Origin of the sequence: Mesorhizobium sp. M1227 (assembly GCF_040318315.1) — a bacterium.
In the GTDB taxonomy this organism is placed as follows: Bacteria; Pseudomonadota; Alphaproteobacteria; order Rhizobiales; family Rhizobiaceae; genus Mesorhizobium.
This window is the reverse complement of sequence record NZ_JAMYLZ010000004.1, coordinates 1-55,698: the sequence shown is the minus strand read 5'-3', so window position 1 is coordinate 55,698 and position 55,698 is coordinate 1. Positions and strand designations below refer to the sequence as shown.

At 63.3% G+C, this 55,698-nt stretch carries 58 protein-coding genes (1 of these 58 only partly in view); 29 read left to right on the top strand and 29 right to left on the bottom strand.

The window, feature by feature from the left end; translation table 11 throughout:
* Both ctaD and coxB read right to left on the bottom strand, forming a co-directional pair.
* Positions 1–140: the 5' portion of a cytochrome c oxidase subunit I gene (gene ctaD / locus NKH28_RS07890; protein WP_352470655.1), read on the bottom strand. The gene continues 1,513 nt to the left of window position 1, outside the view; 140 of the gene's 1,653 nt are visible here — the first part of the coding sequence; its start codon is at positions 138–140; the stop codon falls past the left edge of the window.
* A 38-nt stretch (positions 141–178) separates the two neighbouring features.
* A complete protein-coding gene (gene coxB, locus NKH28_RS07885) occupies positions 179–1,069 on the bottom strand; it encodes a cytochrome c oxidase subunit II (protein WP_352978441.1) in 891 nt (296 codons plus the stop codon).
* Between the two features lie 360 nt (positions 1,070–1,429).
* On the opposite strand from coxB, the gene NKH28_RS07880 reads away from it, so the two are divergent.
* From NKH28_RS07880 to NKH28_RS07865, 4 genes are all read left to right on the top strand, one after another.
* The gene (locus NKH28_RS07880) at positions 1,430–1,954 is read left to right on the top strand and encodes an invasion associated locus B family protein (RefSeq protein ID WP_023674131.1); all 525 of its coding nucleotides are present in this window, start codon (positions 1,430–1,432) and stop codon (positions 1,952–1,954) included.
* Positions 1,955–2,082: 128 nt separating this feature from the next.
* On the top strand, positions 2,083–3,495 hold the full coding sequence (gene tldD / locus NKH28_RS07875; protein WP_352501957.1) for a metalloprotease TldD: 1,413 nt from the start codon (positions 2,083–2,085) through the stop codon (positions 3,493–3,495).
* A 151-nt stretch (positions 3,496–3,646) separates the two neighbouring features.
* Positions 3,647–3,922 (top strand): AbrB/MazE/SpoVT family DNA-binding domain-containing protein, encoded by a 276-nt coding sequence (locus NKH28_RS07870; RefSeq protein WP_352449889.1) that lies wholly within the window; start codon positions 3,647–3,649, stop codon positions 3,920–3,922.
* Positions 3,909–4,298, top strand: coding sequence for a type II toxin-antitoxin system VapC family toxin (locus NKH28_RS07865; RefSeq protein WP_352612405.1), 390 nt, complete (start codon positions 3,909–3,911; stop codon positions 4,296–4,298). The genes NKH28_RS07870 and NKH28_RS07865 overlap by 14 nt, the downstream gene beginning before the upstream one ends.
* A gap of 54 nt (positions 4,299–4,352) precedes the next feature.
* On the opposite strand, the gene NKH28_RS07860 is transcribed toward NKH28_RS07865, so the two are convergent.
* From NKH28_RS07860 to NKH28_RS07850, 3 genes are all read right to left on the bottom strand, one after another.
* Complete coding sequence (locus NKH28_RS07860) at positions 4,353–4,703, bottom strand: antitoxin Xre/MbcA/ParS toxin-binding domain-containing protein (RefSeq protein WP_502906612.1); 351 nt, start codon at positions 4,701–4,703, stop codon at positions 4,353–4,355.
* 96 nt (positions 4,704–4,799) lie between these two features.
* A complete protein-coding gene (locus tag NKH28_RS07855; RefSeq protein WP_352540102.1) occupies positions 4,800–6,041 on the bottom strand; it encodes a class I SAM-dependent RNA methyltransferase in 1,242 nt (413 codons plus the stop codon).
* Entirely contained in the window at positions 6,038–6,817 is a 780-nt protein-coding gene (locus NKH28_RS07850) for a TlyA family RNA methyltransferase (RefSeq protein ID WP_352470660.1), read from the bottom strand. Before NKH28_RS07850 ends, NKH28_RS07855 begins: the two co-directional genes overlap by 4 nt.
* Before the next feature lie 175 nt (positions 6,818–6,992).
* On the opposite strand from NKH28_RS07850, the gene NKH28_RS07845 reads away from it, so the two are divergent.
* Positions 6,993–7,394 (top strand): GFA family protein, encoded by a 402-nt coding sequence (locus tag NKH28_RS07845; RefSeq protein WP_352449893.1) that lies wholly within the window; start codon positions 6,993–6,995, stop codon positions 7,392–7,394.
* A 27-nt stretch (positions 7,395–7,421) separates the two neighbouring features.
* Here NKH28_RS07845 and NKH28_RS07840 read toward each other — a convergent pair whose 3' ends face one another.
* The 7 genes from NKH28_RS07840 to NKH28_RS07810 form a co-directional block, all read right to left on the bottom strand.
* Complete coding sequence (locus NKH28_RS07840; RefSeq protein WP_352612398.1) at positions 7,422–7,718, bottom strand: hypothetical protein; 297 nt, start codon at positions 7,716–7,718, stop codon at positions 7,422–7,424.
* Between the two features lie 211 nt (positions 7,719–7,929).
* Positions 7,930–9,843 carry a 1-deoxy-D-xylulose-5-phosphate synthase gene (gene dxs, locus NKH28_RS07835; protein ID WP_352470661.1) on the bottom strand — a complete coding sequence of 638 codons (1,914 nt, stop codon included), beginning with the start codon at positions 9,841–9,843 and terminating at the stop codon, positions 7,930–7,932.
* 81 nt (positions 9,844–9,924) lie between these two features.
* Positions 9,925–10,845, bottom strand: coding sequence for a pirin family protein (locus NKH28_RS07830; RefSeq protein WP_352540104.1), 921 nt, complete (start codon positions 10,843–10,845; stop codon positions 9,925–9,927).
* 9 nt (positions 10,846–10,854) lie between these two features.
* Positions 10,855–11,121, bottom strand: a complete 267-nt coding sequence (locus NKH28_RS07825; protein ID WP_023716908.1) for a DUF2277 domain-containing protein — start codon at positions 11,119–11,121, stop codon at positions 10,855–10,857.
* Positions 11,122–11,230: 109 nt separating this feature from the next.
* The gene (locus NKH28_RS07820; RefSeq protein ID WP_031211056.1) at positions 11,231–11,482 is read right to left on the bottom strand and encodes an exodeoxyribonuclease VII small subunit; all 252 of its coding nucleotides are present in this window, start codon (positions 11,480–11,482) and stop codon (positions 11,231–11,233) included.
* Between the two features lie 3 nt (positions 11,483–11,485).
* Positions 11,486–12,412 (bottom strand): histone deacetylase family protein, encoded by a 927-nt coding sequence (locus tag NKH28_RS07815; RefSeq protein WP_352470663.1) that lies wholly within the window; start codon positions 12,410–12,412, stop codon positions 11,486–11,488.
* Between the two features lie 133 nt (positions 12,413–12,545).
* The gene (locus NKH28_RS07810) at positions 12,546–13,199 is read right to left on the bottom strand and encodes a TetR/AcrR family transcriptional regulator (protein ID WP_352470664.1); all 654 of its coding nucleotides are present in this window, start codon (positions 13,197–13,199) and stop codon (positions 12,546–12,548) included.
* A 118-nt stretch (positions 13,200–13,317) separates the two neighbouring features.
* On the opposite strand from NKH28_RS07810, the gene NKH28_RS07805 reads away from it, so the two are divergent.
* The gene (locus tag NKH28_RS07805; RefSeq protein ID WP_352470665.1) at positions 13,318–14,541 is read left to right on the top strand and encodes an MFS transporter; all 1,224 of its coding nucleotides are present in this window, start codon (positions 13,318–13,320) and stop codon (positions 14,539–14,541) included.
* A 58-nt stretch (positions 14,542–14,599) separates the two neighbouring features.
* On the opposite strand, the gene ribB is transcribed toward NKH28_RS07805, so the two are convergent.
* Together ribB and aroC are read right to left on the bottom strand one after the other, a co-directional pair.
* Complete coding sequence (gene ribB, locus NKH28_RS07800; protein ID WP_352449900.1) at positions 14,600–15,700, bottom strand: 3,4-dihydroxy-2-butanone-4-phosphate synthase; 1,101 nt, start codon at positions 15,698–15,700, stop codon at positions 14,600–14,602.
* 160 nt (positions 15,701–15,860) lie between these two features.
* Entirely contained in the window at positions 15,861–16,961 is a 1,101-nt protein-coding gene (gene aroC / locus NKH28_RS07795) for a chorismate synthase (RefSeq protein ID WP_352470666.1), read from the bottom strand.
* 276 nt (positions 16,962–17,237) lie between these two features.
* On the opposite strand from aroC, the gene NKH28_RS07790 reads away from it, so the two are divergent.
* On the top strand, positions 17,238–17,501 hold the full coding sequence (locus NKH28_RS07790) for a DUF1344 domain-containing protein (RefSeq protein WP_023716902.1): 264 nt from the start codon (positions 17,238–17,240) through the stop codon (positions 17,499–17,501).
* 63 nt (positions 17,502–17,564) lie between these two features.
* On the opposite strand, the gene NKH28_RS07785 is transcribed toward NKH28_RS07790, so the two are convergent.
* Positions 17,565–18,152, bottom strand: a complete 588-nt coding sequence (locus NKH28_RS07785; protein ID WP_352501966.1) for a histidine phosphatase family protein — start codon at positions 18,150–18,152, stop codon at positions 17,565–17,567.
* Positions 18,153–18,183: 31 nt separating this feature from the next.
* Positions 18,184–19,005 carry an enoyl-ACP reductase FabI gene (fabI, locus tag NKH28_RS07780; protein WP_352449903.1) on the bottom strand — a complete coding sequence of 274 codons (822 nt, stop codon included), beginning with the start codon at positions 19,003–19,005 and terminating at the stop codon, positions 18,184–18,186.
* 565 nt (positions 19,006–19,570) lie between these two features.
* Here fabI and NKH28_RS07775 point away from each other — a divergent pair.
* The 4 genes from NKH28_RS07775 (at position 19,571) to NKH28_RS07760 (ending at position 24,690) form a co-directional block, all read left to right on the top strand.
* Complete coding sequence (locus tag NKH28_RS07775) at positions 19,571–21,157, top strand: AfsR/SARP family transcriptional regulator (RefSeq protein ID WP_352612394.1); 1,587 nt, start codon at positions 19,571–19,573, stop codon at positions 21,155–21,157.
* Positions 21,158–21,241: 84 nt separating this feature from the next.
* Positions 21,242–22,264: a phosphatase PAP2 family protein gene (locus NKH28_RS07770; RefSeq protein ID WP_352449905.1), complete on the top strand. Its 1,023-nt coding sequence runs from the start codon at positions 21,242–21,244 to the stop codon at positions 22,262–22,264.
* A gap of 9 nt (positions 22,265–22,273) precedes the next feature.
* Positions 22,274–23,821 carry a S8 family serine peptidase gene (locus tag NKH28_RS07765; protein WP_352978440.1) on the top strand — a complete coding sequence of 516 codons (1,548 nt, stop codon included), beginning with the start codon at positions 22,274–22,276 and terminating at the stop codon, positions 23,819–23,821.
* 167 nt (positions 23,822–23,988) lie between these two features.
* Entirely contained in the window at positions 23,989–24,690 is a 702-nt protein-coding gene (locus NKH28_RS07760) for an adenylate/guanylate cyclase domain-containing protein (protein ID WP_352501968.1), read from the top strand.
* 135 nt (positions 24,691–24,825) lie between these two features.
* On the opposite strand, the gene NKH28_RS07755 is transcribed toward NKH28_RS07760, so the two are convergent.
* Together NKH28_RS07755 and NKH28_RS07750 are read right to left on the bottom strand one after the other, a co-directional pair.
* Positions 24,826–25,752: a DnaJ C-terminal domain-containing protein gene (locus NKH28_RS07755; protein WP_023716886.1), complete on the bottom strand. Its 927-nt coding sequence runs from the start codon at positions 25,750–25,752 to the stop codon at positions 24,826–24,828.
* A 100-nt stretch (positions 25,753–25,852) separates the two neighbouring features.
* Positions 25,853–26,314 (bottom strand): RT0821/Lpp0805 family surface protein, encoded by a 462-nt coding sequence (locus tag NKH28_RS07750; RefSeq protein WP_352612390.1) that lies wholly within the window; start codon positions 26,312–26,314, stop codon positions 25,853–25,855.
* A gap of 40 nt (positions 26,315–26,354) precedes the next feature.
* On the opposite strand from NKH28_RS07750, the gene pdxH reads away from it, so the two are divergent.
* Together pdxH and NKH28_RS07740 are read left to right on the top strand one after the other, a co-directional pair.
* A complete protein-coding gene (gene pdxH, locus NKH28_RS07745; protein WP_352501971.1) occupies positions 26,355–26,972 on the top strand; it encodes a pyridoxamine 5'-phosphate oxidase in 618 nt (205 codons plus the stop codon).
* Positions 26,973–27,249: 277 nt separating this feature from the next.
* A complete protein-coding gene (locus NKH28_RS07740) occupies positions 27,250–27,465 on the top strand; it encodes a hypothetical protein (protein ID WP_352612388.1) in 216 nt (71 codons plus the stop codon).
* A gap of 72 nt (positions 27,466–27,537) precedes the next feature.
* Here the strand turns inward: NKH28_RS07740 and NKH28_RS07735 are convergent, their stop codons facing one another.
* Together NKH28_RS07735 and NKH28_RS07730 are read right to left on the bottom strand one after the other, a co-directional pair.
* On the bottom strand, positions 27,538–28,290 hold the full coding sequence (locus NKH28_RS07735) for a crotonase/enoyl-CoA hydratase family protein (RefSeq protein ID WP_352612386.1): 753 nt from the start codon (positions 28,288–28,290) through the stop codon (positions 27,538–27,540).
* A 53-nt stretch (positions 28,291–28,343) separates the two neighbouring features.
* Positions 28,344–30,107: an acyl-CoA dehydrogenase family protein gene (locus NKH28_RS07730; protein ID WP_352612384.1), complete on the bottom strand. Its 1,764-nt coding sequence runs from the start codon at positions 30,105–30,107 to the stop codon at positions 28,344–28,346.
* Positions 30,108–30,230: 123 nt separating this feature from the next.
* Between NKH28_RS07730 and NKH28_RS07725 the strand changes: the two genes are divergently transcribed.
* The 3 genes from NKH28_RS07725 to NKH28_RS07715 all read left to right on the top strand — a co-directional run bounded on the left by NKH28_RS07725 (position 30,231) and on the right by NKH28_RS07715 (position 32,407).
* Positions 30,231–30,611, top strand: coding sequence for a type II toxin-antitoxin system TacA family antitoxin (locus NKH28_RS07725; RefSeq protein ID WP_352612382.1), 381 nt, complete (start codon positions 30,231–30,233; stop codon positions 30,609–30,611).
* Entirely contained in the window at positions 30,608–31,111 is a 504-nt protein-coding gene (locus NKH28_RS07720; RefSeq protein ID WP_352612380.1) for a GNAT family N-acetyltransferase, read from the top strand. Before NKH28_RS07725 ends, NKH28_RS07720 begins: the two co-directional genes overlap by 4 nt.
* A gap of 138 nt (positions 31,112–31,249) precedes the next feature.
* The gene (locus NKH28_RS07715) at positions 31,250–32,407 is read left to right on the top strand and encodes a glycoside hydrolase family 25 protein (protein ID WP_502906609.1); all 1,158 of its coding nucleotides are present in this window, start codon (positions 31,250–31,252) and stop codon (positions 32,405–32,407) included.
* Positions 32,408–32,428: 21 nt separating this feature from the next.
* Here NKH28_RS07715 and purD read toward each other — a convergent pair whose 3' ends face one another.
* Positions 32,429–33,706, bottom strand: coding sequence for a phosphoribosylamine--glycine ligase (purD, locus tag NKH28_RS07710; protein WP_352612378.1), 1,278 nt, complete (start codon positions 33,704–33,706; stop codon positions 32,429–32,431).
* 156 nt (positions 33,707–33,862) lie between these two features.
* Between purD and ubiA the strand changes: the two genes are divergently transcribed.
* A complete protein-coding gene (ubiA, locus tag NKH28_RS07705; protein ID WP_352612376.1) occupies positions 33,863–34,846 on the top strand; it encodes a 4-hydroxybenzoate octaprenyltransferase in 984 nt (327 codons plus the stop codon).
* Here the strand turns inward: ubiA and NKH28_RS07700 are convergent, their stop codons facing one another.
* The 3 genes from NKH28_RS07700 to NKH28_RS07690 form a co-directional block, all read right to left on the bottom strand.
* A complete protein-coding gene (locus NKH28_RS07700; protein WP_023674094.1) occupies positions 34,847–35,413 on the bottom strand; it encodes a DUF6101 family protein in 567 nt (188 codons plus the stop codon). It lies immediately after the preceding gene.
* Positions 35,414–35,599: 186 nt separating this feature from the next.
* Entirely contained in the window at positions 35,600–37,030 is a 1,431-nt protein-coding gene (locus tag NKH28_RS07695; RefSeq protein WP_352612374.1) for an FAD-binding oxidoreductase, read from the bottom strand.
* A gap of 18 nt (positions 37,031–37,048) precedes the next feature.
* Positions 37,049–38,029 (bottom strand): L-threonylcarbamoyladenylate synthase, encoded by a 981-nt coding sequence (locus NKH28_RS07690; protein WP_352612372.1) that lies wholly within the window; start codon positions 38,027–38,029, stop codon positions 37,049–37,051.
* 159 nt (positions 38,030–38,188) lie between these two features.
* On the opposite strand from NKH28_RS07690, the gene NKH28_RS07685 reads away from it, so the two are divergent.
* Positions 38,189–38,620 (top strand): hypothetical protein, encoded by a 432-nt coding sequence (locus tag NKH28_RS07685; protein ID WP_352612370.1) that lies wholly within the window; start codon positions 38,189–38,191, stop codon positions 38,618–38,620.
* A gap of 29 nt (positions 38,621–38,649) precedes the next feature.
* Here NKH28_RS07685 and glyS read toward each other — a convergent pair whose 3' ends face one another.
* Positions 38,650–41,253, bottom strand: a complete 2,604-nt coding sequence (gene glyS, locus NKH28_RS07680; RefSeq protein ID WP_352612368.1) for a glycine--tRNA ligase subunit beta — start codon at positions 41,251–41,253, stop codon at positions 38,650–38,652.
* 260 nt (positions 41,254–41,513) lie between these two features.
* Between glyS and NKH28_RS07675 the strand changes: the two genes are divergently transcribed.
* Positions 41,514–41,687: a hypothetical protein gene (locus tag NKH28_RS07675; RefSeq protein ID WP_352612366.1), complete on the top strand. Its 174-nt coding sequence runs from the start codon at positions 41,514–41,516 to the stop codon at positions 41,685–41,687.
* Here NKH28_RS07675 and NKH28_RS07670 read toward each other — a convergent pair.
* Both NKH28_RS07670 and NKH28_RS07665 read right to left on the bottom strand, forming a co-directional pair.
* The gene (locus NKH28_RS07670) at positions 41,684–42,727 is read right to left on the bottom strand and encodes a glycine--tRNA ligase subunit alpha (RefSeq protein ID WP_352612718.1); all 1,044 of its coding nucleotides are present in this window, start codon (positions 42,725–42,727) and stop codon (positions 41,684–41,686) included. The genes NKH28_RS07675 and NKH28_RS07670 overlap by 4 nt on opposite strands.
* A gap of 267 nt (positions 42,728–42,994) precedes the next feature.
* Positions 42,995–44,770, bottom strand: a complete 1,776-nt coding sequence (locus NKH28_RS07665; protein ID WP_352470709.1) for a tetratricopeptide repeat protein — start codon at positions 44,768–44,770, stop codon at positions 42,995–42,997.
* A gap of 324 nt (positions 44,771–45,094) precedes the next feature.
* Here NKH28_RS07665 and NKH28_RS07660 point away from each other — a divergent pair, with 324 nt between their 5' ends.
* The 3 genes from NKH28_RS07660 (at position 45,095) to NKH28_RS07650 (ending at position 48,305) form a co-directional block, all read left to right on the top strand.
* The gene (locus NKH28_RS07660) at positions 45,095–46,189 is read left to right on the top strand and encodes a helix-turn-helix transcriptional regulator (protein ID WP_352978438.1); all 1,095 of its coding nucleotides are present in this window, start codon (positions 45,095–45,097) and stop codon (positions 46,187–46,189) included.
* A gap of 123 nt (positions 46,190–46,312) precedes the next feature.
* Positions 46,313–47,662, top strand: coding sequence for a YadA-like family protein (locus NKH28_RS07655; RefSeq protein ID WP_352612362.1), 1,350 nt, complete (start codon positions 46,313–46,315; stop codon positions 47,660–47,662).
* A 10-nt stretch (positions 47,663–47,672) separates the two neighbouring features.
* Complete coding sequence (locus NKH28_RS07650) at positions 47,673–48,305, top strand: hypothetical protein (RefSeq protein ID WP_352612360.1); 633 nt, start codon at positions 47,673–47,675, stop codon at positions 48,303–48,305.
* A 25-nt stretch (positions 48,306–48,330) separates the two neighbouring features.
* On the opposite strand, the gene NKH28_RS07645 is transcribed toward NKH28_RS07650, so the two are convergent.
* On the bottom strand, positions 48,331–48,936 hold the full coding sequence (locus NKH28_RS07645; RefSeq protein WP_352612358.1) for a TetR/AcrR family transcriptional regulator: 606 nt from the start codon (positions 48,934–48,936) through the stop codon (positions 48,331–48,333).
* A 104-nt stretch (positions 48,937–49,040) separates the two neighbouring features.
* Between NKH28_RS07645 and NKH28_RS07640 the strand changes: the two genes are divergently transcribed.
* Complete coding sequence (locus NKH28_RS07640) at positions 49,041–50,363, top strand: MFS transporter (protein ID WP_352612356.1); 1,323 nt, start codon at positions 49,041–49,043, stop codon at positions 50,361–50,363.
* A 60-nt stretch (positions 50,364–50,423) separates the two neighbouring features.
* Here NKH28_RS07640 and NKH28_RS07635 read toward each other — a convergent pair whose 3' ends face one another.
* On the bottom strand, positions 50,424–51,440 hold the full coding sequence (locus tag NKH28_RS07635; RefSeq protein WP_254818409.1) for a polyprenyl synthetase family protein: 1,017 nt from the start codon (positions 51,438–51,440) through the stop codon (positions 50,424–50,426).
* Between the two features lie 426 nt (positions 51,441–51,866).
* Between NKH28_RS07635 and NKH28_RS07630 the strand changes: the two genes are divergently transcribed.
* From NKH28_RS07630 to moaB, 6 genes are all read left to right on the top strand, one after another.
* Positions 51,867–52,091 (top strand): putative signal transducing protein, encoded by a 225-nt coding sequence (locus tag NKH28_RS07630; protein ID WP_023674082.1) that lies wholly within the window; start codon positions 51,867–51,869, stop codon positions 52,089–52,091.
* Complete coding sequence (locus tag NKH28_RS07625; RefSeq protein WP_352821210.1) at positions 52,091–52,891, top strand: tRNA1(Val) (adenine(37)-N6)-methyltransferase; 801 nt, start codon at positions 52,091–52,093, stop codon at positions 52,889–52,891. Before NKH28_RS07630 ends, NKH28_RS07625 begins: the two co-directional genes overlap by 1 nt.
* 87 nt (positions 52,892–52,978) lie before the next feature.
* On the top strand, positions 52,979–53,836 hold the full coding sequence (locus tag NKH28_RS07620; protein WP_352978436.1) for a S49 family peptidase: 858 nt from the start codon (positions 52,979–52,981) through the stop codon (positions 53,834–53,836).
* Between the two features lie 81 nt (positions 53,837–53,917).
* Positions 53,918–54,103, top strand: a complete 186-nt coding sequence (locus tag NKH28_RS07615; RefSeq protein WP_352978434.1) for a hypothetical protein — start codon at positions 53,918–53,920, stop codon at positions 54,101–54,103.
* A 26-nt stretch (positions 54,104–54,129) separates the two neighbouring features.
* Complete coding sequence (locus NKH28_RS07610; protein ID WP_352978495.1) at positions 54,130–55,032, top strand: 4-(cytidine 5'-diphospho)-2-C-methyl-D-erythritol kinase; 903 nt, start codon at positions 54,130–54,132, stop codon at positions 55,030–55,032.
* The gene (moaB, locus tag NKH28_RS07605; protein WP_352978432.1) at positions 55,019–55,561 is read left to right on the top strand and encodes a molybdenum cofactor biosynthesis protein B; all 543 of its coding nucleotides are present in this window, start codon (positions 55,019–55,021) and stop codon (positions 55,559–55,561) included. Before NKH28_RS07610 ends, moaB begins: the two co-directional genes overlap by 14 nt.
* Positions 55,562–55,698: the final 137 nt, after the last annotated feature.

Sequence of the window (55,698 nt, the reverse complement as noted above, 5' to 3'; positions counted from 1 at the left end):
GCGCCACCGATGCAGCCCGCCATGATCGCGAAGATCAGATAAAGCGTACCGATGTCCTTGTGGTTGGTCGAATACACCCACCGGACCCAGCCATGATACGGCTTGTGGTCGTGGTCGTCGTGAGCTGCAGCGTGCGCCATGGTCGGCTCCGTTCCCTGAATCTTTTCTGGTCGCGGCATCAATTGCCGGCGGCCGCTACCTTGTTCGTGCCATCGACCTCGGCCATCAGCGCCTTGTTGGCGCCGGGAAGGTCGGTTTTGGCTGCCGCCAGCCAGGTCTTGTATTGTGCATCGGAGACGACGCGAATGGCGATCGGCATGAAGGCGTGGTCCTTGCCGCAGAGTTCCGAGCACTGGCCGTAATAGAGGCCTTCCTTGTCCGCCTTGAACCAGACCTCGTTGATGCGGCCCGGCACCGCATCGGTCTTGATGCCGAAGGACGGCATGGCAAAGGCGTGAATGACGTCGGTCGCCGTCACCAGCACGCGGGTCATGGTGCTGACCGGCACCACCATCTCATTGTCGACGGCGAGCAGGCGCGGATACGCGGCGCGATCTTCCTTGCCGGCAGCAGCCCTGTCGGCATCCTGAAGGATCGCGGAATTAAAGGAAAGCGTGTTGTCGACCTGGTATTCGTAGTCCCAGTTCCACTGATTGCCGGTCGCCTTGACGGTCAGCTTGGCTTCTTCCGGCGGCGTGTATTGCGCGGTCAGCAGTTGGAACGAGGGAATGGCGAGACAGAGCAGGATGACGACGGGACCGACAGTCCAGATGACCTCGATCAGCGTGTTGTGGCTGGTGCGCGACGGCGTCGGGTTGACGCTCGCCCGGAACCGCAAAATGCAGTAGGCAATCAGGAAAAGCACCAAGGCGGTGATCACAATGATGAACGCGAACGAGTAGTTCCCGAACCACTCGATCTGCCGCATAATGTCGGTCGCCGGAGGCTGAAAACTGGTTTCCCAAGGTTGGGGCTGGGCTGCATGAGCGGATGCAGCGGCAAACAACGTGGCGGCGGCACTAGCTACGATTTTGGCGGTTGCCAGGAATTTTCTCATCGCCCTCGTCATCTCCCAGTTCCTCGCGATCGGACCGCAAGAATGTCGAACAATGGCCGGGACGGGAATCCCGGACAATTCAAGGCTGGTTCAAACCATACTCTATTTGCCTCCGCAAGAAAGGAGCGCCGGAACCCGTGCGGCATTTTTGCGCGCAAGCGCGGCGCTGGCTTCGTGCGGTGACGGCTCGCCGCGAATCACCAGAGCGGCATCCGGGTAGAATGAGCCGCGCGGCGTGCGGAGCCGTCGCAATTAGGGCGAAATTGGCACTGAAAAGCGCATTGTCGCCTGTGTCGGGGCAGATCGCCGGGGTCTCGTCCTTTACTTGGGTTTAGTGCGGCTTAAAGTGCCGTGATTCGCAATGGAGCCGTCATGAACCCTTGGCTTTCGAGAACCTTGGCGAAGGTCATCTTTGTTGCCGCCGCAATAGCCTTGTCCGGCGCCGGCCTGGCCAATGCCGCGCAGCCAAGCGGCACGGTGAAGTCAACGCATGGGGCGTGGTCGATCATCTGCGATACGCCCGCCGGTGCTACATCCGAACAATGCGTGATGATGCAGAACGTCGTCGCCGAGGACCGTCCGGAAATGGGTCTTTCCGTCGTCGTGCTGCGCACAGCCGACAACAAGGCCGAAATCCTGCGTGTGCTGGCGCCGCTCGGCGTGCTGTTGCCGAACGGCCTCGGCCTCAATGTCGACGGCAAGGATATCGGCCGCGCCTATTTCGTGCGCTGTTTCCAGGACGGCTGCTATGCCGAGGTCATCCTGGAAAAGCCGCTGCTCGACACGCTGAAGACCGGTACGTCCGCCACCTTCATCGTCTTCCAGACGCCGGAAGAGGGCATCGGCATTCCCGTCGACCTCAAGGGTTTCGCCGACGGCTTCGCCGCCCTGCCTTGAGCCTGGGTCTTGTAGCACGATCCAGTGATGTTGACCGGCCGAGGTCACGGCAAATCTCATTTCAGATTGTCTGTGCGGGCCTTCGCGCCTACATCGTGGGAAACAATCCTCCTGCGAATGGACCTGCCATGAACAGCCTGATCGGCCAATTTGACATTTCCGACGATCGCATCAAGCAAATCGTTGCCGAGACTATTAACGGCGCCGACGACGGCGAACTGTTTCTCGAATATAGCGAAAGCGAATCGCTGATGTTCGACAATGGCAAGCTGAAGACCGCGAATTTCAACACCGACCAGGGTTTCGGCCTGCGCGCCGTCGCCGGCGAAGCCAGCGGCTACGCCCATTCCAGCGATCTCTCCGAAGCCTCGCTGCTGCGCGCCGCCGATGCCGTTTCGACGGTGAAGAGCGGCTATTCCGGCACGCTTGCCGCAGCGCCTGCCCGCACCAACCGCCACCTCTACGGCGACGGAAACCCTATCCCCTCGCCTTCCTTCGAGGCCAAGGCCAAGCTGCTTCAGGAAATCGATGCATGGCTGCGGGCCGAGGATCCGCGCGTCAGGCAGGTGACGGCGTCGCTCGCCGCCTCCTGGCAGCATGTCGAGATCATGCGCGCCGACGGCCAGATGGTGCGCGACATCCGTCCGCTGGTCAGGATCAACGTGTCGGTGGTGGTCGGCGACGGCGACCGCCAGGAGAGCGGCTCCTACGGCATGGGAGGCCGCAAGGATTTTGGTGAATTCCTGATCGAGGACAGCTGGCGGCACGCGGCCAAGGAGGCATTGCGGCAAGCGCTGGTCAATCTCGAAGCGGTTCCAGCACCTGCCGGCACTTTCGACATCGTGCTGTCGAGCGGCTGGCCGGGCGTCATGTTGCACGAGGCCGTCGGCCACGGGCTGGAAGGCGATTTCAACCGCAAGAAGACGTCGGCCTTTGCCGGCCTGCTTGGCCAGCAGGTGGCAGCGAAAGGCGTCACCGTCGTTGATGACGGCACCCTGCCCGAGCGGCGTGGCTCGCTTACCGTCGACGATGAGGGCACGCCATCGGCCCATAACGTGCTGATCGACGATGGCAAGCTGGTCGGCTACATGCAGGACCGCCAGAACGCCCGGCTGATGGGCATGAAAGCCACCGGCAACGGGCGACGCCAAGGTTACGCGCACGAGCCTATGCCGCGCATGACCAACACCTACATGACAGCGGGCGACATGGAGCCGGACGAGATCATCGCCTCGGTCAAGAACGGCATCTATGCCGTGTCGTTCGGTGGCGGCCAGGTTGACATCACTTCGGGCAAGTTCGTGTTCGGCTGCACCGAAGCCTACATGATCGAGAACGGCAAGGTGACGCAACCGATCAAGGGCGCCATGCTGATCGGCAACGGGCCGGATGCCATGCATCGTGTGGCGATGATCGGCAACGACATGAAGCTCGACACCGGCATCGGCATGTGTGGCAAGGCCGGACAGGGCGTGCCGGTCGGCGTCGGCCAGCCGCATCTCAGGATGAACCAGATGACAGTCGGCGGCACCAGGGTTTGATGGAGTTGACGCCGAATTATCGCCGCTCCGGAACAACCAATCCCCGCCGCCCACTGCCTTGTCATCGCTTTAAGTAGGAGTAGCTTGCGCCTTGAATTTGCGGAGAGCTTCGACTATCTTACATTCGTCTTACACCTAAGGACGTGCGCAGATGGCTGCCGCAAAGAAGCTCGTAACTACGGTCTCGACCAAGGGACAGGTCATCCTGCCCAGCGCGATCCGGAAACGGAGGGAATGGCATGCCGGCACACGCCTTCTGGTCGAGGATACCCCGGAGGGCGTGCTACTGAAGCCTGCGCCAGTCTTCGCCGAGACACGGCCAGAGGACGTGTTTGGATCGCTGCGCTATAGTGGCAGGCCGAAGACGTTGGAGGAAATGGACGCGGGCGTGCTCGCCGAAGCGCGGCGGCGCCATGCTCGCAATTGATACCAACCTGATCGTCCGCTACCTGACGGGCGATCACCCGTCGCAGTCTTCCCGCGCCCGGGCGCTGATCGATAGCCAGCCGGTCTTTGTCGCCGTCACGGTGATGCTGGAAGTCGAATGGGTGTTGCGCAGCGCCTACGGTTTTGCGCCGCTTGAAATCGCCCGTACGCTACGGGTGTTTAGCGGGCTTCCCACGGTAGAGGTGGAAGACGGGGCGGTCGTGTCGTCCGCGCTCGACCTCTCGGTACAGGGGTTGGATTTCGCTGATGCGCTGCATCTGGGCAAGTCCGCTCACTGCGCTGGCTTCGCGACTTTTGACCGCAAGTTCGTCAGGGCCGCGAAGGCGGCCGGATACGAACGCGTGCAAGAAGCATAGCAGCTCACAGCGGCCCAGCGCGGCACAAAAGCGCGCCACAGGGTCAGCCTGGTTTCAGGCATAGATGCCGGAGCGGACTGCCTCCAGATAGGCAAGCACCATGTCCGTCTTGCCTTCGCGAACCAGATCGTAGGCGGTCTTTCCGGCCCAACCGGGGATCGGCTGATGCTTGAACCAGATCGCCGCACGATGTTCATCACCGGCCATCTCGCCGGCCATCGCCAGGATACGGACGATGGGACTCAATGCGGCGTCGACCTTGCGCGCACCGGACTCGGCGGCAAGCGTGTTGCGCGCGAGACCGGTCAGCCCCGCCAGTTCTGTCGTATTGACCCCTAGCAGTTCAGCGACCCGCCTTGGCGAGAGAAACGGCGCCCGCTCCTCGCCGAAGCACGATGGCGAAATTTCGAAGGCTGCGGTGCTCGTGGCAATTCCCTAACACGGTCTGAACGACGTGCGCTAAAAATGTGCTTTTTTGGTGCGCGTTTCAGGCCCTGGCTGCTAGCGTCTTCGTCTCGGCTTCTCCAACAGCGCCACGGCCTCGACATGCGGCGACCACAGGAACTGGTCGATCGGCGTCACGCTCTTCAGGGTATAGCCGCCGTCCATGAGGATGCGTAGGTCCCGCGCCAGCGTTACCGGATTGCAAGACACCGCAGCGACGAGCGGCACGTAGGAGCGCGCGATCTGCTTCGACTGGTCCTCGGCGCCGGCGCGAGGCGGGTCGAAGACAACGCCGTCAAAGGCATTCAACTCCTTGAATGTGAGCGGCCTCCGGAACAGGTCGCGACGTTCGCCGGTCACCCGCTTCAGGCCGCTGGCGAAACGGAATGCCCGGTCGAGCGCCGCGAGTGCTGCCGCATCGCCTTCCACCGCATGAACCTCCGATCTTGCGGCCAGGCGCAGCGCGAAGCTGCCGCAGCCGGCGAACAGATCGGCGACCTTTTTGGCGCGCGCGAAATGCTGGCCGACAATGTTGGCCATCGCCTGTTCGGCAGCCTCGGTCGCCTGCAGGAAAGCGCCCGGAGGCACTGCGACGGCGACGCCACCAAACAGGACGACCGGTTTGTTTGGTTCGATAATGATCTCGCCGTCGACCGACAGCCTGGCCAGCCCCTCGGCGATGACGAAGTTGGAAGCGACGCGGCGCTGGTTCTCGCCGAGCTTGCCGGAATCGTGAACCGCGACATCGAGGCCGGAACCGGTCACCGTCACCGCCATGTGGAACGATTTGGTCGTGGTGCAGATCAGTCCGGCAAGCATCCTCAAACGGTCGAGCGCAGCGACGATCTGCGGCGCCGAGATCGGGCATTCCTCGATCGAGATGATCTCGGATGACAGCGCGCGAACGAAGCCGAACTGCATTCCCGCCTCGCTCCGCCGGGCGGTGAAGACGACGCGGCGGCGCGTGTGCGGCGCGCACGGCACCAGCGCCCCGACATCGCAAGCGATGCCCTTGCTCTTCAGCGCATGCACGACCTTTTCGCGCTTCCACCGGTGATAGGCTTCAGTCTCGAGATGCTGGACGGCGCAGCCGCCGCATGCGCCGAAATGCCGGCACGGCGGATCGACCCGCAACGGCGAAGCCTCAACGACCGACATCAAGGTGGCGCGATCTTTCTCCCGCGCGGCGGTGACGACCTCTCCCGGCAGCGCGAACGGAATGAAAATCTCGCCGGTTTCCGTCTCGGCGATGCCGTCGCCCTGCGAGCCCAACCTTGCGATCGTGAAACGGGTGCTCATCGCTTCTGGGTCTCGACGTCCTTGATGCCGCCGAGCAGGAACTCGCGGTTGCCGTCGCCGCCCTCTATCGGTGACAGATGAAGCCCCAGCGAGCGCCAGCCGGGAATGGCATCGAGCCAGTCCTGCATCAGGCCGGCAATGCGCGCCGCATCATAGGGGTCCTTAAGCAGGCCGCCCTTGCCGATCGCCTCGCGGCCGGCCTCGAATTGCGGCTTGACCAGAAACACAGCTTTTGCGCCATTCCTGGCCAAGGCAAGCGCCGGCGGCAGCGCCAGTTTCAGCGATATGAAGCTGACATCCGAGACGATGAAATCCGGCACACGGCCGCCGAGATCGGCGGCCGATAGTTGGCGCGCATTCAGGCCTTCAATTACCGTCACGCGCGGATCGCCGGCAATGTCGGAGTGCATCTGGCCGTGCCCGACATCGATCGCGGTGACATGCGCCGCGCCGCGTTCGAGCAGCACCTGCGTAAAGCCCCCGGTCGAGGCGCCGACATCGAGCGCTTCGCTGCCGGTGGGGTCGAGGGCGAAATGCTCGAGACCAGCCTTCAGCTTCAGTGCGGCGCGCGACACGTAACCCTGCGCCGGATCGTCAACGACAATGTTGCACTCAGGCAGAACGGCCTGGCCCGGCTTGAGGGCGACGATGCCATCGACCGTCACGGTGCCGCGCTCGACCGCGTCGCGGGCACGCGAGCGGCTGGCAAACAGACCGCGCTGGACGAGCAATTCGTCGAGCCGCTGGCGTATGCTGGCTGGCGGAAGGGAAGTCATCGGCCTTCATGGCGAATGCCAACGATGATGGCAAGGATATTGGCGATGAGACAATGCATAGTTGGCAACGGGTGAACGCATCAAGCCACTCCGCTGTTTGTCGAACCTCGCACGAGATCCGACGCAATGCTAAGAAAGAGATGCCGTTTAGCCGTCGAAACGTGGAGGAGGAAACATGCTGACGGGAACCTGCCACTGCGGCGCAGCCCACTGGACCCTGGAGGGCGATCCCGGTTCGATCACTGCCTGCAATTGCACACTTTGCCGTCGCTACGGCACGCTCTGGGCTTATGACCATGTCGACGAACGCATCCGCCTTGCCGGGCCCGTAAGCGCCTATCGGCGCGTCGGAAAGGCTCATCCTTCGCTTGAGATTCTCTTCTGCCCAACCTGCGCTTGCGTCCTGGCCTGGCGCGGTTTGCATCCCGATGCGGCTGGGCGCTACCGCATCGCCGTCAATGTGAGGCTTGCGCCGCCCGAGGCCGTCGCCGATCTCCCGATCGACCATTTCGATGGTCTCGATGCATTCGAGGATTTGCCGAGAGATGGTCGCTGTGTGCGGGATATGTGGTTCTAGTTTCTAGAGTCTCTTCGGGATCATGCTTTAGAATATGGTCCGCGAAACCCGCCGTTCGACGGCCGGCGTCAGACCGTCGCTGCTGTCGCCGAACACCTGCGGGCGCGGCCGGTCAACGGAAATTGACGCCTTCGGTGAGGTATCTGGCATGACGACAAATTGCGGCGCCTGCTTGTTGTAGGAAAAGCCGCCACGGATCTCGCCGATCTTGCCGGCGACGATGCCCATCACCGCCTCTTCGAGTTTGCGGTCGTAGCGCGTTTCGGCCCCGGCCGACGCGGCGAAGATGGCCGCAAGCGCGATGCCGCCCAAAAGCGATCTCATTGGTCTTCTTTCCCCTGCCTGGTTGCCTTCTAGCAGGGCAGCGTTGAAGAACGGCCAAAGGACACGGTAAGCAAATCGCCAAACGGCAGCGTAAACGGCAGGTTACGACTGTTCGCCGGCAATTTGATTCAGGCAGTTGAGATATTGATTCAGGCTAGCATCTTGCAGCCAAGTTGAATCGCTTCGGCGTCGCCGGAAATGCGTCTAAAAACTAGGCGCGCTGGGCCTGCGCGGTATGCCCCAGCGCCACGAACACGGTGCGCACGATGCCGGCGCTGTCCAGCCCGGCATCGGCATACATCTTTTCCGGCTTGGCATGGTCGACAAATGTGTCGGGCAGCACCAGCGGGCGCACCTTCAAGCCGCTCTCCAGCAGCCCTTCATGGGCCAGGAACTGCAGCACATGGCTGGCGAAGCCGCCGACCGCGCCCTCTTCCACCGTCACCAGCACCTCGTGTGAACGGGCCAGCCGCCGGATCAGGTCCTCGTCGAGCGGCTTGGCAAAACGGGCATCGGCGACCGTGGTCGAAAGCCCGGCCGCGCCAAGCTCCTCGGCCGCGGCCAGGCAATCCTGCAGCCTGGTGCCGAAGGAAAGCAGCGCAACCTTGGTGCCCTCCCTGACGATCCGGCCCTTGCCGATCTCCAATACCGAGCCGCGTTGCGGCATCTCGACACCAACGCCGTTGCCGCGCGGGTAGCGGAAGGCGATCGGGCCGTCATCGTAGCTTGCAGCGGTGCGTACCATATGGCGCAGCTCGGCCTCATCGGCCGCGGCCATGACGACGAAACCGGGCAGCGTCGCCAGGAAGGTCGTGTCGAAGGCGCCGCAATGGGTGGCACCATCGGCGCCGACGAAGCCGGCGCGATCGATCGGAAAGCGCACCGGCAATTTCTGGATCGCCACGTCGTGGACGACCTGGTCGTAGGCGCGCTGCAGAAAGGTCGAGTAGATCGCCGCGAAAGGCTTGAAGCCTTCCGTGGCAAGACCGGCGGCGAAGGTCACCGCATGTTGCTCGGCGATGCCGACATCGAAGGTCCTCGCCGGAAACGCTTCGCCGAACAGGTCAAGCCCGGTGCCGTTCGGCATGGCGGCGGTGATGGCGACGATGCGGTCGTCCTCTCGGGCCTCCTGGATCAGGCTTTCGGCAAACACCTTGGTGTAGCTCGGCGCATTGGCGGGCGCCTTGGTCTGGGCGCCGGTGATGACGTCGAATTTGTTGACGCCATGATATTTGTCGGCCGCTGCCTCGGCCGGGGCGTAGCCCTTGCCTTTCTGGGTCACGACGTGGATCAGCACCGGGCCGTCGGCATTGTCGCGGACGTTCTTCAGCACCGGGATCAGGTGCTCGAGGTTGTGACCGTCGATCGGGCCGATGTGGTAGAACCCCATTTCCTCGAACAACGTGCCGCCGGTGACGTAACCGCGCGCATGCTCGACCGCTCGCTTGATGGCGCGATCGGCGCGCTCGCCGAGATACGACGTCAGCTTCTTGCCGAAATCGCGCAAGCCCAGATAGGTCTTGCCCGACGCCAGACGGGCCAGATAGGCGCTCATTGCGCCGGTCGGCGGAGCGATCGACATATCGTTGTCGTTCAAGATGACGATCAGCCGGGCATCGAGTGCGCCGGCATTGTTCATCGCCTCATAGGCCATGCCGGCCGACATGGCGCCGTCGCCGATGACGGCAATGACATTGTTGCGGCCATCGGACAGATCGCGCGCCATCGCCATGCCGAGGCCGGCTGAAATCGAGGTCGAGGAGTGGGCTGCGCCGAACGGATCGTATTCGCTCTCGACGCGACGGGTGAAGCCGGACAGGCCGCCCTCCTGGCGCAGCGTGCGGATGCGGTCGCGGCGGCCGGTCAGGATCTTGTGCGGATAGGCCTGGTGGCCGACGTCCCAGATCAGCCGGTCGTCCGGCGTGTTGAAGACGTAGTGCAGCGCGACGGTCAACTCGACCACGCCAAGGCCGGCGCCGAGATGGCCGCCGGTGTGGGAAACGACGTCGATCAGTTCGGCGCGAAGCTCTGACGCAAGCTGCGGCAGGTCGCCTTCGGCAAGCGTGCGCAAATCGGCTGGGACGCGGACCTTGTCGAGAAGCGGCGTATCGGGCTTTGCGTTCACTGTTTGCGAGCCTGGTCAGATTTTCTGTTCATCGTGAAATATGCCGCTGGCCGGCGAATGTAAATGTGGCGGTAACGCGCATCAGCTTTCGGGCAGCGGGATGAACTCTTGCTCGTCTCCAGGAACGATATCGAAGCGGCCTGTCTTCCATTCTTCTTTCGCCTGCTCGATGCGTTCCTTTGAGGACGATACGAAATTCCACCAGATATAGCGTTTCGAACCGAGCGAGGCGCCGCCAAACAGCATGAAATGGGCGCCGCGTTCCGATGAGACAACGATTTCGTCGCCGGGCCGGAAGACCAGCAGCCGCTCGGCCGGAAAGCGGTCACCGGATATCGAAACCTCGCCTTCCAGCGTATAGATGGCGCGCTCCTCGGCATCGGCCGGGATTTTCACGCTGGCACCCGGCGCCAGCCTGAGATCGGCATAAAGCGTGTCCGAAGCGGTGGCGACCGGGGAGCGCAGTCCGGAAAACGCACCGATGATCACACGGCCGCTGACCCCCTCGGCCTCGACTTCGGGCAGGCGCAGGGCTGCGGTGTTCTCGAAGACCGGCGCGACCTCCTCCTTGCCGTCCGGCAGCGCCAGCCATGTCTGCAGGCCGGAAACCGACATCGGCGCGCCGCGCAGTTCTTCCGGCGTGCGCTCCGAATGGACGATGCCACGGCCGGCGGTCATCAAATTCACGTCCCCGGGCTGGATTACCATCTCGGTGCCGAGCGAATCGCGGTGCCTGATCTTGCCGTCGAACAGGTAAGTCACCGTAGACAGGCCGATATGTGGGTGCGGACGCACGTCGAGCGCCTGGCCCGCTCGCAGAACGGCTGGACCCATGCGGTCGAAGAAGATGAAGGGTCCGACCAGCCGGCGCCTGGCCGTCGGCAAGGCGCGGCGAACCTGAAATCCGCCAATATCCTTGGCATTCGGAATGACCATCAGCTCGATCTGATCGCTGGCGAAGGCATCGCCCATCTGCGGATCGTTTCCGGGAAAGAAGCTCACGCGGTCCCCTCAGGCGAAGCGAAGTGCGGATTTGGCCTTCGCCTTGGCCGCCACCTCTTCGCGATTGCGCGGATGCTGCGTCGTCTCGAGGCTGTCGAGCAATTCGCGCGCCGAGGCGGCAATGGCCTCGACGGCATGGTCGAACGCATGCTGGTTCTGTTTCGACGGCCGCGTCGTTCCGCTCAGCTTGCGGACAAACTGAAGTGCGGCATCGCGGACCTCGTCATTGGTTGCCGGCGGATCGAAATTGAACAGGGTCTTGATGTTTCTGCACATCCTTCGCAATCTCCTCTCGTCCTGGAGCCGTTTCAAACGGGATGAGTTTTACCCTCAATCGTGATGATGTCCAAAGCCGGTAAGCAAAATTGTCGTTCGACGCCGCGCCTCAATCCGCGTCCAACGGCTCTGTCCCCACCGGCTTGCCGTCACGCGACAGCCTGATTTTCTCGACCTTGTCCTCGGCCGCCTTCAGCAGCCGGTCGCAATGCGCCTTCAGCGCCTCGCCGCGCTCGTAGATGCGGATCGACTGGTCGAGCGGAACGTCGCCGCGCTCCAGATCGTCGACGATCCTCTCCAGCGCCTCGAGCGCCTGCTCGAAGCTCATCGCCTTGACGTCCTCGTTGGTCTCACCAGCCATCATCTATCCCTTCATCAGCCGCCCAACATGGGCGGCGACTGAAAATGCCAATCCCTGCAGATCGTAGCCGCCCTCGAGCACGCTGACGAGCCGGTTGCGGCTATGGCGCCCGGCTCGTTCGAGCAACTGGCCGGTCGCCCAGTCGAAATCATCCTCAGTCAGGTTGATCTCGGCCAGCGGATCGCGGTGGTGGGCATCGAAACCGGCGGAGATGATGATGAGATCGGGCGCAAAATTGTCGAGCGCCGGCAGGATGCGTGACAGAAAGGCGTCGCGAAAACTATCGCTGCCGCTCTGCGGCGCCAGCGGCGCGTTGACGATGTTGCCGGCGCCGGTTTCGCTCACAGCCCCGGTTCCCGGGTAAAGCGGCATCTGGTGTGTCGAGCAATAGAGCACCGATGGATCGTCCCAGAAAATGTCCTGCGTGCCGTTGCCGTGATGTACATCCCAGTCGACGACGGCGACACGGTCGGCGCCATGGTTCTTCTGCGCGTAGCGTGCCGCGATCGCGGCGGTGTTGAACAGGCAAAAACCCATGGAGGTGGTCTTTTCGGCATGATGGCCGGGCGGCCGTGCGGCGACGAAGACGTTTTCGGCACGGCCGGTGAAGACGTCGTCGACCGCGGCGTTGGCTGCGCCGATCGCGGTCACGGCCGCCTGCCAGCTCTTCGGGCTGGCGGTGGTGTCGGCATCGATACGGGCGATGCCGGTGTCCGGTATCGCTGCACGGACCCGTTTGACGAATTCGGGCGGATGTGCGTAGAGGATGGTTGCCTCGTTGCCTTCCGGCGCCTGGACGCGATCGAGCGCCGCGAACGCCTCGTCGTCAAGCACACGCTCTATGGCGCGCAAACGGTCCGGCCGCTCCGGATGACCGGGCGGTGTTATGTGCTCGAGGAAAATCGGGTGGGTATAAAGTCGCGTGACCATGCCCCGATATAGGCGCGCCTCGCCGCTTTGGCCATGTTTTCGCGCGCTGGTGAGGCGATGTTCAACAGGGTTTAGGCAACCGGCGTCGGCTGAGCCCACCGCGAGCCGCCTGGGATCGGCGAAAAGAATGACCTCAGGCCGGTGATCGGTCAATCTGGGGCTGCTTCGCTGACGATCGATCAGGCTTAGGCAGCTTGCCGGTGCGATTGAGCAGCCCTTCCAGAAGAACCTTGAACGCCTTCACTGCCTTCTTCGACGTCGCTTCGGGATCGTTCGAATTTGCGATCCACTGCGCCCCATGCAACGAAGCGCCGCTGACCAGCCTTGCCGCGGCTTCGGGATCGACGGCGAGAATTGTCCCCTCGTCGCTCAGTCTTTGCAGGCTCTCCGTCATCGAGCGGATGCATGTGCTCTGGCTTGGCCATTGCGATGGATCGCCGAGCACCGCCGGCCCGTCACGAAGCACGATACGCTGGATCTCCGGCTCCAGCGCCATCTCGATATAGGCGGTGCATTCGTCGACAAAGCCCTGCCAGAGATTGCCCGGCTTGGCCGAAACGACCTTCAGCCGGGCTGCCATTTCGGCGTCGATCTCGGCGATAACCGCCTGGAGTAGGCCCTTCTTGTCGCCGAAGTGATGATAGAGCGCACCGCGCGTCAGCCCGGCCGATGCCGTGAAGTCATCCATCGAGGCTTCGGCATAGCCGAGCGTGCCGAAGGCCTGGCGCGCCGCTCCGATCAGCTTGGCGCGGGTTTCGGCAATCATCTCCTTGCGTGGTCTATGCATGCTCTGGCCCTATTACCATACGTCTCGTATGCCAATTGACATACGCCGCGTATGATCTATTTAAACTCATACGCTACGTATGTAATCGCCGAACCGGCCGTTGTCGAGGAGCCAGACCATGCAAAATCCCTATTCCCAGATCTTTCGCGCGTCGGGCGCCAAGGGCTTTGCCGCCGCCGGCTTCGTTGCCCGGCTGCCGATGGCCATGGCTCCGATCGGGATCGTCGCGATGCTGTCGCAGACCGATGGCGAATACTGGCTGGCCGGTGCCGTCTCCGCGACATATGCGCTGGCCAACGCTTTTGTCGCCCCGCAGGTATCGCGACTGGTGGACCGCCTCGGCCAGACGCGGATTGTGGTGCCGACCACCATGATTTCCACGCTCGCTTTTGCGATCCTGATTGCAGCGGCCAATCAGCATTGGCCGATATGGACGCTATTCGTCTCGGCGCTGCTCGCCGCCATCATGCCCAGCATACCGGCAATGGTGCGCGCACGCTGGACCGAGATTTTTCGCAACCGCCCCGAGTTGAACACGGCGTTCGCCTTCGAGTCGGCGGCGGACGAACTGGTGTACATCGCCGGCGCATCGCTGTCGGTAGGGCTGAGCGTCGCGCTTTTCCCGGAAGCGGGAGTGCTCGCGAGCACATTGTTCCTCGCCTTCGGTTCGACGGCCTTCATCCTGCAGCGTTCGACCGAACCGCGAGCCCGACCGGTGGAACACGGTTCGGGCGGCTCGGCAATCCGGCTGCGGCCGGTCCAGATCATCACCTTGGCCCTGATCTTCATCGGCGCGACCTTCGCCACCACGGAGGTGAGCACCGTGGCGATCACGAAGGAGCTTGCCCAGCCGGGCGCCGCCAGCTTCGTCATCGGCGTCTACGCGCTCGGATCGTTCGTCGTCGGCATCATCATCGGCGCCCTGAACCTGAAAGTGCCGCTGCAGATTCAGCTTGCCATCGCAATCGCCATCATTGCGCTTACCTCGCTGCCGCTGCTCGTCGCCGACACCGTGCCGCTGCTGGCACTGGCCGTCTTCGTCAGCGGCGTGGCAATCTCGCCGACCTTCATCACGGCATTTGGCCTGATCGAACGGCGCGTGCCCGAGGCGGTGCTGACCGAGGGCGTGACCTGGGTGATGACCGGCATCGGCATCGGCATGGCGCTCGGCTCGTTCGCCGCCGGCTGGGTAGTGGACGCTTTCGGCGCGCAGAACGGGTTCTGGGTATCGGTGGCATCGGGCACAATCGCGCTGGTCATCGTGCTCGCCGGCCAGCGCAGCCTTGCCGCGCCGAACTGCGACATGCCTGCATGCGACGCAGCCGCGGTCGCTGCGGAATAGTTTCCGGTGCGTTCGGCCCGAGCCGGGGCCGGACGCATACCAGCACCGTGAGAATGGCCTAAAGAATCTCGGTCTTGGCGATGTGGATGCCAAAACCTTCGAGGCCGACATAATGGCGCTCGCGCGAGGCGATCAGATTGATCGAGGAAATGCCGAGATCCTTGAGGATTTGCGCGCCGAGGCCGATCTCGCGCCATTCGTTTTCGCGGCGACGAGCCTCTTCATGGTCCTCGCGGTCGCCGGCAGCCGGCCGCTTGCGCTCCTGATGGGCGACGCCGACCGAGCCTTCGCGCAGATAGACGATGACGCCGCGTTGGCGCTCGCCCATTGCCTTCATGATGGCGTCCAGCCTGTGGCTGGTGCCGAAGACGTCGCTGACCACGTCCTCGGAATGAAGGCGCACCGGCACCTCGACGCCGTCGCGGATATCGCCGAAGACGACCGCCACGTGATGCATGGAGTCCCAGGGCAGCGTGTAGGTGAAGACCTGCGCCTTGCCGCCCGGCGTCTCGATGTCGGAACAGGCGACGCGCTCGACCAGCGTTTCCTTGCGTTGCCGGTAGCCGATAAGGTCGGCAACCGAGATCTGCTTCAACCCGTGCTTTTCGGCGAAGGCCTGCACCTGCGGGCCACGCATAACGGTGCCGTCATCATTGACCAGCTCGGAAATGACGCCGACCGGCGGCAGGCCGGCGAGCTTGCAGAGGTCGACAGCGGCTTCGGTATGGCCCGAACGCATCAGCACGCCGCCTTCGCGCGCGATCAGCGGAAAGATGTGGCCGGGGCGCACGAAATCGGACGCGCCGACATTGCCGTTGGCGAGATTGCGCACCGTCAGCGTCCGGTCGTCCGCCGAAATGCCGGTCGTGGTGCCGTGCTTGAAGTCGACGCTGACGGTAAAGGCGGTGGTGTGGGCGGAATCATTGTCAGCCACCATCGGCGACAGGTTGAGCCGCTTTGCTTCCTCGCGCGGCATCGGCGTGCAGACGATGCCCGACGTGTTGCGGACGATGAACGCCATCTTTTCCGGCGTGCAATGGACGGCGGCGACGATCAGGTCACCCTCGTTCTCGCGGCCGTCATCGTCCATAACGACGACGATCTCGCCGCGCTCGAAGGCGCGCAGGGCTTCGACGATTTTCTTCTGGTCGTAAGGCATGGGTGCTCGCTTCGCTCGCGGGAACAGGGGAGTAAGGGAGTAGGGCAGTACGGGAGTAGGGAAAAGGAAAAAATGCTGTCGTGGGAGCTGCGTAACCTACTCCCCTACTCCCCTACTCCCCTACTCCCCTACTCCCCTACTCCCCTACTCCCCTACTCCCCTACTCCCTTCCCGTTTGTCCCCGATGACGCAGATAATGATCGGCAATGGCGCAGGCAACCATCGCCTCGCCGATCGGTACGGCGCGGATGCCGACGCATGGATCGTGCCGGCCCTTGGTCATGATCTCGACGTCGTTACCGTCCTTGTCGATCGACTTTCGCGGCGTCAGGATCGACGAGGTCGGCTTGACGGCGAAACGCGCGACGATCGCCTGGCCGGTCGAGATGCCGCCGAGGATGCCGCCGGCATTGTTGGACAGGAAGACCGGCTTGCCGTCATTGCCCATGCGCATCTCATCGGCATTCTCCTCGCCGGTGATGCGGGCGGCCTCGAAACCGTTGCCGATCTCGACGCCCTTGACGGCGTTGATCGACATCAGGCCGGCGGCGATGTCCTGGTCGAGCTTGGCATAGATCGGCGCGCCAAGCCCCGCCGGAACGCCGTCGGCGACGATCTCGATGACCGCACCGACCGAGGAGCCCGCCTTGCGGATGCCGTCCAGATATTTCGTGAAGACGGCGACGGACGCCGGATCAGGCGTGAAGAACGGGTTTTCGGCGTCGCCGACGAAATTCCAGTTCCAATTGGCGCGATCGATCGATTTATCGCCCATCGACACCAGCGCGCCGCGCACCACCATGCCGGGCACGACCTTGCGGGCAAGCGCCCCGGCCGCCACCCGCGCCGCCGTCTCACGCGCCGAGGAGCGACCGCCGCCGCGGTAATCGCGCAGGCCGTATTTGACCTCGTAAGTGTAATCGGCATGGCCCGGCCGGAACTGGCGGGCGATGTCGCCATAGTCCTTGGAGCGCTGGTCGACGTTCTCGATCAGCATCGACACCGGCGTGCCGGTGGTGACCATCGTCTCACCGTCCTCATCGAGGATGAAGCCGGACAGGACCTTGACCTCGTCAGGTTCGCGACGCTGCGTTACAAAACGTGACTGGCCGGGGCGGCGCTTGTCGAGTTCGGCCTGGATCTCGTCGCGAGTGAAGCGGATGCCTGGCGGACAGCCGTCGACGACGCAGCCCAGCGCCGGCCCATGGCTTTCGCCCCAGGTGGTGACGCGGAAAAGATGGCCGAACGTGTTGTGCGACATGGAACCAGCCCTGCCGGCGTCGGAGCCGGCCTAGCGCATGACCCCGAAAATCGGAGCGATTTTCGGAAAGGATCATGCACAAAATCAAAAGTGCTACAGCGTCCCCTTGCGCGTCCAGGAGGACGCGCGGCGCTGTCGCCTGCCTTCTATTGGCGTTTTCCACAGTGGTCAAACTGTGATCCCGCGGATTTAGTTTTGACACATTCGATTGGTTTCTGCTCAGTTCCGTTCCGTTGGACGGAGCCGCTGTACCGGCAATGATTAAAGAGGACGATGATGCGTATCCTGATTGGCGCTGTTGCCGCCACGCTGTTGATTTCCACCGCCGCCTTCGCCGGCCAGACCGAGGGCCTGATCAAGAAGGTCGACAAGGATGCGCTGACGCTGACGCTGGACGACGGCAAGTCCTACAAGCTGAACGCCGAAACCGACCTCGATGCGCTGAAGCCAGGCATGGACATCGTCCTCGCCTACGACGTGACGAATGGCGAGAACGTCGTCACCGACATGGAACTGCCGGACACCGGATCGACCGAGTAGGACGCGTCGATATTCAGCTGATGCCGGCCCGACCTGATCTCAACATACGCTAGGTCATCGGTCTCAGAGCCACTCCAGGCGCCGGCCGTCCAGTCTGAGCACGCGATCCTGCGGCACTTCCATGCTGACCGCATCTTGTTCGGACATCCCCAGTACCAAGCGGAACATTACGCGCATGATGCCACCATGGGTCACGCAGACCGTCTGGCGATCGAGCGCGTCGAACCACGGCTTCACCCGTTCGAGCAGCATCTGGTAGCTTTCGGCGCCCTCGCCGGGCGGCTGGAAATTCCATTTATCGAGGCGGCGGCGCCTGGTCGAACCGGGATTGTTCGCCTCGAGTTCGGCAAAGGTGAAACCCTGCCAGTCGCCAAAGCTCAATTCCACGAGCAGCGGCTCGGTACGATAGGCGTACGGATCGAGCTTCATCGCCGCGCGCAGGCGCTCCATCGTCTCGCGCGTGCGCCGCATCGGGCTGGCGACAAAATCGAAATCTTCGGGCTTGTCGATGAGTTCGGCCAGCCTGCGCCCGTTGCGGCTAGCCTGCTCGCGGCCGAGCTCGTTGAGGTCGGTATCGGCCTGCCCCTGCAGCCGGGCCTCGGCGTTCCACGCCGTCTGGCCGTGGCGCACGATATAGACGAGCGGGTACATCAGGTCTTCCGGAAGAGGTCAGGCGGTGGCGTCAGTCCTTGACCGTCGAAATATCCGGCGCGTCGACCGCCTTCATGCCGACGACATGATAGCCGGAATCGACATGATGGATCTCGCCGGTGACGCCGCGCGAAAGGTCGGACAGGAAATAGACGCCGGAATCGCCGACCTCCTCCTGCGTGACCGTCTGCTTCAACGGCGAATTGTATTCGTTCCATTTCAGGATATAGCGGAAATCGCCGATGCCGGATGCGGCAAGCGTCTTGATTGGGCCGGCGGAGATCGCGTTGACACGGATCTTCTTGGCGCCGAGGTCGACGGCCAGATAGCGCACGCTGGCTTCGAGTGCCGCCTTGGCGACACCCATGACGTTATAGTGCGGCATCACCTTTTCCGCACCGTAATAGGTCAGCGTGAGCAGCGAGCCGCCGTCGGTCATCAGCGCCTCGGCACGTTTGGCGATGGTGGTGAAGGAATAGACCGAAATATCCATGGTGCGCAGGAAATTGTCGCGCGTCGTCTCGACATAGCGGCCGGTCAGTTCGTCCTTGTCGGAAAAGGCGATGGCGTGGACGAGGAAATCGAGCTTGCCACCCCAGTGCTTGCTGACATTTTCGAACACCGCATCGAGGCTGGCCGGGTCGGTCACGTCGCAATGGCCGGCGACATGCGCGCCCAGTTCCGCCGCGAGCGGCTCGACGCGTTTCTTGAACGCCTCGCCCTGATAGGTCAGCGCGATCTCGGCGCCATGGTCGACACAGGCCTTGGCGATGCCGTAAGCGATCGAGCGATTGTTGGCGATGCCAAGGATAAGGCCGCGCTTGCCGGCCATAAGGCCCCGTCCACCCGCCATGTCAGCGCTCTCCGAAAGGTTCTCTGCTTTGTGGAGTGCCTATCGCACAGCCACAGTGCCCCTTCAAGCGTTCAAAGCGGACAGTTCGGGGGACAAAAGCGTTTGCTCAACAGCGCCGCGCGTCCTTTGGACGTGCAAAGGACGCTGTAGCGCTTTGACCTTGCAGTCATGGGCCGGTGGGAAAATCCGACACCTAGTGTCCGTGTGGCACGGCGGAAGAGGACCCTTTGGCGGAAGTTCGTTGGCCCGTGGCCGAAGCACGCTCATGACCCCAAGCCGACAATGGGACCGCTTACATCGAACGACCGCTTGATGTCGCTACCGAGTCCTTCCGTCACAGCAGAAATCCCGTCTCGAATCCTTTGCCACGTGTAGGTTTGACCTCACGGAAGCCGAGAATTACAGATAGACTTATATTAGCAGATGCTATATTAGGGTGCGGGGACGCGAGGGGCCGCTAGTGTACTCGGATTGCCGTCCTTTCCTTAGATTGATTGGGCCATTCGCGATTGAGAGCGCGGATGGCGCGGACGTCACGCCGCATGGCAGACGGTCTAAAGCGCTCTTGGCCATGCTCGCCCTGGCACCCAACGGTACGCGGAGCCGAAAATGGCTGCAAAGCAAGCTCTGGAGCACTCGCGGCGAGGAGCAGGGTGCAGCGAGCTTGCGGCAGGAGCTGTCCGAGGTTCGGAAGTCGCTCCGCCGCGCCGGCATTGATCTAATCTCGACCGATCGTGATGTGGTTCGACTCGACGTCGCTTCGATCGGCATCGATTTGAACGATCCACCCGAAGGCTCTGCCACGCGTGATCTGCTTGAGGGCCTCGATATTCGCGATCCAGAGTTCGAGGATTGGCTTCGTGAGCAAAGAAGCCAATGGCCCCGGCCTCGCACAGTGCCAGCAAACGTCTTTCCTGTTGCCGCGGCAGATCAGTTGTCCGGACAGCGAAGCGCCTCACTTCTGAATTCGTCGCGGCTATGCTTGGGCCTGGTTCGCGATGCCAGGTGGACGGAGGGCTCCGCTAACAGGGCCGTCAGCGACCTTGTCCTGGATCTGGTGGTTCGATCGATCCTGAATTTCGAAGTGGTCGACGTCGTGGATTTTCAAGCGCAGGGACCGCTGACCCAAGCGCCTGACACTGCGCTACCAGACTGGCTGTTGCAAACCAGGGCAACGGTGGTGGGCGACAGAGTGGGCCTGACATTTGCATTAATTGCGCCCGGTGACAGCCGGCTCTTGTGGTCGCATACGGATTTTCTCGAGCCGGCCGACCTGACTGGCCCGGCGAGCCTGAAGCTGATGTCGTTGGTCAATCAGATCGTGTTTTCGATCCTCGAATTCGTTCTCGATCCTAAGTCCATCCGCGACGAGCCCCGACACCGGGCGTCTCGGCTTGCATTGACAGCGCTGCGACAGGTATTCCGCATGCGCGATACGGACCTGGATTCGGCGGAGCGCATGCTCGCCGAAGCATATGAGCTCGACCCGCGTAGCACGTATCTGGCGTGGCAGCTGTTTGTGTTTGTCACCCGCTTTGGCGAGAGACGGGTCGGCCGCTCGGGCACCTTTCACGATCAGGTTCGGGAATGCGCCAGTCGCGCCGTCGAAGTGGCCCCCTTCAATCCTATCACCCTGGCGTTGGCCGCTCATGCCCATTCGTTCGTCTTTCGTGAATACGCACAGGCACTGGAACTCGCCGATCGAGCGATAGCCGCTAACCCGCTACAAGCCATTTGCTGGGACATGCGTGCCTTGACGCTCGGCTATCTCGGCGAAGTGAAGCGTGGCTATGAGGATGCGATGCGCGCACGTGCACTGGGCGGGCCTCCCCTGTATCGTTACTGCATCGATACCACGTGCTGCATCTTGGCAACTCTGAACGGGCGCTTCGAGGAGGGGATACGTCACGGCGAGCGTGTCCTTGCGCAGCAACCCACATACCTACCCGCTTTGAGATACTCGGCTGCCTGCCACGGGCATTTGGGGCATACTGTGGAGGCAGTTCGAACTATCGAACGCTTGCGCGCCTGGGAGCCGGATTTCTCGCTCGAGCTGCTTTCGGAGGAGAATTATCCAATTGCAGGCGTACTCGGAGTTTCGGTTATCAAGAGCGGGTTGTCGCGGATAACGCTGCCAAGGTACGCACCCTAGCGCTGCGCACCGCAGGCGTTACGTCGAGGCTCCGACCACCAGTTGGCGCGGATCAAATTTAGAAGCTTTAGTTGAGGGGTGGACATGATGTCGACAATTGATCTCAATAACAAGTTGTTTAGCGCCCGATTCTTAGTAAGTGGATCGGCCATAAGGCAATATCCGCTGATATTGGGTGACGCAAGTCCTGAAAAATCTCTTGAGGAATACATCAAAAATAGAGGCGGCGAAAAACTGCATCCTTTCGCGTCTATGATGACCAAGAGCAGCGTTCTGTCGATTCAAGAAGAGCAGATCGTGATAACGATTTCTGATGACCCTGTGGAGGGTGCCATGCGCCTTTCGCCAGCCTTCCTGGCGGGGCCGAGCGCAGGTCGAGGTCGAGGCAGGGGCAGAGGGCGCGGACGAGGACGGGGACGCGGCAGGGGGCAAACGGCTTTCGAAACTGGCGAGGAGGCTTTGCCGGCGTGGCACGACAAGCGTGCCTTGCACAGGATCGGACTAAGCGTCGCCAACAAATATCTCGGTGCGATCTGGGAGGACATTCTTATCGATCCCCCGCCCGGACCTTCAGAGAGCCTCAGGGAGACAGAAGCGCTTATCGATCTGCAGAAGAGGAGGGAAGGTGACCCGCTGCGGCGCGAGGAGATCGTCCGCCAAGCATCGTTCGGGATTTTGGACTACACGGCACCGCTCGGAATAGACACTCTCGCGGGCTTCGAGGGGACATGCGCATTGATCGTTGCGATCCTCGAACTCACGGAGGAGATCGGGCTCAACTACAAAGATCGATTCAATCGGCCACGGCCCAACATCATTGAGCCGAGGCTGCGGCCGGCGCTTCCGGTTCCTTCGCACGCTTCCTACCCGTCCAACCATTCATTTCAGTCATTTGCAGTGGCGAACGTTCTGCAACGGATGCTGCCCGAGCACGCCGGCGTAACCGCGGTTTATGAGCGCGCCCGCCGGGTGGCCGAGAACAGGGAATGGGCCGGGCTGCACTACGCCAGCGACACCGATGCCGGCGAGGAACTGGCTGCGCGCATTTCTCCGTACTTGGTGGACGCGATGGATGAAACGATCAGACGCGCCCAGAGCGAATGGTAGGTGGGTGCCATGATGGACGACATCAAGAAGGGCGAAGGCCATCTTTGTTATGACTGGTATCACTACCTGTGGCACCTGATCGCAATCGGCGCCTTACGCGATCGTCCGCGCATCCCTGAAGCGCGGTTGCCGCACGAGGCCGCATACCTGCTGGAGGCCGACGCCTGGGATTTGTTGGGTACTGACAAGCCCGGTTACGGCGAGGTCATTGCCCAGATCGATACGGGAGTGAACTCAAGCCATCCCAATCTCGAGCCTCGTATCCTTTCTGCGGTCAGCTTCGCCGCTCACCCTTTCGGGTTGAGTTACGTCACACCCAAGCAGCAACCGCTCGTCTTGCGGGGGCCGGAAAAAAAGCAGAGCAAGAGCTTTGTGGCCGACGATACCTGGGCGTGGGCGGCAAGCCTGATCAAATCGAGGAACAATGCGCAGGAAGTCGAGGTTCAGAAATCGCTGCTTCGAGCACTGAAAGATGGGCGCGGCGTAATTCAGGAGACTGCTGAGACCTCGCGTATGCGCTACTCAGCGCACGGGACCGCCTGCGCCGGGCTGATGGTCGGCGCCCCTGCGGCCCCGCCCACGAAGTTGAGGCAATTTAGCAACGGTGAAGGCGCAATACCTTATTGGGGGGTCGCCCCAGGCGCTGAACTCCTGCCGATCGAGATTTCAGCACGGCCCGACGCAGCGCAGCTCATTCTGGCGTTCCTCTATGCCCGCGACCAGAAGGTTTCAGTCATACACTTTCCCCGGGAAGTACCCGATCCATGGCGAGCGCACCGTTCCTATCCTGGATATGGCGACAGCAGATATACTTCGGTCGAACAGGCAAAGCCAATTTGGGATTATTTCGAGACGCTTTTCGAGGCGATCAGCGAGGAAATCCCCATCATCTGCGCAGCCGGCAACGATGGCTACGACCATCTGATTTACCCGGCGAGCAAGGCCGGCGAAAGCAATGGCGTGGTTGCGGTGGCGGCCGCCACTTATCTGGCGAGACGTTCGGCATATTCCAACTACAGCGGCGATCCGACCGACAATTCCGTCACCATTTCCGCGCCGTCCGACGACCAGGAGGTGTGTACACGCTGCCAAATACGACTGGACCGTGAGTCGCTGCGTTCACGTGACCACAATTTCGAGATCTACGAGAAGCTCCCCCAGGTTGAATACGCGCCGCAGGGCGTGCTCACCACGGACATCCCGGGCCACCACGGCTATTCCGGCGGACAGCTGGAAGGAATCCAGCCACCGGGCGTCGAAAGCAGAGACCGCGCCGGGCTCTACACAGTATTTGGCGGAACATCTGCAGCCTCGGCCATCGTCGCGGGAGCAGCCGCTTTGTTGCAGTCGAAACATCGCTCCACCGGTAGGCCGCTCAACGGCATAGAGGTTAAGGCGAAGATGACCCAGTCAGGCGCAAAGGAGGTTTCATGGCCTTGGCTTAAAAAAGCTGACGTTCCGATTCTACCGGACAGCCCTAATTGCGAGAGAAGGGTGCCTTCGTTCGATCAGCAGTTTGGAGCGGGGCTGCTTGACCTCCGGAAGTTGCTGAGCTGAGGGTCCCGCCGAATTTTGACTAAAAGGTCGGCTGCAAGCCGCCAAAGCCGGGCCCGAATGGATTTCTGACGTAATTCTGACGTGCCCGCCACGGCGGGCTTACGATCCGCCTACGCCGTCCAGTCATATTCGAGCGACATTTGAAACCGCTCGGGGGCCGGACTCCAATGCATCCGATCACTGCCTATACGAATCCACAGACTGACCGCGTGCTCCCGTCATTCGGCATGGGTGAAACGAAATTCCAGCGCGCCATCGCCACGATCATGTTTACCGACGTGGAGGACTCGACCGGCTTGGCGAGCGCACTTGGCCTGATCGAAACCACGCGGTTCATGATCGAGCACTTCACGTTGACCCGCCAGGTCGTGGTGGCCAATGGGGGGATCGTTCAAAACTTTACAGGCGACGGCGTGCTAGCTCTCTGGCTGGGGAGCGAAATGACGCCCAGCGAAACGGCGCTAAAGGCGCTGGCCGCCGTCGCGGAACTGGTACCGGAAATCTCGCTCGGCAACGCTTGGAAGCGTTCAATGGGCTCCCTGTCGCGCCGCATCAGGATCGGCTTACACTCCGGCGAGGTGATGTTCGTCAACGATCGCCAGCGGGATTTCTCTTTTCTGGTCGGCTCGGAGGTAAATTTCGCCCGCCACGTCGAGCAGGCTGGCAAGAGGGAGAATGGCGCAGGCGTCGATGCGCTGGTGATGGTCAGCGGTGCGACCCTCCACCTTGCTGGCCTGGCGACTGCATCGATCGACCCCTACAAGCTTGTGCGGCTAACCCCCGCCGAACTGGCTCATCGCCAGTCGGTCGACTGGCCTCGACCGTGTTCGCGAAGCGGAACTATGGCGCGTGCAAATGTCGGCCTTTGAGGCGTTAGCTGACGTTGAACCTACTTCGGCCAAATGGCGGCTCCTGGCGCTGGTTGCTCGTTTCCTGTCAATAACCGACGCGGCATGAAACCACTCACGCCCGCTTACGACGTCAAGCGCCAGCCTTTTCGACCGTCAGCCCTTTCGCCTGCGCATCAGTGCCTCGAGCTCGGCGTCGCCGCCCTCCGGCAGCATCAGCCGCACGTGTGCGTAGAGATCGCCGTGACCGCCGGCCTTTTCCGGCAGGCCCCTGCCCTTCAGCCGCAGAACCTTGTCCGAGCTCGACCAAGGGGGAACGTTGACCGCAATCCTGCCGGTCGGGGTTTCGACCGCCACCTTGGCGCCATGCACCGCATCGGCCAGTTCCACCGGCAGGTCGACATGCAGGTCGCGGCCTTCGACGCGGTAGCGCGGGTGCCGGCGGAAACGGATCTTGACCAGCGCATCGCCCGGCTGCCCCGGTCCTTGCTCACCCTGGCCTTTCAACCGGATGGTCTGGCCGTCCTCGACATAGGCCGGCAACTTGACCGCCATCTTGCGGCCGTCGGGGAACATCGCCGTCACTTTCTCGGCGGTTGCGGCCTCCTCGATGGTGACGTCCAGCGTCACGTTGAGGTCGGCTGCAGTCGGCATCCGCCGGCCGGCGCCCATGCCGGCACCGCGCTGCTGGCTGAAAGCATCGCCGAAGATCTGGCTAAAGATGTCGCTGTTGCCGTCGAACGGGTCACCACCGGGACGGCCCGTGCGGAATTCGAAATGCGCGCCGCCCGGCCCTTGCTGCCGGCGGAAACCGGCGAAAGGATCGGCGCCGCCGGCCGCACTCTCGAAACCCTGAAACCGCGGTTTGCCTTCGGCGTCGATCTCACCGCGATCGAAAGCCGCCCGGTTCTTCTCGTCGCCGACGATCTCGTAAGCCTGATTGGCGGCGGCAAAACGCTCCTTTGCCTTGGGATCCGGATTCTGGTCCGGATGATACTTCTTGGCGAGCTTCCGGTACGCCGATTTTATGTCCTTGGCCGATGCGTTCTTGGCAACGCCCAGCACCTCATAGGGGTCGCGCATGCTTACTGCCCTGGAGAAGGAGTGGTTCCATGATCGCCTCCTATATGCGCTTGCATAGGAAGAAATTCCAGTGGCTTACCGCTATATAGCCGGCGGAAAATCAGAGCGCCTTGAAGTCCTGCATTCGCCAGGCGCTGCCGCCGGCCAGGCATACTTCGCCTTTGAACAGCGCGACGCCGTCGAAGCTCTCGCGCGACGCGGTGAAGCGACGGCATGTCTCACCGTTAGCCCTGAATTCTGCGAGCTCGGTGATGGAGCCGCGCGAGCCGGTGTCGGCATTCGCCCAGGGAACGGCCTGCCCAGCCAGTTGCTCGACGTCGGCGGAGGACACGGCGTTGCGGATCGTGGCCTGATCGGAGGCGCGGTCCTGATCGAGCGGCGTGACTGAGGCCGGCGTGCTCGAGGTCAGCACCGAGCGGTCGACCTCCGCCTGCTCCAGGCTGAAGCCGCCGCCACCACAGGCGGCAAGCGGCAGGACGATTATCACGATCATGGCTTTGGCGCTGGCCGAAGCGATAACGCTCCATTGCCCACTGTCAAAAGCTTGCGCGATACGCGACAATCGGCAATCTCCCCAGCCGGCGACAAATTTGGGAAAAACTATGAGCGAAACCGGGTTAACAAGCGGTGACTTTACCGAGGCGGCGGAGCCGTTCCGGCTCTTTGCGGCGTGGCTCGACGACGCGACGAAGAGCGAGATCAACGACCCCAACAGCGTGGCGCTGGCGACCGTTGATGCCGAAGGCATGCCGAATGTGCGTATGGTGCTGCTTAAGGGGTTCGACGAGGGCGGCTTTGTCTTCTACACGAACTTCGAGAGCGCCAAGGGCCGTGAGATCCTTGGCAGCATGAAAGCGGCAATGTGCTTCCACTGGAAATCGCTGCGCCGCCAGGTGCGAGCGCGCGGCCCGGTGGAGATCGTCACCGACGCCGAAGCCGACGCCTATTACGCGACGCGTCCGCGCGGCAGCCGCATCGGCGCCTGGGCATCCAAACAGTCGCGGCCGCTGGAGAGCCGCTTCGCGCTGGAAAAGGCGGTCGCCGAATACACGGCGCGCCATGCGATCGGCGACATCCCGCGGCCAAAACACTGGTCAGGCTTCCGCATCGTGCCGCAGACCATCGAGTTCTGGCACGACCGTCCGTTCCGGCTGCACGACCGTGTCGTGTTTTCGCGCAACGCCGAGGGCGGTTGGGACAAAATGAGGCTGTATCCGTAGGGCACGACGGTGGAGCGCCGCTGCCCATTTTTTCAGCCCTTCTTCCTGGTCATGAAGGCGGCCAAGGCCGGGCCGCTTCTGGCGGATTTCCAATTCCCACGATCACGATCTCGTGTGCGTGAAACGTTCCAGCTTGCCGGAACGAACCAGGAAAGGGCTCAACGCGCCGCTGGCGCAAATTCAGGAGGAAACAATGCATTCACTCAGGTTGGTCACGATAGCCGGTCTTGCCTGCCTTTTCGCTTCGCAAGCCTTTGCGGAGGACGCGATGGGGACAATGACGGTGATGAAGGGTGGGGAGGTCATGGCGATCATGCCCGATGGGCATATGGGCACCATGATGCCCGACGCGAAGATGAGCGCCGAAATGATGAAAATGGCGAAACCGATCAAGCATTGCATGATGTTGATGACCGACGCCAAAGGCAAGACGTTCATGATCGACACGTCTTCGGCAAAGGCCCAGGCCGAATGTAAAAAAATGGCGATGTGACAAAGAGATCATGGCAAGAAAACCCGCCGGTTTCTGCCGGCGGGTCCACGATGCGAGACAAGGCCAGAAGGTCTAGGCCTTCTTCCTGGTCATGAAGGCCGTCAAGGCTGCGCGGGCCTCGTCGGATTTGAGCCGCTCGCGGAAATGCTGGCTTTCCTGGCCGATGCGTTCGACAAGGGCGTCGCGCGAGCCGCGCATCAGGTCGCGCGCGATCTTCAGCGCTTGCGGCGGTTTGGCAGCGATCTGGCCCGCCGCCGCCAATACCGATGCTTCGAGTTCCCTCTCCTCGACCACCTCGTAGATCAGCCCGGCGGCCTTCGCGCGCTCGGCCGAAAAGCCCTCGCCGAGGCCAAGCAGCGCGAAGGCGCCTTGGCGGCCGAGGATCTGCGGCGCGAGCAGGCTCGAACCGGCCTCCGGCACAAGGCCGAGATCGACGAAGGGCGTCCGGAATAGTGTGCGCGGCGTGGCGAAGGTCAGGTCGCAATGCAGGTTGAGCGTGGTGCCGATACCGACAGCAATGCCGTCGACACCGGAAACCATCGGCTTTTCCACCTTGGCCAGCGCCATCAGGAAATCCCAGACCTCGGTACCGCCTTCACCGCCCGAGGCGACAATCATGAAATCGGCAAGGTCGTTGCCGGACGAGAAGGCACCGGGCACGCCGAGAAAGACATGGACGCGGATCGCCGGATCGGCGTCGCCCCCGGCAAGGGCCGCCGACATCGTCGCGTACATGGCGCGGGTCAGGGCGTTCTTCTTGTCCGGACGGTTGATGCGGATGATCTGGATGGCGCCCTGGCGTTCGACGAGGATGTGGTCTGTCACGGATTGGTCCTTTGTGAATTTCGGGCCTTTGTGAATTTCGGCGCGTGCGAACCTCAGGCTGAAATCAGCGCCTTGCCGGCAACGGCAAGGCTGTCGGCGCCGCCGACGACGCGCTCTTTGAGCGCGGCCACTTCGCCAAGCAGGTTCTCGGCGAAGAACCGGCAAAGCGCGATGCGGTTTTGGTCGGCAAGCGCGCCGCGCGCCAGATAGGCCCCGCCTGCGGCAAGCGAGATCAGCCTGAGATAGGGTGTGGCGCCGGCCAGCGCCTCGTCCGATCGGCCTTCGGCTTGCAGGTCTTGCAGGAAACGGGTTGCCTGGGAGAGCTCGTCGAGCGCCTGGTCGAGGCGATCGGCGGTGCGGCCGAAGCCTTCAAGGTTCGACGCTCGCACCGCATCGGCAACGGCCTTGAGTTCAGCGATGTAGCCATGCACATGCCGGCCGCCGCCGAGCGGCAGCTTGCGTGTCACCAGATCGATCGCCTGGATGCCATTGGTGCCTTCGTAAATGGGCGCGATGCGCGCGTCGCGATAAAGTGCTGCGGCCCCTGTCTCCTCGATGAACCCCATGCCGCCATGCACCTGCAGCCCAAGCGAGGCGACCTCGACGCTGACGTCGGTCGAAAAGGCCTTGGCCAGCGGCGTCAACAGATTGGCGCGCTCCTGCCAGTGCTTTGCATCTTCGCTCTGCGACGCAAGATCGATGGCGTGGGCGCAGGAATAGCAGATGGCACGGGCAATCTGGGTCAGCGCCTTCATGGTCAGAAGACTGCGCTGGATGTCGGGGTGATGCACGATCGGCGCCATGCCGGCACCGCGATAGCTCGCCGCCTTGCCTTGCCGGCGACCGTTTGCATAGGCGAGCGCCTTCTGCGTCGCCGCCTCGGCGACTGCGACGCCCTGAATGCCGACGGCAAGGCGCGCATTGTTCATCATGGTGAACATGCAGGCGAGGCCCTTGTTCTCCCCGCCGACCAGCCAGCCGATCGCGCCGGGCGCGGTGCCTTCGAAGCCATCGCCATAAATCATCGTGCAGGTCGGCGAAGCGTGGATGCCCAGTTTGTGCTCCAGCCCGGAGCAGAAGACGTCGTTGCGTGCGCCCAGCGCGCCATCGTCTCCGACCAGGAATTTCGGCACCAGGAACAACGACAGGCCGCGCGTGCCGGCCGGCGCGTCCGGCAGCCGCGCCAGCACCATATGGATGATGTTGTCGGTGAAATCGTGCTCGCCATAGGTGATGAATATCTTTTGCCCGAAGATGCGGTAGGTGCCGTCGCCGGCCGGTTCGGCGCGGGTTCGCAAGGCATTCAGGTCCGAGCCTGCCTGCGGCTCGGTCAGGTTCATGGTGCCCATCCATTCGCCGGAGACCAGCTTTTCCAGATATTTGGCCTTGAGTGCCTGCGAGCCATGCTTGTCGAGTGCTTCGACCGCGCCCATGGTCAGCGTCGGGGCGATGCCGAACGCCATCGAGGCGGAGTTCCACATTTCGAGCGCGGCGACGCCGAGCATGGCCGGCAGCGCCTGGCCGCCATACGCTTCAGGCGCGGACAGCGCATTCCAGCCGCCGCCGATCCAGCGGCGATAAAGTTCCTTCCAGCCGGGCGGGGTGGTGACGGCAGCGCCGTCGAGCACCGCGCCTTGCTGGTCGCCGATCTTGTAGAGCGGCGCCACCTCCTCACTGGCGAAGCGGCCGGCCTCGGCCAGAATGGCGTCGACGAGGTCCTCGCCGAGTTCGCCAAAGATGCCGGCATCGAGCGCCGGCTTCAAGCCGGCGACATGCTTCAGGGTGAAGGCGATCTCCTCGACCGGTGCCCGATACATGGCGCTCGCTCCTCCTCTGTCCGGCTCTCCTCAGTCCGGCAGGTCAACTCAAGATCCGTGCCGACGCTCCCCGTCCACCTTCGTTTTACGTAAACGTCAAACTTTGTCACGAGGATTTTGCAGTTGCTGGCTCGTCTGCAAAAATATTTAGAGCCGGACGACGCACTTGATTTGTACGGCTATTTCCCGTACAAGGCAGCATCAGGGGTGACGATAATGCCAAACCAACAGACCCGCACCGCCCGTCTCGAAGCCCGTATTTCGCCGGATATGCTGGACGTTGTGAAACGTGCCGCCGAAATCCAGGGCCGCAGCGTCAGCGACTTCGTGGTCGCCGCCGCTCAAGAGGCGGCGCAGCGTACTATCGAGAACACCACCATCATGCGTATCTCCATCGAAGATCAGCGCGCCATGATGGAGGCGATTCTCAATCCGCCCGAGCCTAATGAGGCACTGCGCAAAGCTGCCGACGCCCACAAACGGCTGGTCGTCGAAACCCGGTGACTTTCGCCGTCATTATCGAACCGCTCGGCGGATCGCAGGATCGCAAGGCGTTCAGCTGCGGGGTACCGGCGCTCGACCGCTACATTCGGGAGCAAGCCAGCCAGGATGTCAAACGCCGAGTCGGCAATTGCTTCGTTGCCGTGGATCGCGATGGCGGCGCGATCGCCGGATATTACACTTTGGCGGCGTCGAGCATACCAATCGCGTCCTTGCCTGACGAACAGACAAAACATCTGCCACGCTACCCGGTTCTGCCCGCGATATTGGTCGGCAGGCTGGCCGTCGATGCCCGATACCAGCGGCGGCGGGTCGGGTCGGCGCTGATCGTGGATGCGCTACGACGTAGCGTTAGCGCTGCCCCAGCAGCCTTCGCGTTGATTGTCGATGCCAAGGATGACCAGGCGGTCGCGTATTATCGCAGGCATGGCTTCACCTCGTTTCAGAGCCGCCCGCTATCACTGTTCCTGCCCATAGCAACAGCGTTGAAGCTATTTGGCTGACAATCGCAACCATCGCTTTGCTCTTGAGGAGTACCAAGGATCGCTTCGCCAGCGCTCCAACTCGCCCACTCGGCACCCGAAGCATTTCCTTAACCATGGTGGTTCAGGATTTGGCTTTGGCCAGCAAGGATCTGCTGTTTGAAAACGCCGGCGCGCCCCCTTGTCCGCTCAGCGCTTCTCCTTGTCGCGGCCGCGATGACCCTGGCGCTGACGCCGGCAAAGGCCTCGGATTTCTCCGAACCTTGGAAGGATGCCGACCGGGCGCTGGTCGTCGACGCCTACGAATACAATTCCATCGACTGGACCCGGCTAGCCGCCGACAAGCGTCTTGTCGGCTTCATCAACAAGGCATCCGACGGAATGCCGCCACCCTATTTCTGTTTCGGCGACGAGACCGAGGTGCGGCTGTGCAAGACGCTTTGGAAGCGCCATGCGATGGCACAGGAACTGTTCCAGACGCGCAAGGTTGTGGCCAAGGCGCTTGGCTTGAAATGGGGCGCCTATCACCTCGCCCGCCCCGGCAACCCGGTCGGACAGGCCAATAATTTCATCGAGTTCGCCGAACCCGGACCGGATGACCTGCTTGCCCTCGACATCGAGGACGATGACCCCACCCAATGGATGTCGCTCGAGGATGCCGAGGAATTCGTGCGCCATGTGCATCGGCGGGTTGGCCGCTTTCCAGTGCTCTACACCAACGGCACGACAGCCAGGCATATCGCCGACAACAAGTATAAATACCCGCTCCTGTCCCGGCTGCCGCTGTGGTATGCGCGCTACAAGCCAGACATCGGCGTGCATTTTCCGATGGGCAACTGGCAGGGTTATGCGCTCTGGCAGTTTTCGGCGCGAGCAAACTGCGGCCGGTTCCGCTGCCCTTACAGGGTCGCGGGCACACCCAACGATATAGACGTCAGCGTCGCGCCGATGAACGCCACGGAATTGCGCGCGCAGTGGCCGTTCGGCGGCCTGATCGACGTGCAGCCGGATTATCTCACCTCGATACCGGTGCCGCTCTCACGCGAGGCGGGGCTCGCCGGCGGCACCATCACTTACGCCAGCGTGACGCCAGCAAGCTTCGAGGAGATGGTCGCGGTATTCAGGGCGCGCCTGGCCAGGTTCAGCAGCGGCTTTCAAATGCCTGCGGCGAAAGCGGTGCCGGGCCTTCTGCGCGGGATTGCCGAATATGTCGCCTGGACGCGAAACGAAAAGCGTGCGGCATCGGTGCCAGGATTTGTCTCCACCGCCGATGCGGTCAGCAGCGTCTCGACCGAATTCGACCACGGCTTGCGCTGAGGCCGAAGGCAGCCCGAAGCATCAGTTCGCCTGCTCGCGCGCCACCGCCAGCCAGCCAATGTCGCGGCGGCAAAAGCCTTGCGGCCAGTCGATCCGGTCGAGCGCGGCGTAAGCCTTCTTCTGCGCCTCGCCGACGGTGCGGCCGGTCGCCGTGATGTTGAGCACGCGACCGCCATTGGCGACGAGTGCGCCGCCGTTTATGGCGGTGCCGGCATGAAATATCTCGACGCCCTCACCCGCCGCCGCCTCGACGCCGCGGATGACCGAGCCCCTTTCCGGCGTGCCGGGATAGCCCCTGGCTGCCATCACCACGGTGAGCGCCGCCTCGTCGCGCCAGCGCACCGAAGTATGCGCCAGCTGGCCGTCGGCGGCTGCGTTGAGCAGGACGAGCAGATCGTCCTTCAGCCGCATCATCAGCACCTGGCATTCCGGGTCGCCGAAACGGGTATTGTATTCGATCAGCTTCGGCCCGCTGTCAGTGATCATCAGCCCGGCGAACAGCACGCCGGAAAACGGCGCGCCTGTTTCAGCCATGCCGCGCATGGTCGGCTCGACGATCTCGCGCATGGTTCGGTCGATCATTTCCGGCGTCATCACCGGGGCCGGCGAATAGGCGCCCATGCCGCCGGTGTTCGGGCCGGTGTCGCCGTCACTGAGGCGCTTGTGGTCCTGCGCGGTGCCGAAGGGCAGCGCGGTGGTGCCGTCGCACAGGCAGAAGAAACTTGCTTCTTCGCCGACGAGAAACTCCTCGACCACCACTTCCGCGCCGGCCTGGCCGAAGGAGCCGTCAAAACAGGCGTCGAGCGCGGCCAGCGCCTCGTCAAGCGTCATGGCGACGGTGACGCCCTTGCCGGCAGCGAGGCCGTCGGCCTTGATGACGATCGGCGCACCCGTCTTCTCGACATAGGCCCTGGCCGAAGCCAGATCGCCGAAGCGGCCATAGGCGGCGGTCGGGATGCCGTATCTGGCGCAGAGGTCCTTGGTGAAACCTTTCGAGCCTTCCAGCCGTGCCGCTGCCTTTGACGGTCCGAAGACGCGGATGCCCTCGGCGCGCAGGTCGTCGGCAATGCCGGCGACCAGCGGCCCTTCCGGCCCGACCACCACGAGGCCTATTTCATTCTCGCGGCAGAACCGGGCCACCGCCGTGTGATCCGCAATATCGAGCCTCACCAGCTCGGCTTCGCGGCCGATACCCGGATTGCCGGGCGCCGCGTAGAGTTTGGTCAGCAGCGGCGACGCCGCGATCTTCCAGGTAAGCGCATGCTCTCGTCCGCCGGAGCCGATCAGCAAAACACGCATGCCCAGATTCCTTGCCATTTCACGACCAGGACTGCGCTATTGCGCCGCGCGCGACGGGTCAAGACATTTGGCTGCCGAAGCGCCGATTGCGCGTGGCGAGCGTGCGGGGGCTGCTTGACGCTTGACGGCATTCGCCTCTGCTGCCACTCCAGCAAAATGGAAACCGTCCAGTCGAAAGCGGCCCAGGGCCGCGTCGCCGATGCGCCGAGCGGCCACTGGGTCTATCGCGTGCTGCCGCGGCGGTTGTGGCCCTATGCGCAGCTTGCCCGGTGGGACCGGCCGATCGGCTGGCAATTGCTGCTGTGGCCATGCTGGTGGTCGGCTGCGCTTGCCGCGAGCGCCTATCCGCGTCCGACGGACCCGCTTCTCTCTCTGCTGCCGTCGCCGTGGTATCTGCTGCTGTTTTTTCTTGGCGCGTTCGCCATGCGCGGCGCCGGCTGCACCTACAATGATTTGGTCGACGAGGACATCGACAACCAGGTGGAACGCACGCGCTCGCGGCCGCTGCCGGCCGGCAAGGTCACGCGCCGGCAGGCCTGGATGTTTGTTGTCGTGCAGGCACTGGTCGGCCTTGCCGTGCTTTTGCAGTTCAACAGCTTCGCCATCTTGCTCGGCATCGGCTCGCTGGTCATCGTCGCCGTCTACCCGTTCATGAAGCGGTACACCAATTGGCCGCAACTCGTTCTCGGCCTTGCCTTTTCCTGGGGAGCGCTGATGGGATGGGCGGTCGAGTTCGGCGATCTCGATGAGCCGGCAATCATGCTCTATATCGGCTCGATCCTGTGGGTGATCGGCTATGACACGATCTATGCGCATCAGGACAAGGAAGACGACGCTATTGTCGGCGTGCGCTCGACGGCGCGCCTGTTCGGCGACAATACCAAGGCGTGGCTGGCCGGGCTTTATGGCGGAGCGCTGGTCTGCTTCGCCATCGCCTTTGCCTCGGCACAGGCACCGGTGCCTGCACTGGCCGGGCTGATCGCCGCCGGCGCGCATCTGGCGCGGCAGATCGGCGTGCTCGACATCGACGACCCGGACCAGTGCCTGAGGCTGTTCAGATCGAACAACCAGGTCGGCTGGCTGATCTTCCTCGGCCTGATCGGCGGCGCGGCCTGGGTGGCGCTGAAGCCGCTGGTTTAGCTACTCCCGCGAAATGAGCTCCTCGCCGCCGATGACCAGCCTGAGGCCGAGGTCGCCGGCGCGGCGGCGGGCGAGGAAGCGCGGGCGGCGCATGGTCGAGACGCGACCCTTGCGGCGGTCCTGCGCCGGCAGCGCCTTGATGGCGGCGCCGAGCGATTCTTCCAGCGTGCGGGCAATGCCGTCGGCCTCGATCAGCAGCATCGGCAGGCGGTAGGCGTCGGCCCAGGCGCGCCAGTCGGCGGCGACGTCGTCGAGATCGTCGGCGACCAGCAGCGGCACCGACAGCATCGGGTCATTGTGCAGAAGCTCAAGCGTCACTGTGACATTGCCATCCGGATCCTCCATCGCGCGGGCGGCGACGCCGCGAAACGCGTTGGCGGGCAGAGCGATGATCGCCGGCACGCCGCTCATCTCCAGCGTGCGGCGGATAACCGCGCCGCGCTGGTCGATGGTGAAGGTAACGTCGCCATAGTCGTCGCGGGTGGCGTAGCTCACCACCTGCGGCAGGCGAAATGGGTCGAGGCGCATATTGCGGCCGGCCCAGACTGGCTTCAGTCCAGTGTTCATATCGTGCCTTTCCTGTTTCTCCTGAGAGCCGGTGTTTCCGGTTCTCCGGGCCGGTTTTCCCAGCCTCGTTTGTGGAGAAACATTAGCGCGGGCTTCTTATCCTCGCGCTTAAGAAAGTCGGTTAAATTTTGCTGATCCGGGGCGGATGGTTATCGGAATGCCAACCGGCGCAGGCCGGCGAAAGGATCAGATAACCTTACCCGGATTCATGATGCCGGCCGGATCGAAGGCGGCCTTCACCCTGCGCATCAGCTCGATCGCCATCGGCGGCGCCGTCGCGATCAATTCGTCCCGCTTCAACTGGCCGATGCCGTGCTCGGCCGAGATCGAGCCATGAAACGCGCGCACGACGTCGTGCACGGCCTTGTTCATGATGTGGTAAAGGCCGAGAAACGCCTCGTCATCGCCGTCGGCCGGCCGGGAGATGTTATAGTGCAGGTTCCCGTCGCCCATGTGGCCGAAGCAGACGACGCGTGCGCCGGGACTGACCGATTGCACGGCGCCGGCGGCCTTTTCAATGAAGGGCGGGATTGACGCCACCGGCACCGAGATGTCGTGCTTGATCGAGGCACCTTCCGGTTTCTGCGCCTCGGGCAGCACCTCGCGGAAATTCCAGAACGCATCGCCCTGGGCCATGCTTGCCGCGATCACCGCATCGCCGACGATGCCTTGCTCGAGGCCTGCCTGCAGCACCTCCTCGATCAGCGCCCTTGCGTCGTCGGCCGAACGGCCCGACGAGATCTGCATCAGCACATACCACGGCCAATCGCCGGCAAGCGGCCGCACCACGCCTTGTGCGTGGGCAAGCGTGAAGTCGTAGGGCCTCTGGCCGATCAGCTCGAAGGCGGTGAGCGCTGCCCCTGCACGGTCCATCGCCAGGCTGAACAGCGACAATGCCGCCTCCGGCGATGACAGGCCGGCAAACGCCACCTCGCGCCCCTTGGGCTTGGGGAACAGCTTGAGCACGGCGGCGGTAATGATGCCGAGCGTGCCCTCGGCGCCGACGAACAGGTTCTTCAGATCGTAGCCGGTATTGTCTTTTTTCAGCTTGCGCAGATCGTCGAATACTTCGCCGGTCGGCAGCACCACTTCGACGCCGAGGCAGAGCTCGCGCGCATTGCCGTAGGCAAGCACGCCGGTGCCGCCGGCGTTGGACGAGAGATTGCCGCCGATCTGGCAGGAGCCTTGCGCGGCAAGCGACAGCGGAAACAGCCGGTCGGCGGCATCGGCCGCTTCCTGCAGCGTCTGCAGGATGACGCCGGTTTCGACCGTCACCGTGTTGGACAGCGTATCGATCTCGCGGATGCGGTTCAGCCGCGACAGCGACAGCACGATCTCGCGGCCGGATGCGTCCGGCACCTGGGCGCCGACCAGCCCTGTGTTGCCGCTTTGCGGCACGATGGGCGTGCCGGTTTCGGTCGCCAGCCGCATGATGCTGCTGACCTCCTCGACGCTCCCCGGCCTCAGCACCAAAGCCGTCCTGCCGTGCCAAAGTCCGCGCCGCTCGGTGAGGAAAGGCGCGATGTCCCGCTGATCGCGCAGCGCATATTTATCGCCGACGATTGTCGCAAAGCGGGCGACGACGGCGGGGTCGAGATCGGGGGAAATGTCGTTCATGGGTGGAAACTATGGTGCTCAATCCATCTTGTCACGCGGGGCGATCTTGTCACGCGGGGCGGCGGCGCGCGAAAGCCGGTCGTTGATCGCCTCGCCCAGCCCTTCGAACGGGATCGGCTCGACGGCGATGGTTTTGGCGCCACTGTCATCGAGATCCTGCAGATGGGCGAAGAGATTGCTTGCCGCCTCGCGCAGGTCGCCGGTCTCCGACAAGTTGCGCAGGGCGGCTGCATCGCGCCAGCCTTCGGCACGGCGGCGGCCGAAGGCCAGCAAGGCTTCCCCCGGTGCGACCTCCGCAGCATTGAGCCGCACCGCCGCACCTGGCGCATAGTGCGAGGCGAGCATGCCGGGCGCCTCGACGACCGAAGCGCCGCGCAGCAACTTTGACCCGGCCACCGCTTCGATCTCTTCGGCGGCAATGCCGCCCGGCCGCAGCAGCCGCAGCTTTCCAGCTTCAACCTTGACAATGGTCGATTCCAGCCCGACCGGCGTCGCGCCGCCATCGACCACAAGCTTGATCCGGGGACCGAGATCGGCGGCCACGGCCTCGGCCGTCGTGGCGCTGATCCTGCCCGAGGAATTGGCGCTTGGCGCCGCCAGCGCGCGGCCGAACCTGGCGATCAGCTCGCCGCCAAAGCCTTTCGGCATGCGCAGCGCGATCGTTTCCAGACCGGCGGTGACCAGCGGATGAATGCCGTTGCCGGGCCGTTGCGGCAGCACCAGCGTCAGCGGCCCCGGCCAGAATGCCTGCGCCAATCTTTCCGACAGCGGATCGAACAGCGCGATGCGCTCGGCCATCGCCGGGTCGGCTATATGGGCGATCAGCGGGTTGAAGCGAGGGCGGCCCTTGGCTTCGAAGATGCGGGCCACGGCAACGCCGTTGGTCGCGTCGCCGGCCAGCCCATAGACGGTCTCGGTCGGGATGGCGACGACATCGCCGCTCTCGAGCAGCGCCAACGCCCTTTCCATCGCCTCGCCGACGGCACGAATTTCAGCCACTGTCGTCACCTCACGGATGCGGGTGCCTAATACGCTGACGCCGACGGAGCAAGTCCGGGCGTAGGCGAATCGCAAATCGCTAAAATGCTCTGTTTCTCCGCAAGCCGGCATCAACTGCCCTCGGCTACGGTGCCGTCTTGTTGGGCAAGGGGAATTATCATGTTTTCGATGCGTATCCTTGGAGCGCTTGGTCTGGCGTTTATGGCCGGCACGGCACAGGCCTCATCGCTGGTTTTTCTCGGGCAAACGACGGCGACGCCTTCGGTTGTAAGTGCCGGCGCGCTCGAACGGGCGAAAACACCGTCGATCGTCGCGCTCGGCGAGAAGTTGCCTGACGTCAATGAAAACGTCACCGATGAAAAGGTCGCGGCAATCCCGAGCCAGCCGAACCATGGCTTCACCGGAACCCCGATGATCATTCGCGGCGGTATCGTCGGCGATGCCTTTGCAACGCCCGCGCCCAAAGCCGCGCCGGCCACCGCTGCCGCGCCCGCCGCGGACAGCAAGGCCGACCCAAAGGTCGCCAGCAAAACCCCTGAACCAGCTGCGCCGCAGCCTGCGCCGCTAGCAGCTCCCGACCAGCCGAAATAGCGCCACAAGCGATGATTTTTTCCCGGACGTCAGCCGGCTATCTTGGAGAAATCCGCGACCCGGTCGGTCGCCGCGCGGATGCGGGCGAGCAACGCTAGGCGATTGGCGCGCACCGCCTGGTCCTCGTCGTTTACGAGGACTTTCTCAAAGAATGAATCAACCGGCTCGCGCAACACGCTAAGCGCCAGCATGGCGGCGGAAAAGTCTTCGTTTTGAATTGCTTCGCCGGCTTGCTTCTCGGCTTGATTGACCGCGGCGTACAAGGCTTTTTCGGCGTCCTCCCGGAACAGCGCCGGCTCAACACGGTCGGCGATCGTCGTGTTCTTCTTCTCCTCGGCAGCCACGATGTTGGCAGCGCGCTTGGTGCCGGCAAGCAGGTTCCTGCCGTCCTCGCTGTCGAGGAAGGAGCCAAGCGCTTCGACGCGGCGGACGATTTGCAGGAGGTCGTCGTTGGACGATTGGCCGATCTCCCCCCTAGAGGGGGAGATGCCCGGCAGGGCAGAGGGGGGCGCGACAGAATGAGAGGCTGGCGGGACAGCGCCCCCCTCTGTCGGCTTCGCCGACATCTCCCCCTCTAGGGGGGAGATTGGGCGCGAGCCCGCCGCCAGTACGGCGTCGATCAGATCGTGCCGCGCGCCCTGGTCGCGGAGATAGACTTTCAGGCGGTCGTGGAAGAAGGACAGGAGATCGGCAATTATGTCAGACGCGGAACGGTCCGGTAATTCGACGCCGCGTATTTCCGAGGACAGCAAACCTGCCCGTTCACTGATCAAATCGTCGGCTGATCCCACACCGGTCGTGAAATCACCCCCATCGTCCGCTCGCCAGACCACCGAAAACCGATTGCCGCGATTGAAGGTAAGCCCGAATAGCGAGTTTAAAAACTGGCGCTGGAGTGGCAGTCTTACCCCATTCTCGACCAAAATCCTCACAACGCCCAGCGCCGCTCTTCTGAGCGCATAGGGGTCCTTCGATCCGGTCGGCTTTTCATCAATAGCCCAGAACCCGACCAGCGTGTCGAGCTTGTCGGCAAGCGCCACGGCCACCGAAACCGGATCAGTTGGCACGCGATCGGACGGTCCCTGCGGCTTGTAGTGTTCCTCGATCGCCGCGGCAACGGAAGGATGCTCGCCCTGCAGCAGTGCGTATTTGCGGCCCATGGCGCCTTGCAGTTCCGGGAACTCGCCAACCACTTCGGTGGTGAGGTCGGCCTTGGCGAGCACGGCGGCGCGGCGCGCCAGCGCGGTAATCTCCCCCCTCGAGGGGGAGATGTCGCCGAAGGCGACAGAGGGGGTCATCTCGCGTGGAGCGCCAACTTCCTCTTGCTTCGAAACGTCAGGTCGCGTCGCGCCAGCCGAGGCGACCCCCTCTGGCCTGCCGGCCATCTCCCCCTCAAGGGGGGAGATCGACTGCGCCACGATCGGCGCCAGTTCTTCCGCCAAACGCGCAATCCGCTCCACCCGCTCGCCTTGCGTGCCGAGCTTGGCATGAAACGTTACATTGAGGTGGTCGAGGCGGGCCATGCGCTGGTCGAGCGGTTTTTTTAGATCAAGCCCGAACTTTTCCGCCGATGCCTGCAGCTGGTCGAGATCCGGCAGGTCGCTCTGGTCGGTTCTCCAGAAATAGAGCGCGTCGGACAGGCGCGCGCGCACCACCTTGCCATTGCCGTGGGCGATCTCCTTGCCGCCGTCCTTGGCCTCGATGTTGGCAGTCAGGATGAAGCGGTTGGAGAGCTCTTCGCCCGCGCCGTGCGGCCGTGTCACAAAACACTTCTGGTTGGCGCGGATGGTGAGCCGGATCACCTCGGCCGGAATGGCGAGAAAATCCTGTTCGAATTCGCCCATCAGCACGACAGGCCATTCGACCAGGCCCGACACTTCCTCCAGCAGCCCCTCGTCCTCGACGAGATCGAGCCCGCTGGCGAAAGCAAGATTCCTGGCATCGGCGAGAATGATCTCTTTGCGTCTGTCGGCATCGAGCACGACCTTGGCCGCCTCAAGCTTGGCGACATAATCGTCGAAGCGGCGCACCGTGATGGCGCCAGGCGCATGGAAACGGTGGCCGTAAGTGATATTGCCTGAGCGGATGCCGTCGATCTCGAAATCGACGACCACCGGCTCCTCGGTTTCGGGGCCGAAGGTGCACAGGATCGATTGCAGCGGCCGCACCCAGCGCAGCGAGCCGGGCTTGGCCGAAGCCGGCCCCCAGCGCATCGATTTCGGCCAGGGGAAGTTGCGGATGATGCCCGGCACCAGCTCGGCGATGATTTGCTCCGCCGCCCTGCCGGGCTTCGCAATATGAGCGACATAGAAGTCGCCCTTCTTCGGATCGGAATGAACATGCGCCTCGGCAATCGAGGCAAGGCCGGCCTTGCGCAGAAAACCCTGCACCGCCGGCTCGGGCGCCTTGGTCGAGGGCCCCTTGATCTCCTCGCTGATGTCCTTCGAGCGGGCGGTCAGGCCGCGAATGTCGAGCGTCAACCGGCGCGGCGTCCAATATTCGCGCGCCGCCTCATAGGTCAGCCCGGCCTCGACCAGCCCGTCGGTCAAAAGCTTCCTGAGATCGCCGGCAGCCTTGCGCTGCATGCGGGCGGGGATCTCTTCCGAGCGAAGTTCTAGAAGCAGGTCGGGCATCGAAGGAACTCATGGACAAAAATAGCCGCCGCTTCGCGGCGACCTCCCCATCAAGGGGAGGTAAGCGGGGGCATAGCAACTCGGCTGACCGCTGTCACCCTTCCCAGCACGATCAAGGCGTCCAACGGCGAATTCCGAAAAACTTCAGCCGCCTGTCGGACACGCGCCGGTCCGCCCGTCCTTGGATCAAAGATTTCCCTGAACCGAACGCAGCGCTGAAGCGACCAACGCTCAGGCAGAGAGCTATTGGCTGAACGACCATGACAACGGCATCGACATTCCTGCAGATCCTCGCGCTCAGCGCCTGCTTCACGGCGCAAGTTCATGGCACGTTCTCGATGCCCGGCGTCAGGCAGGCGCTGCGGACAATAGCCGGTGCAAGCGGCCAAGGCACGTTGCCAATCAGCGCCCCTGCCGAAATCGCCTGGAGCTAAGCCGCCAAGCCGCCCGCCTGCGTCAGCAAAAACGCCTCGCCGCAGGCCTTGGCCAGATTGCGAACGCGCAGGATGTAACTCTGGCGCTCGGTGACCGAAATGACGCCGCGTGCGTCGAGCAGATTGAAGACGTGGCTGGCCTTGATGCACTGGTCGTAGGCGGGGAATACAAGGCGGTGGTATCCCTCCCCCTTGAGCGGAAGGTGGCCAGACAAGGTCTGGCCGGGAGGGGTCGCCCGTGCAGTGCTCGACGTTTTACTTGTGGTGCCTTCTGAGGTGACCCCCTCGACCCGCTTCGCGGGCATCTCCCCCTCAAGGGGGGAGACAGGCGCGCCGGCTTCGAGCAGCGCCTTGCACTCGGCTTCGGCGTCCTCGAAATGCCTGAGCAGCATTGCGGTGTTGGCAAATTCGAAATTATGGCGCGAATATTCCTGCTCGGCCTGCAGGAAGACGTCGCCATAGGTCACCTTGTCGGCGCCTTCGCGGCCGTTGAAGTTGAGGTCGTAGACATTGTCGACGCCCTGCACATACATGGCCAGCCGTTCCAGCCCGTAAGTGAGCTCGCCCGCCACCGGGGAGCATTCGATGCCGCAGACCTGCTGGAAATAGGTGAACTGCGAGACCTCCATGCCGTCGCACCAGCACTCCCAGCCCAGCCCCCAGGCGCCCAGCGTCGGGCTTTCCCAGTCGTCCTCGACGAAGCGGATGTCATGCAGCAGCGGATCGATGCCGATCGCGGCCAGCGAGCCGAGATAAAGCTCCTGCAGATTGGGCGGATTGGGCTTCAGGATCACCTGGTATTGGTAATAGTGCTGCAGCCGGTTCGGGTTCTCGCCATAGCGGCCGTCCTTGGGGCGGCGCGAGGGCTGGACATAGGCCGCGTTCCAGCGTTTTGGGCCGAGCGCGCGCAATGTCGTTGCCGGATGGAATGTGCCGGCGCCGACTTCCATGTCGTAAGGCTGGAGGACGACGCAGCCATAGTCCGCCCAATAATTATGCAACGTCAGGATCAGCCCCTGGAACGAGCGGCTGGGGTGCATGTGGGCAGGAATGGTCACGGCGGCCTCGGCGGGAAAGGCGGGATGCCGGCACGTCCTAGATGCCTGGCCAGCAAGCGTCAAGGCAGAGGGGGTCAGGCCTTTGAAGGTGTTCCCTTCTCCCCTTGTGGGAGAAGGTGGCCGAGCGAAGCTCGGTCGGATGAGGGGTGTTCCAGCTTGGCACCGACGGCAATCCGTCCGACACCCCTCAACCGTCTCGGCGCTGCGCGCCGATCCACCTTCTCCCACAAGGGGAGAAGGAAATAAGGGTCACCCCTTAGGGGCGGGCGCCGGCAAGGGCTTTACGTTCGGGGTTTCCTGCGCCGTGTTGGATTCGATCGGCGGCAGGCCTTTCATCAGCTTTTGCTGCAAGGCGGCAAGCACATCCGGGTCCGGCTTCAGGTCGCGGGCCTGGTTCCACTGGAAGGTGGCTTCCAGCTTGCGGCCGACGCGCCAGTAAGCGTCGCCGAGGTGATCGTTGAGCACCGGATCCTCCGGCTTCAACGAAACGGCGCGTTCCATTTCGCGCACTGCATCGTCGAACTGGCCAAGGCGGTAATAGGCCCAGCCCAGCGAATCGACGATGTAGCCGTCGCTCGGCCTCAGGTCGACGGCCTTCTGGATCATCGCGAGGCCTTCCTTGAGGTTCATGTTCTTGTCGACCCAGGAATAGCCGAGATAGTTCAGAACCTGCGGCTGGTCGGGGTAGAGCTCCAGCGCCTTGCGGAAATTCGGCTCGGCCTTCGGCCATTCCTTCAGCCGCTCATAGGCGATGCCGCGCTGGTAGAAGATGTTCCAGTTGGCGGCGGTCGGCGTCTTCAGCACCTCGACCGCCTTGTCGTAAAGATTGGCGGCGGAGCGGAAATCCTCCTTCGAGGAATAGACGCCGCCGAGCGCCAGATAGGCGCGCATGTCGTCTGGATGCGCATCGACGATGGCCTTGAGGTGAGTGATCGCCTCGTCGTTGCGGTCGAGATCGGCAAGGTTGAGGCCAAGCTGCAGGTCCGAAAGCTGCTTCAGCGGCGAGCCGGCGGGAATGCGGCGATAGAGCGCGATGGCGCCCTCGCCGTCTTTCAACTGCTCGGCAACGGCGGCAAGCTGAACGAGCGCCGCGTCGTTGTCGGGCCGCAGCGCCAGGGCATATTGCAGATAAAGCCGCACGAACGGCTCGCCGCCGCCGCGGTTGAGCGCGGTGGCGAGATCGAGCAGGATTTCCGAGGCGCCGTCCGACGGACCGGCAACGAAGGGCTCGATCTTTTCGCCCTTGTTGATCTTGTCGCGAAGGGCTGCAATCTCGACCTTGCCGGGCGCAAACGCCTCGGCCTTGTCGAGCACCGACAGCGCCTTGGCCTTGTCGCCTTTGCGGGCGAGGAAAGAGGCGTAGGCCTGCGCGTTGCGCATCCATGTTTCGGGGGCCGCACCGCCGGCGGCCGTGTCCTGCACGGTGGCGGTGTAGAGCGCATCCGCCCTGTCGGGCAGGCCGGAGGCGTCGGCAATCAAGGCGCGGTGGAAGGACTTGAACAGGCTGAACCAGTCGGGGCCTTGCAGCTTGTCGATGGAAGCCATGGCCTCGCCGGCGTCACCCGCACCCTGCTTGGCCCAGCCGGTCATGACGCCGGAGATCAGCCGGTCGAGATCGGATTCGAGCGACAGCTTGAGCCAGTATTCGGCCTTGGAGAAATCCTTCTTGTGGAAGGAATCGATGGCCAGCGCCAGGCGCGAGAAGCGCTCGACATCGGGAACCGCCTTGAGCTTGTCGGCATAGACCAGGGATTCGTCGAAGCGCCCCTGCGCGATCAGCGACAGCATCAGGCTCTGCTGCAGTCCCGTATCGTTCGGATCGAACGCAAGCGCCTGCTTGTAATAGGAAATGGCGCTGTCGAGGTCGTTGTCGCCGTCGGCAATCCTGGCGGCAAGATAGGCCCCCGAGAAGGATGTGATCCTGACCGGCTCGGCGGTCTGTTTGGCATGCGCCGGCAAAGCCGAGATCGCCATGCCCGTCGCGATTGCCAGCCCCGTCAGCCAGCGCGCATATCCTTGCCGCATCATATCCCTTTCAGCCAAACGCCATCTCCGCGTCAGCGGGATCGCCGTAGACTCGATCTTTACAGGTAAAGCATGGCCTTTTTGGGGTCGTGCTTCAACCCGGCCCGAATTCACAATCGGGTCAAGCAATTAATAAACCATGCCGAAAGGGCCTGAACTGCGACTCTTGACCGCGTGGCGTCCGCTTTGGCGCTGCCTGCACGGCGCTATTTCCCGACGCCGTAAGCGATCCATAATGGCCAGCGGTTGAAAGCTTCCGCCATGCAACTTTGCGTGGCAGGATGTGCCCTCAGTTCTTGCCTCGCCAGCCGTCAGGGGGTGCCGATGCTGGAAATGCCGCGAAACGAAGAAGCCTTCGCCATCGTCGACCGTATCTATGAAGCCGCATTCGCAGCCGAGCTGTGGCCGGATGCCTTGGAAGCGACCAGTGCGATCACGCGCTCGGCAAGCGGCTCGATTTTCATGATCAGCGATCATTCCCCGCTTCGCGCCATCGGCGAGGCGCAGGCCGAGCCCTTGATCGACGCTTTCATGGCAGATTGGAAATTTTCCGAGAGCGTGCAGCGCATGTGCAGCACTCAGCCGGCAAGCTTTGTGCGGGTCGACGACATCATGACCGGCGATGAGATCGAGCGGGACCCGATCTACGCATGGGCAAGAAATTTCGGCGTCGGATCGCCCGTCTGTACGTCGATTCCCATGCCGAGCGGGGAGCTTGTGCTGTTCGTCTTCCAGCGCTGGCTGAAGGACGGCAAGTACGATCAAGCCGCGATCGACCTGCTGAACGGACTGCGTCCGCATCTGGCGCGGGCCGGCCTTGTCGCCGGGCGGCTCGGTCTGGAGCGGGCCAGGACCGCCGTGTCCATTCTGAGCGAGATCGAGCTGCCAGCGGCAGTCATGAGCAGATCGGGCCGCGTGCTGACGGTCAACCGCCTGCTGGAAGATATGAAGGACGTCTTCATCCCCCAGGCCGGCGGCGGCATGGTGCTTGCGGACCTGTCTGCAAACGCGCTTTTCCAGCAAGCCATCATGCACAACGCCGACCATCGCGTTGTGCGGTCCATCCCTGTCCCAGCCGTCGAGGGGCGGCCTGCGCTGATCGTTCACCTTTTGCCGTTGCGCCGTGCCGCACATGACATCTTTTCGGGCGCGGATATCCTTGTCGCGGCAACTGCCGTCAGCATCAGCGCGACGGTGCCGTCGCCCGATATCCTTTCGGGCCTGTTCGACTTGACGCCGGCGGAAGCCCGGCTCGCCGTCGTGCTTGCCTCAGGCCGTTCCGTACAGGAAGCCGCCTTCGAAATCGGCATCGCCGTCAAATCGGCCCGTACTTATCTCGAGCGAATTTTTCGGAAAACCGGAACCAGTCGCCAAAGCCAGCTCGTGGCGCTGCTGACGAGCGCGCGGCCGTTTTCGTGATTTCGGTCAGTCAACCGGCCCGACGTTGCAAGATTGCAACAGCCAGGACTGAAAACGCTGCAAGAACAGGGGGAATGCCGCGAAGTGTAGGCATTTGCCGACTGTCCGGCCGTTGCCGGCTTCATGCATGGTCCATCTCATCGGGAGCTTTGCGATCGGCCGGCGCCGTTCTGGAAAGAAGGGGATAATTCGATGAAGAGCCGTGTTGTAGAAGGCTTTGAGTGGTCGGCTGCATTGGGGGCTGCCGGCATCCTGATGTCGTCCCGCGTGCCGGTTCGCGGGGCCGGAGCTTTGGTGATAGCCGCGGCAGCCGGCCTGGTGGCCCTCGCGCCGACTCCGGCGGCTGCGTTTGTGTGTGAAGATATAAATTATGGCGCAGATGGCGCCGGGGCTTCGCCCACCGGTATGGCATGCGGAACTATCGCCCAAGCTGCGGGCGGATCCTCGACGGCGGTCGGCGGTAGAGCCGTTTCTGATGGAGACCTCAGTACCGCTCTTGGCGATGATGCGTGGGCCGGGGGAATCTCGGGTCCCATCAACCATAACAATGCAAGCACGACGGCTATCGGCGCCCGTGCTCAGGCTGGTGCGGGAGGCCCTAACCAGGCCAACGCTACCGCTCTTGGCGCCTCGGCCAAGGCGAATGCGGTGAATGCCACCGCCCTCGGCACCGGTGCGACGGCCAATTTTGCCGATTCAGTCGCCGTAGGCCAAGGTGTGACCACGACACGCGCCAATCAGGTGGCTATCGGCAACAGCAGCGCCACCTACACTCTGTCGGGCATCAACAGCGCAGCCAGCAGGGAGGCCCAGAGCGGACCGAAATACCTGGTGACGTCCGACGCCGCGGGCAATCTGGCGACCGCTTCCGTGAACATCGACGAACTCGAAGGACTGGCCGACGACGTTGCAGCCCATACCACCCAGATCGCCTCGCTCAACACCACGGTAAGCAGCCACACCATGCAGCTTGCCGATCACGAGACGCGCATTGTCAACAACACCAACCAGATCAACGCGCTCAACACGACGGTCGGCGATCATACGATCCAGCTTGCCGATCACGAGGCGCGTATCACCAACAATACCAACACGCTCAACCTGCACACCGCGCAGATTTTCAGCCTCGACAGTCGCACCACGATCAACGAGGCTAACATCGCCCTGCTCGACGGCCGCGTCAGCGCGCTGGAGGGCGGGTTGCAGAACCTTGGCGAGCAGGTCAGCGAAAACCGCTCGGAAGCCCGCGCCGGAACGGCGCTTGCGCTGGCGACGGCGGGATTGCGTTACGACGACAGGCCCGGCAAATTGTCGCTGGCCGGCGGCTTTGGCCATTTCAAGGGCCAGTCGGGCCTGGCGCTCGGCCTCGGCTATAGCACGAGCCTGGATTTCCGCCTCAACGCCGCCGTGTCGGCCTCCACCAACCGTGGCGATGTCGGCGTCAGCGTCGGCGCATCGTGGACACTCAACTGATGCAGCGGGCATGACCTCAATCTTGCCGGGATCGGTGCGGCCGACGGGCAGAATGTTGCTGGCCGCCTTGGTGCTGACGGCAGCCGTTCCGCAGCTTGTCCAGCCTGCCCTGGCGCAAACGTCGAAAACCCAGAAATCGGCCAAGCCGCAGGCGCCGAAGCCGGCCAACATCGACCGCAACGGCGTGCTGATCCTGGTGCGCGGCTCGCTGCTGGCGCTCGACCATGCCAACAAGACAGGGAATTACACGGTGCTGCGCGATCTCGGCGCGCCGGGCTTCCAGACCAACAATGCGGCCAAGCTTGCCGAGATCTTCGCCGGCCACCGCAATGACGGCATCGACCTCGGCGGCGTCGCGGTGCTTGAGCCGCAATTGACGCTGCTGCCGCAGATCGAGCCCAACGGCATGTTGCATATGGCCGGTTTCTTTCCCTCGGTGCCGATGCAGGTCAATTTCGAGCTGTTGTTTGCGCCGGTCGAACGGCAATGGAAGGTGTTCGGCATCTCGGTCGCGCTCAGCAAGGCCGGCCCCGAGGCGCCGGCAACCGAGCCGGAACCGCCGAAAGCTGTCGCTGCCGAACCACCCGAGCCGCCGACGGCGGCGGTCAATCCCAAGAAAGCCGCCGAGAAATCCGGCAAGTGAGGGCCAAGCGTCACGGCCCTGAAACTCAGGACGTTTGCGAAAGGCTTGCGTCGAGCGCCTGCATGGCGACGGTGACAAGATCGTGCAGCCGCTTTTTCGGCACGCCGTCGCGTGCCTGCACCGAAAGGCCGTGCATCAGCGTGGCGTAATAATCCCCCAACGTCTCGGCATCGGTGTCCGGCTTCAATTCGCCATCGCGCACCGCCTGCTTCAACCGCTCGACGATCGATGCGGTAAGCGCCAGCCGATGCTCCACCAGCCATTGCAGCACGGCGTCATTTTCGACGGCGCAATTGGTCGCGGCCGTCACCACCATGCAGCCCTGCGGCTGCCCCGGCCGCGTATAGATTTCGACGGCGTCGCGAAGCATGCGCTCGATGACGCGCCGGACATTTGGTTCTTCCTGCAGTGCGCGTGTGGCGAAGCCGCCCTCATTGGCCTCGTAAAGTGCCACCGCTTCGCGAAACAGATCCTCCTTCGAGCCGAAGGCGGCATAGATGCGCGCCGATGCGAGACCAAGCGCCGATACGAGATCGGCCATCGAGGTGCCCTCGTAGCCGCGTCTCCAGAAAGCGTCGCGGGCTTTCTCCAGCGCCTGGTCGCGGTCGAACTCCCTTGGCCTTCCCGCCATGGCGGTCTCCAATTTTTGTCGATCAACAAATAATCCGCTTGACTTCGGATTGCAAATCTCAATTCTTTGTCGATCATTAAATAATTGTCGACAAGGAGACCGGCATGAGTTCACTGGATCAAGGCGCGCCGCTCGGGGCGATAACGCAGGGAGCAAGCAGGGCGAAACATGGCGCAACGCTGGCGCTGCTCGCCTTCGCGCAGCTCATCATCTCGCTCGACCTCAACATAGTCTTCGTGGCGTTGCCGGAGATCGGCGCCGGCCTCGGATTTTCAGGCCAGACCCTGCAGTGGGTGGTCAGCGCCTACACCGTCTTCACCGGCGGCTTCCTGCTGTTCGGCGGCCGGGCCGCCGACCTGATCGGCCAGCGCCGCGTCTTCATCTTCGCGCTCTGGCTCTACGCGCTCTCATCTCTGGTCGGCGGCCTCGCCTGGTCGCCGGAAATCATCATCGCGGCCCGCGCCGTGCAAGGCATCGGCGCCGCGTTCCTGTTTCCTGCGACGTTGTCGCTGATCAACCGCCTGTTCGCCGAGGGACCGGAACGCAACCGGGCGCTCGCCGTCTGGGGAGGCGCGGGCGCCAGCGGCCTGACGCTCGGTTCGCTTGCCGGCGGGTTTCTGACCAGCGCCTTCGGCTGGCCGTCGGTCTTCTACGTCAACGTGCTGTTGGCCGGGATCGCCATCATCGCGGCTTTCGCCATCATCCCGCGCGATCGCAAGCGGCACGAGCAGTGCAGCTTCGATCTGCCGGGCGCGCTGACCGTCACCGCCGGCGCGACGCTGCTTGTCTTCACCCTGGTTCAGGGGCCCGAATATGGCTGGGGCTCTGGCGCAATCATCGTCAGCGCAGCACTGGCGGCATTTTTCCTGATCGCCTTCACCGTGATCGAGGCCAACAGCGCCGACCCGCTGATGCCGCTGCGCGTGTTCCACAACCGCAGCCTCGTCGCCGGCATGACGATAACCTTCCTCTACATGGCTACTTTCGGCGCGCTGCCCTACTTCCTCACCGTGCTGCTGCAGAACGTGCACGGCTTCACTGCCTTGCAGACGGGCCTCGCCTTTCTCGTGCCGTCGGTCGCCATCGCCACCGGCACGCAACTCGGCGAGCGTCTGGCAACGCGCTTTTCGACGCGCAGCACCCTGGTCGGCGGCATGATCGTCGGCGCGGTCGGCACAGCATTGATGGTATCAGGCGCGACTGCCGACAGCAGCTATCTGCCCCTCGTACCCGGCCTGATCGTCTCCGGCGTCGGACAAGGCATCGTCTGGACCGCAATGTGGATTGCCGCCGCTTCCGGCGTTGCCCATGACCAGCAAGGCGTCGCCTCGGGGATGGCTTCGACGACGCTCAATGTCGGCAACGCATCCAGGTTGCCTTCCGGCTCGCGGCGGCGGGCATCGTCGTCAGTTTGCTGGCAGCAATAGTGCTTCCGGCAAAGGCTCGATGAGAACAGGCGGCGTCCCGGCCTCGCGCCGCGACGCCTGTCAATTCACCCGGCTGATGCAGAAATCGATGACGTCGATCAGTGCAGACTTCTGCGGCGTCGCCTCGAGCGGCGCCAGCGCGTCGCGGGCTATCTCGCCGAAATGGCGGGCGCGCCCGATGGTGTCGGCAATCGCCCCGTGGCGGAGCATCAGGCCGATGGCCTTTTCCAGCCCGGCATCGTCGGCGGCATTGTCCTCGATGGCGCGTTTCCAGAAGCTGCGCTCGGCCTTGGTGCCGCGCCGATAGGCGAGGATCACCGGCAGCGTCACCTTGCCCTCGCGGAAATCGTCGCCGACATTCTTGCCGAGATCCTTGCTGGTGCCGCCGTAATCCAGCGCGTCATCGATCAGCTGGAAGGCAAGGCCGAGATTCATGCCGTAGGAGCGGAGTGCTGCGCGATCATTGCGCGTCGCCTGGGCGATGACCGGGCCGACCTCGGCGGCAGCGGAGAACAGCGCCGCGGTCTTGGCCTTGATCACCGCGAAATGCTCGTCCTCGGTGGTCTCGAGGTTTTTGGCGGCGGCAAGCTGCATCACCTCGCCTTCGGCGATGACCGAAGCGGCGCTGGACAGGATGTCGAGCGCTTCCAGCGAGGCGACATCGACCATCATGCGAAAGGCCTGGCCGAGCAGGAAATCGCCGACCAGAACACTGGCCTGGTTGCCCCAGATCATACGCGCCGTCTTCTTGCCGCGCCGCATGCCGCTTTCGTCGACGACGTCGTCGTGGAGAAGTGTCGCGGTATGCATGAATTCGACCGATGTGGCGAGCTTGACATGGCCGTCGCCGGAATAGCCGAACATCTGGGCGGCGGCGAGCGTCAGCATCGGCCGCAGCCGTTTGCCGCCCGACGAGATCAGATGGTTGGCAATCTCCGGGATCATCTCGACATCGGAGCCGGCCTTCGACAGGATCAATTTGTTGACGCGCCCCATGTCGGCCGCGGTCAGGTCGATGAGGTCCTTTATCGAGGCGGCTTCGCGCTTCCCGTTTTCAATGTTGAGAACGACACCCACGGCAAAACTCCCAACCTCGATATGCACGACGGCAACATGGTCCCTGGACAGACTCTAGGGTGTCACCCACTGCTGCGGCAAGAGGCGAATTGGCGCGCCGGCTCTGGTACATGATCACGCCTACGTTTACATCAACACCGCAAACTGCGAGTTTAGGGCCATGATCTATCGATATGATCGAAATGGTGTGAGGCCATCTGTCCGGATACGCGGAGCGAAGGCGCAGGAAGCCATTCGGCTTTCAAGTCCTTCGCGACAAAGTAGCCGGGCAGATGGACCACATCCTCCGGACGCCGAAACGGCTGCAAGCTGCGTCGTCGAACCGCTCGGCCGGGGGAAAGACCCCGACCTTCACGCTTCTCCTCGCATCTTCTTGCCGTTTCAGGCGCCATTTCGACCATATCGATAGATCATGGCCCTAATCCGATGATAGAGCTCATCCGCACCAACGACGCCGTCATCATTTCGTTTGTCGAATCGCTGATGCGCGATGCCGGCATCGGCTGTTTCGTCGCCGACCAGAACATGAGCGTCCTCGACGGCTCGATCGGCATCCTGCCCCGCCGTGTCATGGTGGACGCCGACAAGGCCGATGCGGCGCGGCGCATCCTGACGGATGCCGGCATCGCCAACGAGATCCGCCAAAAATAATGTCCGCGTCGCCCGCTGCCCTTGTCCCGGACATGCCGGCTCATACGGTCGATGCCTTTCATCGCGGTCGCTTCTGGCTGGTGCAGCCGAGAAAGGCGGGCCACCGCGCCGGCATGGATGCGATGATGCTGGCGGCTGCCGTGCCGTCCTCCTTCGCCGGGCGGCTTGCCGATTTTGGCGCGGGCGCTGGTGCGGCCGGCCTGGCGGTCCTGTCGCGCTGCCCCGGTGCCGCGGCCGTGCTCATCGAGCGTTCCCCGGAAATGGCGGCCTTCGCCACCACCACGCTTGCCCACCCCGGCAATGCGCATCTCAGCGACCGCGCCTCGGTGCTCGTCGCCGATGTCGCGCTGTCGGGCCGGGCGCGAACGGCCGCCGGACTTGAGGACAACAGCTTCGATTTCGTCATCATGAACCCGCCGTTCAATGCCGCCGAGGATCGCGCGACGCCCGATCCGCTGAGAAAGGCCGCGCATGTCTCGGAGGATGGGCTGTTCGACAGCTGGATCCGCAGCGCGGCCGCGGTGGTCAGGCCGGGCGGCGGGCTGGCCGTCATCGCCCGGCCGGAACAGCTCGGCGCCATCCTCGATGCCATCGCCGGCCGCTTCGGCGATGCCGAGATGCTGGCCGTCCATCCTCGCCCCGAAGCGGCGGCGATCCGCATCGTCGTCCGGGCAGCACTCGGCGCACGCGGCAAACTGTCGATCCAACCACCGCTGATGCTGCATGCCTATTCAGGCAATGGCCCTTCGGAGCGGGCAGAGCTGATCAATAACGGGCTGGCGTCGCTGTTCGGAGACTGATCCATTCTGATTGCCGGGGTGACGGCATTGCCGTTGGCCGGCGAATTCCTACATGCCTCAAGCAAATCGACCGGAGACCGCCCCCTCGTGAAACGCCTTTTCAACCGCCTGCTGCCGAAATCCTGGCGCTCCGCCGTCGTCACCATTCCGGTCATCCGGCTGCACGGCACCATCATGCCCGGCGGCGGCCAGTTCCGGCCGAGCCTGTCGCTCGCTTCCACCGCCGGCCTTCTCGAAAAGCTGTTTTCCTTCGACGCGCCGGCGGTCGCCATCTCGATCAACTCGCCAGGCGGCTCGCCGGTGCAGTCGCGGCTGATCTTCAGGCGCATCCGCGACCTGGCGAGCGAGAAGAACAAGAAGGTCCTGGTTTTCGTCGAGGACGTGGCGGCATCGGGCGGCTACATGATCGCGGTCGCCGGCGACGAGATCTTTGCCGACCCGTCCTCCATCGTCGGCTCGATCGGCGTGGTGTCGGCCTCGTTCGGCTTTCCGGAGCTGTTGAAGAAGATCGGCATCGAGCGCCGCGTCCACACCGCCGGCCAGAACAAGGCGGTGCTCGACCCGTTCAAGCCGGAAAAGAAGGAGGACGTCGAGCGCCTGAAGGCGCTGCAGCTGGAGGTCCACGAGACCTTCATCGACCTCGTCAAGGACAGGCGCGGCAGCAAGCTCAAGGACGATCCCGACCTGTTCACCGGCCTGTTCTGGACGGCCAAGAAGGGGGTTGACCTCGGGCTGGTCGATGCGCTCGGCGACATGCGCAGCGTGCTGAAGAGCCGTTTCGGGCCGAAAACCCAGCTCAAGCTGATCACCGCGCCGCGCGGCCTGTTCGGCCGCTTCGGCCTGTTCGGCTCGAGCTTTTCGGCGCCCGATATCGCCGCCGCCGCGGCAAGCGGCGTCATCGATGCGGCGGAAGAGCGCGCGCTGTGGGCGCGCTTCGGGCTTTGAAAAGCCGGTGAAAGCGTCTAGCATAAATCATCAACCGACCCGACCGGCGGCCTTGCCGGCCTTGCGAGGGAGGAGTTTGACATGCCGCAGATCATTTTCTTCGCCGTCGTCGGCATTGCCGCCTATTTCGGCTTCCGCTCCTTCGTCAGGGAAGCCGAGCGTGTGACCGCCAAGGTGCGGCGTACCGAAAAGCAGGCCGCCAACGGTACAATGGGAACATTGGTCAAGGACCCGAAGACCGGCGAATACCGTCTGGCCAAGGATTGACCGTCGTCCCCCTCGCGGCAGAGCCAGTGAACGCCGAGGCCAGTATCCGGGCGTCGCATGCGCACGCCAAGATAAATCTCGCGCTGCACGTCACCGGCCAGCGCGCCGACGGCTATCACACGATCGAAAGCCTGGCTGTGTTCACGCGCTTCGGCGACCGCATCGAGACGGAACTTGCCGACAGCGATGGGTTTTTTGTGTCCGGCAAATACGCCTCCGCGGTGCCGGTCGACGACAAAAATCTGGTGGTGAGAGCGCGCGATGCACTGCGGCGCGAGGCCGGTCCCCAGCACGCACCGGCTGCCGCCATCAGGCTCGAAAAGAACCTGCCGGTTGCGTCCGGTGTCGGCGGAGGGTCGAGCGATGCGGCGGCTGTACTGCGTGCCCTGGTCCAGACCTGGGGACTTGATGTCGGCGATGCCGAACTGGCGCGGATCGGCCTGTCGCTCGGCGCCGACGTGCCGATGTGCCTCGCCGCCAGACCGCTGATAGCCCGCGGCATCGGCGACGAGCTGACGCTCGTGCCGGGATTCCCGGCGCTGGGTCTGGTGCTCGTCAATCCCGGCACTGCCGTCTCGACGGCCGACGTGTTCGAAGCGCTTGGCCGCCGCGACAATGCGGGACTGCCGCCGCTGCCGCGCAACCTCGACTTCCACAGCATCCGCAACTGGCTGGAGATCACCCGCAATGATCTCGAGCCTGCGGCGCGCGCAATCCAGCCCGCGATCGGCAAGGCGCTTTCCGTGCTCAACAAGGCCGGAGCCGGTTTTGCCAGGATGTCCGGCTCCGGCGCCACCTGCTTCGGGCTGTTCGAGACCGGCAATGTGGCCAAGCGCGCGGCCGTCGATATTCGCAGCCGCCATCCCGACTGGTTTGTCGCGGCGACGCGAAGCGTGACATCGGAGGTTGATGCCCATGGCCAGGATTGACGAGAGCCGCCCCTTCGTTCCCGTGCACATCGCAGTACTGACCGTTTCCGATACGCGCAGCCTCGCCGACGACAAATCCGGGCAGACGCTGGCCGACCGCATTGCCGAGGCCGGCCATGTCCTGGCCGCCCGCGACATCGTCACCGACGACCGCGACAAGATCCGCGACAAGGTCCTGGGCTGGTCAAGGGACGAAGCGATTGATGTCGTCATCACCACCGGCGGCACCGGCTTCACCGGCCGCGACGTGACGCCGGAAGCGCTGGAGCCGATCTTCGAAAAGCGCATGGACGGCTTTTCCGAAGTGTTCCACCGCATCTCCTACGACAAGATCGGCACTTCGACGATCCAGAGCCGGGCAACCGGCGGCGTCGTCAACGCCACCTTGGTTTTCGTGCTGCCGGGCTCGCCCGGCGCCTGCAAGGACGCCTGGGACGGCATCTTGAAGCCGCAGCTCGACTATCGGCACATGCCCTGCAACTTCGTCGAGATCATGCCGCGGCTGGACGAGCATTTGCGGCGCGGCTGAGACGAACCGAAGTATCAGCCAAGCGACCTCGGTTTAGAGCCTTTCACGTTTTGATGGAAGCGTAGCCGGCGTTTGCGAAGTAGTTGTTGCATTCGGTTGCCTCGATCGTTTCAACGAGGTGGCCGATGTGGCGCCAA

Coding starts and splice junctions, on each gene's coding strand:
- NKH28_RS07810 (WP_352470664.1), bottom strand. CDS start 13,199: ATGCATAGACCACGCAAGGAGATGATTGCCGAAACCCGCGCCAAGCTG.
- NKH28_RS07645 (WP_352612358.1), bottom strand. CDS start 48,936: ATGGCGGGAAGGCCAAGGGAGTTCGACCGCGACCAGGCGCTGGAGAAA.
- NKH28_RS07625 (WP_352821210.1), top strand. CDS start 52,091: ATGTCCGCGTCGCCCGCTGCCCTTGTCCCGGACATGCCGGCTCATACG.
- NKH28_RS07755 (WP_023716886.1), bottom strand. CDS start 25,752: ATGCGCGACCCCTATGAGGTGCTGGGCGTTGCCAAGAACGCATCGGCC.
- glyS (WP_352612368.1), bottom strand. CDS start 41,253: ATGCCCGACCTGCTTCTAGAACTTCGCTCGGAAGAGATCCCCGCCCGC.
- NKH28_RS07640 (WP_352612356.1), top strand. CDS start 49,041: ATGAGTTCACTGGATCAAGGCGCGCCGCTCGGGGCGATAACGCAGGGA.
- NKH28_RS07815 (WP_352470663.1), bottom strand. CDS start 12,412: ATGGTCACGCGACTTTATACCCACCCGATTTTCCTCGAGCACATAACA.
- NKH28_RS07630 (WP_023674082.1), top strand. CDS start 51,867: ATGATAGAGCTCATCCGCACCAACGACGCCGTCATCATTTCGTTTGTC.
- NKH28_RS07845 (WP_352449893.1), top strand. CDS start 6,993: ATGCTGACGGGAACCTGCCACTGCGGCGCAGCCCACTGGACCCTGGAG.
- NKH28_RS07655 (WP_352612362.1), top strand. CDS start 46,313: ATGCATGGTCCATCTCATCGGGAGCTTTGCGATCGGCCGGCGCCGTTC.
- ribB (WP_352449900.1), bottom strand. CDS start 15,700: ATGCCTTACGACCAGAAGAAAATCGTCGAAGCCCTGCGCGCCTTCGAG.
- ubiA (WP_352612376.1), top strand. CDS start 33,863: ATGGAAACCGTCCAGTCGAAAGCGGCCCAGGGCCGCGTCGCCGATGCG.
- NKH28_RS07825 (WP_023716908.1), bottom strand. CDS start 11,121: ATGTGCAGAAACATCAAGACCCTGTTCAATTTCGATCCGCCGGCAACC.
- NKH28_RS07790 (WP_023716902.1), top strand. CDS start 17,238: ATGCGTATCCTGATTGGCGCTGTTGCCGCCACGCTGTTGATTTCCACC.
- NKH28_RS07770 (WP_352449905.1), top strand. CDS start 21,242: ATGATGTCGACAATTGATCTCAATAACAAGTTGTTTAGCGCCCGATTC.
- NKH28_RS07675 (WP_352612366.1), top strand. CDS start 41,514: ATGACAACGGCATCGACATTCCTGCAGATCCTCGCGCTCAGCGCCTGC.
- coxB (WP_352978441.1), bottom strand. CDS start 1,069: ATGACGAGGGCGATGAGAAAATTCCTGGCAACCGCCAAAATCGTAGCT.
- purD (WP_352612378.1), bottom strand. CDS start 33,706: ATGCGTGTTTTGCTGATCGGCTCCGGCGGACGAGAGCATGCGCTTACC.
- NKH28_RS07765 (WP_352978440.1), top strand. CDS start 22,274: ATGATGGACGACATCAAGAAGGGCGAAGGCCATCTTTGTTATGACTGG.
- NKH28_RS07870 (WP_352449889.1), top strand. CDS start 3,647: ATGGCTGCCGCAAAGAAGCTCGTAACTACGGTCTCGACCAAGGGACAG.
- NKH28_RS07740 (WP_352612388.1), top strand. CDS start 27,250: ATGACGGTGATGAAGGGTGGGGAGGTCATGGCGATCATGCCCGATGGG.
- moaB (WP_352978432.1), top strand. CDS start 55,019: ATGGCCAGGATTGACGAGAGCCGCCCCTTCGTTCCCGTGCACATCGCA.
- NKH28_RS07805 (WP_352470665.1), top strand. CDS start 13,318: ATGCAAAATCCCTATTCCCAGATCTTTCGCGCGTCGGGCGCCAAGGGC.
- NKH28_RS07840 (WP_352612398.1), bottom strand. CDS start 7,718: ATGAGATCGCTTTTGGGCGGCATCGCGCTTGCGGCCATCTTCGCCGCG.
- pdxH (WP_352501971.1), top strand. CDS start 26,355: ATGAGCGAAACCGGGTTAACAAGCGGTGACTTTACCGAGGCGGCGGAG.
- NKH28_RS07855 (WP_352540102.1), bottom strand. CDS start 6,041: ATGAGCACCCGTTTCACGATCGCAAGGTTGGGCTCGCAGGGCGACGGC.
- NKH28_RS07850 (WP_352470660.1), bottom strand. CDS start 6,817: ATGACTTCCCTTCCGCCAGCCAGCATACGCCAGCGGCTCGACGAATTG.
- tldD (WP_352501957.1), top strand. CDS start 2,083: ATGAACAGCCTGATCGGCCAATTTGACATTTCCGACGATCGCATCAAG.
- NKH28_RS07785 (WP_352501966.1), bottom strand. CDS start 18,152: ATGTACCCGCTCGTCTATATCGTGCGCCACGGCCAGACGGCGTGGAAC.
- NKH28_RS07730 (WP_352612384.1), bottom strand. CDS start 30,107: ATGTATCGGGCACCGGTCGAGGAGATCGCCTTCACCCTGAAGCATGTC.
- aroC (WP_352470666.1), bottom strand. CDS start 16,961: ATGTCGCACAACACGTTCGGCCATCTTTTCCGCGTCACCACCTGGGGC.
- NKH28_RS07865 (WP_352612405.1), top strand. CDS start 3,909: ATGCTCGCAATTGATACCAACCTGATCGTCCGCTACCTGACGGGCGAT.
- NKH28_RS07880 (WP_023674131.1), top strand. CDS start 1,430: ATGAACCCTTGGCTTTCGAGAACCTTGGCGAAGGTCATCTTTGTTGCC.
- NKH28_RS07820 (WP_031211056.1), bottom strand. CDS start 11,482: ATGGCTGGTGAGACCAACGAGGACGTCAAGGCGATGAGCTTCGAGCAG.
- NKH28_RS07670 (WP_352612718.1), bottom strand. CDS start 42,727: ATGCACCCCAGCCGCTCGTTCCAGGGGCTGATCCTGACGTTGCATAAT.
- NKH28_RS07615 (WP_352978434.1), top strand. CDS start 53,918: ATGCCGCAGATCATTTTCTTCGCCGTCGTCGGCATTGCCGCCTATTTC.
- NKH28_RS07685 (WP_352612370.1), top strand. CDS start 38,189: ATGTTTTCGATGCGTATCCTTGGAGCGCTTGGTCTGGCGTTTATGGCC.
- NKH28_RS07760 (WP_352501968.1), top strand. CDS start 23,989: ATGCATCCGATCACTGCCTATACGAATCCACAGACTGACCGCGTGCTC.
- NKH28_RS07695 (WP_352612374.1), bottom strand. CDS start 37,030: ATGAACGACATTTCCCCCGATCTCGACCCCGCCGTCGTCGCCCGCTTT.
- NKH28_RS07665 (WP_352470709.1), bottom strand. CDS start 44,770: ATGCGGCAAGGATATGCGCGCTGGCTGACGGGGCTGGCAATCGCGACG.
- NKH28_RS07650 (WP_352612360.1), top strand. CDS start 47,673: ATGACCTCAATCTTGCCGGGATCGGTGCGGCCGACGGGCAGAATGTTG.
- NKH28_RS07660 (WP_352978438.1), top strand. CDS start 45,095: ATGCTGGAAATGCCGCGAAACGAAGAAGCCTTCGCCATCGTCGACCGT.
- NKH28_RS07700 (WP_023674094.1), bottom strand. CDS start 35,413: ATGAACACTGGACTGAAGCCAGTCTGGGCCGGCCGCAATATGCGCCTC.
- fabI (WP_352449903.1), bottom strand. CDS start 19,005: ATGGCGGGTGGACGGGGCCTTATGGCCGGCAAGCGCGGCCTTATCCTT.